The following is a 57,671-nucleotide window of genomic DNA, read 5'->3' on the forward strand; positions in this document are numbered from 1 at the left end:
CGGGCGCAGTACCTCGCGGGAGCAGGGCACCGCCCCCGCTGTGTCAGCGCGACGGCGGGGCGGTGCTGGCGCGGACGACGAGCTGGGTGGCCAGCTCGACCCGGGCCGGCTCGACCGTCTCGCCGAGGGCCATCTGCAGCACCATCCGCGCCGCCGTGGCGCCCATCTCGGCGAAGGGCTGCCGGACGGTGGTCATCGGCGGGCCGCACCACCGGGTCACCTCGATGTCGTCGAAGCCGACGACGCTGAGCTGGTCGGGGATGCGCACGCCGAGCCGGCGGGCTGCCTCGTAGACGCCGAGGGCCTGCAGGTCGTCGCCGCACACGATCGCGGTCGGCGGGTCGGGCAGTTCGAGCAGCTGCCCGCCCAGCTCGATCCCGTCGTCGAAGGTGAACCTGCCGTGCCGCACGAGCGCCGGGTCCAGCGGCAGACCGGCGGCCCCGAGCGCGCCCCGGCAGGCCTCGAGCCGGGCGCGTGCGCACAGGTAGTCCATCGGGCCGGTGATCACGCCGATCCGCCGGTGGCCGAGGTCGAGCAGGTGGCGGGTCGCGGCGATCCCGCCGCTCCAGTTGGTCGCGCCGACCGACGGGATCGAGTGGGTCGGTTCGCCGGTCGGGTCGATGACCACCATGGGGATGCCGCTGGCGGTGAGCTGCTCGTACTGCCGGGCACGGAACGCGGAGTTCACGGCGATGACACCGGTGGGCCGCCGGGACAGCAGCCGGTCGGCCGTGCGGCGACCCGCCGCCACGGGGCCCTGCAGGTCGGTGAAGCCGACGGCGAGGCCCCGGTCCCGCGCGGCCTGCTCGACCCCCCGCAGGATCTCCATCGCCAGGTGGCTTTCCAGGCCGTAGAAGGCGACCTCGATGCTGGGGGAGACGGTTGCCGCGTCGGTACGCCGGTAGCCGTGCTCGCGCAGGAGCGCCTCGACCTTGTCGCGGGTATCGACGGCGATGCCGGGCCGACCGTTCAGAACTTTCGAGACCGTCGGCGGGGAGACGCCGGCAAGCTGGGCTATGGTCGCGACGGTGACCTCACCGCGGCGTCGCCGGCCGCTCGTAGCCTGAGACTTCGCGGAATCCATGCGGCACAGTGTAGGCGGCCTTCAGTCCGCGACGGGGCGCAGCGGGTGGCGGCGGGCAGCATCGACGCGTCGCGGCGTTGACGGCGGGCGGTGCCGACCATAGATTACGCGGTGCCCATGGAATAGTTCCGAAACTTTCCGTCTCGGTCACTGCTCCGAGGTCGTCGTCCGCATGCGTGGGGGAGAGCTCATGACCGTGCCCGAGCTGGCCGACGTCCACGCGGCCTGGCTGCCGCCGGAGGCGTTCCAGGCCGTCGGCGAGCGGCACACCCTCGTGTGCGGTGACGGGCCGCTCGTCCGCACGGCACTCGCCGAGGTGGCGCAGGCGTGCCGCCGGCACGGCGGCACCGTCCGGCACCTGCCGGCATCGATGGGCGACGACCCGCCCGCCGGCGACGACCCGCCCACCGGCGCCGACGGGTCGTTCGACCTCGTGCTCGCGGTGTCCCGCACCGGGCGGCCAGACCACGACGGCTTCGAACTGGCGCGCGCGGCGGGTGTCACGCGCGTGGTGGCGGACGGCCCCGCCGGTCTGCTGTACGGGCTGTTCCACGTCGTGCGCCTCGGTGCGGCGGCGTTCGGCGCCGACCGCCCGGCCGAGCAGCACCGGCCGGCGATGCGCCGGCGCATGGTCAACCACTGGGACAACGTCGCCGCCCACCCGGTCATGGGCCAGGTCGAGCGCGGCTACTCCGGCGGCTCGATCTTCTGGCGTGACGGCGCCCTGCGCACCGACCTGACCAGGGTAACCGCGTACGCGCGGCTGCTCGCCTCCTGCGGGATCAACGCGGTGTCGGTGAACAACGTGAACGTGCACGCGACCGAGGCGCTGCTGCTGACCGACCGGCTGGAGGACGTGGCCGCGATCGCGGCGCTCTTCCGCCCGTACGGCATCCGCGTGCACCTGTCGGTCAGTTTCGCCGCGCCGGTGACGCTCGGCGGGCTGAACACCGCCGACCCGTTGGACGCACGGGTGCGGGCCTGGTGGGCGCGGACCACCGCCCGGGTGTACGGGACGATTCCGGACTTCGGCGGCTACGTCGTGAAGGCCGACTCGGAAGGCCAGCCCGGCCCGTTCGCATACGGCCGCAGCCACGCCGACGGGGCGAACGTGCTCGCCGACGCGCTCGCCCCGTTCGGTGGCGTGGTGGACTGGCGCGCCTTCGTCTACAACCACCGGCAGGACTGGCGCGACCGGAGCACCGACAGGGCCCGCGCGGCGTACGACCACTTCGCCCCGCTCGACGGCGAGTTCCGCGACAACGTGCACCTGCAGGTGAAGCACGGCCCGATCGACTTCCAGACCCGCGAACCGGTGTCGCCGGTGTTCGCCGCGATGCCCGCCACCCGCGTCGCCGTGGAGCTCCAGGTGACGCAGGAGTACACCGGGCAGCAGCGGCACGTGTGCTACCTGGCGCCGATGTGGAGCGGCGTGCTCGGATTCGAGCCGTGGCGCGACGGCCGGTCCGTCGCCGGCATCGCCGCCGCCGGCGGCGGGCTGGTGGCCGTGTCCAACGTCGGTGACGACCGGTTCTGGACCGGGCACCCCCTCGCCCAGGCGAACCTGTACGCGTTCGGCCGGCTGGCCTGGTCGCCGCGGCTGGACGCGGCCACGATCCTGGACGAGTGGATCGACCTGACCTTCACGCCGTCGGCCACCGGCGAGCCCGACCTGCTGCGCCGCACGCTGCACGCGCTGATGGACGACTCCTGGCAGACCTACGAGCGATACACCGCGCCGCTCGGGATCGGCTTCATGGTCCGGCCCGGGGACCACTACGGCCCGGACGTCGACGGCTACGAGTACTCGCCGTGGGGCACGTACCACTTCGCCGACCGCGACGGCGTCGGCGTCGACCGCACCCGGGCGTCGGGCACCGGGTTCGCCGGCCAGTACCCGCCGGCGTGGGCGGCGGTGTACGAGTCGCTCGAGGACTGCCCCGACGAGCTGCTGCTGTTCTTCCACCACGTGCCCTACGGCCACGTGCTGCACAGCGGCGTCACGGTCATCCAGCACATCTACGACACCCACTTCGCGGGAGTCGAGGCGGTGACCGGGGCGCGGCGCCTGTGGGAGCGGCTGCCCGCCGGGCTGGTCGACCTGGCGCTGCACGCCCGGGTCGGCGACCGGCTCGACGAGCAGCTGCGCTGCGCCCGGGAATGGCGCGACCAGATCAACACGTACTTCTTTCGAAAGTCGGGCGTCCCGGACGCGCGCGGCCGCCGCATCTTCTGACGCCCCGCCGGCGCTGGAAACATTTCCTTGATATCGCCGATCGCTTCTGCAATCCTCGGAACCTGATAGCCCACTGTCGATGCGCACACCGCCGCCCCGTGGCCGCCCGGTCTGCTTGCCCCGGCAGGGTCGGCCGACGGAAGGGGGCACGGTGGGCCGGGTGACGAGTCGTGTCCTTGTGCCGTTCCAGGGGGAGGGGGCAGGCGCCGGCGAGCTGACGTGGGCGCAGCTGATGATCTGGCAGACGATGCAGGAGTCGGGCCGCAGCATGAACATCGGCGGCACCGTGGCGCTGCCGGCGGGCACGCCGGTGGAGGCGATGGTGCGGACGCTGCGGTTCCTGGTGAGCAGGCACCCGGCGCTGCGGACCCGGCTGCGGTTCGATCCCGGCGGGCCGCCCACGCAGGTGGTGTCCGGCGCGGGCGAGGCCGTGTTCGAGATCGTCGACGTCGATGACGGCGGCGACACCGGCGGCGCGGCGGAGGAACTGCGCGACCGGTACGCGACCGTGCCGTTCGACTACGCGGTCGAGTGGCCGATCCGGATGGGCGCGATCCGGTGCGGCGAGGCGCTGAGCCACGTCGTGGTGATGTACTGCCACCTCGCGGTGGACGGCTTCGGCATCGATCAGATCGTGCGCGACCTGGCCCATCTGGACCCCGTCACCGGCGAGGCCACCGCACCCGCCACCGGGCTGGCACCGCTGGCGCTGTCCGCCCGGCAGCACACTCCCGCCGGACTGCGGCAGAGCCAGAAATCGCTGCGGTACTGGGAGCAGCAGCTGCGGTCGGTGCCGGCGCAACGGTTCGGCGCCTCGGACGACCCGCGCGCACCACGGTTCTGGGAGCTCACGGTCCGATCGCCGGCCATGCACCTGGCCATGCAGTCCGTCGCGCACCGCACCGGCGCCGGGGTCGGCTACGTCGTGCTGGCCGCCTACGCGGTTGCCCTCGCGCGGGTCACGGGCGGCAGCGCCGTCGCGACCCAGCTGGTGGTGAGCAACCGGTTCCGGCCGGGCTGCGCGGACTCGGTCAGCATGCTGGTGCAGAACGGCATCTGCGTGATCGACGTGGCGGACACCGGCTTCGACGACCTGGTCGGCCGCGCGTGGACCGCGGCCACCAACGCGTACCTGCACGGTTACTACGATCCGTCGGCGCTCACCGGGATGCTGGCCCGTGTCCGCGAGGAGCGCGCCGAGATCGACATCTCATGCCTGGTCAACGACCGGCGGGCCGGCACCGCGTCCGCACCGCCGGCCCCGCCCCCCGCCGGGCAGGTGCGGGCCGCGGTGCCGCTCACCACCAGCTGGTGGAGCCGCAAGCTCGACACGTTGTCCTATACGCTCATCGTCAATGTCGATGCGGCACCTGACGCGGTCGACGTCGCGATCCTCGCCGACACGCACCGCATCGCACCGGCGGGCATCGAGGCGTTCGCGCGGGAGATGGAGACGGTCCTCGTCGACGCCGCCGGTGCACGGCAGGTGCCCGGTGCAGCGGAACCGGCGCGGAGGTGACGATGGACGCGGGATACCGGGTGCTGAGCGATGCCGACGTCGAGCACTTCCTGACGCACGGATACGTCGTCATCCGCGGCTGTTTCAGCCGGGACGCCGCGGAGGAATACACCCGCACGATGTGGACCCGGCTCGGTTACGACCCGCAGGACCGGTCGACCTGGGCCGAGCCGTCGGTGCACATGCCCGGCCGTCGTGAGATCGACGTGGCCGCTTTCGCGCCGCGCGCCTGGGACGCGGTCTGCGACCTCGTCGGCGGGCCGGAGCGGATCTCGGCCGATCGGCCGTACCGCTGGAACGACGGCTTCATCGTCAACCTCGGTGAAGGCGCCGACCGTCCCTGGGCGGACGCGTCCCCCGGCGCGCCGGGCTGGCACAAGGACGGCGACTTCTTCCGGCACTTCCTGGACTCGCCCGAGCAGGGCCTGCTGACGCTTGTGCTGTGGTCGGACGTGCGGCACCAGGGCGGAGCCACGTTCGTGGCGGCCGACTCGGTGGGCCCGGTGGCCAGGTTCCTGGCCGCGCACCCCGAGGGTGTGTACCCGGGCGGTGTTCCCGGCCCGCCCGGCGTCGCCGAGTTCGACTACCCGGCGCTGACGGCCGGGTGCACCGAGTTCGTCGAGGCCACCGGCACCGTCGGCGACGTGTACCTGCTGCACCCCTTCATCCTGCACGCCAAGGCGCAGAACGTGCTGCGCGCCGTCCGGGTCATCACCAACCCGCCGGTGACCCTGGCCGAGCCGATGCGGTTCGACCGGACCGGTCCCGACCGGCACTCCCTGGTCGAGCAGGCGGTGCTGCGCGCGCTCGGCACGCGGCGCGCGCCGTTCACCGCGACCGCGCCGCGCGAGGCGCTCGTCCCGCCGCGCGTGCTGCGCCAGCGGCAGATGCTGGCCGAGGAGGAGGCCAGGCTGACGGCCCCGGGCGTCACCGGTGCGGCTGGGCCTCCAACAGGGCGTTGAGCCACCGCAGCTGGCGCCCGACGTGGACCGCGTCGCCGCCGTCGTGGTGGTTGAACGGGTAGGCGTGCATCGTGCTGTGCGGGCGGGCCGCCCGGCCGTTGGCCGCGCCGTACTGGTTGTAGGCGGCGAACGCGGTGCTCGGCGGGCACACCGTGTCGCGCAGGCCCACCCCGAAGTGCGCGGGCGCCGACGCCCGGCGGGCGAACGTGACACCGTCCACGTAGGACAGTGTCCGGCGCACCGCGTCCTCGGCGTCGCGGTGGACGGCCAGATAGTTCACGATCTCGCCGTAGGGCGCGGCGTCGGTGAGCTCGATGGCCCGCTGGACGTGGCACAGGAACGGGGCGGTCGTCAGCAGCGCGGCGAGATCGGGCACGAGGCCGGCCACCGCGATCGCGATCCCGCCGCCCTGGCTGTTGCCCGCTGCGACGACGCGGGCCGGGTCGACCCCGGGCAGTTCCCGGACCGCGTGGACGGCCCGCACGCCGTCGGTGATGAGCCGCCGGTAGTAGTAGTCCCCGGGCGACAGGATGCCCCGGGTCGCGGGCCACTGGCCGCCGGCCGGTCCGCCGGCGCCGCCGTGCGGGTCGGCCGTGTCGCCGCCGGTGCCGTACTGGTCGCCCTGCCCTCGGGTGTCCATCAGCAGATGCGCGTAGCCGGCCGCCGCCCAGGTCAGACGCTCGTGCGGCTGTCCACGGCCGCGGCCGTAGCCGAGGAACTCCACGACCGCTGGCAGCGGGGTGCGCACCCCGGCGGGGCGGGTGAACCAGGCCCGGACCGGGTCGCCGGCGAAACCGGCGAAGGTGACGTCCCACGTGTCGACGAGGCGCAGCCCGGTCCGCTCCGGCCGCACGTCGACGATCGGCGGGGCGGCGCCGGCCGAGTCGAGGGTCGAGCTCCAGAACGCGTCGAAGTCGGGTGGCTCCCGCACCTCGGGCGCGTATCGCTGGAGCTGGTCGAGCGGCAGGTCGAAGAGCGGCATGCGTCCTCATGGGTCGGCGGCGTGGCTCGTGGGTCTGCCCGGGGACGATCGCAGAATCTTTCGGGAACCGCAAGGCAACGTTTACACCTCCGGTCGACGCTGACGCTCAGTCGCTGGTCCGCCCCGACTGCCGTCGCGACAGGCATGTGTCGACGGCGCTCCCCGAAACAGGTTTCGGAATCTCGACGCCGCGCCGGGCGGCCCGGCCCGCCGCACGGGCCAAGGCATCGAGATCTTGGCGTGCGCGGCTGAAACGTTCCGCGTACGGACCGCAGGTGGGGATCATCGTGGCCGAGTTCTCGGTGCCCACCAGCGTACTTGGCGCTTAGATCGACGTCACTGCCGCCGGATGCCTTGACACGCCAGGTTCCGGGACCTAAATTTCGGCACACGTTCCGACATCTTTCTGAAATGTTTCCGCCAGCTCGCCACGCGACGAGTGGCGCTCTCCAGGATTTCGTTGAGGGGTGGCATGGGTGACATGACCCGCCAGGTGCCGGTGGGCGCGAGCGCCACACCGGACACGGCGGATGCGCCGGGCCCGCCGGCCGCGCCGGCAGCGGCCCGCCTGGTGCCCCGCCGCCGGACCTGGCGGCAGGCGCTGCGCCGGGACTGGCAGCTGTACTCCCTGGCGCTCGCGCCGCTGCTGTTCTTCGTGGTCTTCCGGTACCTGCCGATGGCCGGCAACGTGATCGCCTTCCGGCGTTTCCAGCCCGGCGGCAGCATCTTCGGCGAGACGTGGGTCGGCCTGCGCTACGTGCGGCTGTTCATCAGCGATCCCACGTTCTGGCAGGTGTTCGGCAACACGCTGCAGATCGGGGCGCTGACGCTGCTGTTCTGCTTCCCGCTGCCGATCGTGCTCGCGCTGCTGCTCAACGAGGTCCGGACCCGGTTCCTCAAACGGTTCGTCCAGTCGATCTCGTATCTGCCGCACTTCCTGTCCGTCGTGGTGGTCGCCGCGATCGTGTTCCAGGTGCTGTCCCTGGACGGGGTGGTCAACCAGGGGCTCAAGGCGGTCGGCCGCGACACCGTGCCGTTCCTGCAGGAGCCGGGCTGGTTCCCCACGATCTACGTGTCCTCCGAGATCTGGCAGACCGTCGGCTGGGGCACGATCCTGTACCTCGCCGCACTCACGACCATCGACGACAACCTGTACGAGGCGTCCCGCATCGACGGCGCCAGCCGGTGGCGCCAGACCTGGCACGTGACGCTGCCCGGCATTCGCCCGACGATGATGACCCTGCTGATCCTCAACGTCGGCACGTTCATGGCGGTCGGGTTCGAGAAGGTCCTGCTGCTGTACAACCCGCTGACCTACCCGACCGGCGACGTCATCTCCACGTACCTGTACCGCGTCGGCGTGGTCAGCGGCAGCTTCAGCTACGCCGCGGCGATCGGGCTGTTCGAGTCCCTGATCGGCCTGACGCTGGTGCTGTCGGCCAACTTCATCTCCCGCCGCACGGTGGGGACGAGCCTGTGGTGAGGCTGCGGCGCACGCGCGGGGAACGGGTGTTCCAGGCCGTCAACGGCGTCATCCTCACCGGTGTCGTCGTGCTGACGCTGGTCCCGTTCATCAACATCCTGGCCCGGTCGTTCAGTGGCGAGCACCAGATCCGCTCCGGTCAGGTGAACCTGCTGCCCCGCGGGTTCAACCTGACGACCTACAAGGTCGTGCTGAGCGACTCGATGTTCTGGACCAACTACCGCAACACCGTGCTGTACACCGTGGTCGCCACCGCCATCTCGATGATCCTGACCATCTGCTACGCCTACGTGCTGTCCAAGAAGGACCTGCGGGGACGCGGCGCGCTCGTCGGGATCGCGGTCTTCACCATGTTCTTCACCGGCGGCCTCATCCCCAACTACGTCCTGGTCAGCGGTCTGGGCCTGCGCAACAGCATCTGGGCGATCGTGCTGCCCAACGCCATCAACGTGTTCAACCTGCTGGTGATGAAGGCGTTCTTCGAGAGCCTGCCGATCGAGCTGGAGGAGGCCGCCTCCGTCGACGGCCTGAGCACCTACGGCATCCTGCTGAAGATCGTGCTGCCGCTGTCCAAGGCGATGATCGCCACGATGATCCTGTTCTACGCGGTCTCCTTCTGGAACTCCTGGTTCCCCGCCTTCCTCTACCTGGACCGCGCGGAACTGTTCCCGGTCACGGTCTACCTGCGCAACCTGATCGCCGGCGCCACCGGCGGCGCCGACCAGAGCGCGGCCAGCGACACCGCACTGCAGATCGGGGCCAACATCCAGGCGGTGACGATCGTGCTCACCGTGCTGCCCATCGTCCTGGTCTACCCGTTCATCCAGCGCTACTTCGTCCGCGGCGTGATGCTCGGCGCCGTCAAGGGCTGACCCCACAACCTCGGCAACGACACCCCACACCCCTTGCATCGAAGACGTCCCATCGAAAGGGAGTCCCATGTACCAGCTCTCCAGGCGCCAGCTGCTGGCCGGCTTCGGTGCCGCCGCGGCCGCGACGGCGCTCGCCGCCTGCGGCGGTGACGACGAAGACAAGGCCGACGACCTGTCGGCGAACAAGGACGGCGCCATGGAAAAGTACGGCGTCGGCGACCAGTTCAAGGCCACCACGGCACTGAGCTTCCCCATCATGCTGCTGAGCAACGCGTCCTACCCGTACAAGGCGGACTGGCTGTTCTGGTCCGAGCTCACCAAGCGGACCAACGTCAAGCTCGAGCCGGTCGTCGTGCCGGGCAGCGACTACAACCAGAAGCGCAGCGTCATGATCAGCGGCGGCGAGGCGCCGCTGATCATCCCGAAGACCTACCACCCCGACGAGGAGGCCTACATCGCCGGCGGCGCGATCCTGCCGGTCAGCGACTACCTCGACCTGATGCCCAACCTCAAGGACCAGATCGCCAAGTGGAACCTGAAGAACGACCTCGACGCCTACCGGCAGGCGGACGGCAAGTTCTACCTGCTGCCGGGCGTGCATGAGGACCTCTGGCTGGACTACTCCCTCGCCGTGCGCACGGACATCCTGCAGCAGCTCAATCTCCAGCCGCCGCAGACGTGGGACGACCTGACCAACGTGCTGCGGGCGATGAAGAGGGCCTACCCCGACATCTATCCGATGTCCGACCGGTGGAACAACCCGACCCCCGGCGGCTGCCTGTTGGGGCACCTCAGTTCGGCATACGGCATCCTGGCCGGCTGGGACTACCAGAACGCCACCTGGGACGCCGACGCCGGCAAGTTCGTGCTCACCGGCAGCATGGACAAGTTCAAGCAGATGCTGCAGTACCTCAACACGCTCATCACCGAGAAGCTGCTGGACCCGGAGACGTTCACCCAGCAGGATGACGCCGCGCGGCAGAAGTTCGCGTCCGGCAAGTCGTTCGTCATGAGCTGCAACGCCCAGACGCTCGTCAACGAGTGCCGCAAGGACATCGCGAAGATCCCGGGCGCCACGGTGGTGAAGATCCCGCGCCTGACCGGCCCGCTGGGCAACGTGAAGCAGGCCACCAGCCGGCTGGAGAGCGGCGTCATGATCTCGAGGAAGGCCCGCGACAGCAAGAACTTCGTGGCCATGATGCAGTTCATCGACTGGCTGTTCTACTCCGAGGCCGGCAAGATGTTCGCCAAGTGGGGCGTCGAAGGCGTCACCTACACCGGCAACCTCGACACCGGCATCAAGCTCGCCCCCGACGTCAACTGGGCCGGCCTCAATCCGTCGGGCACCAAGAACCTCCAGGTCGAGTACGGCTTCCTCAACGGCGTGTTCGCCTACGGCGGCAGCACGAAGATGCTCAACTCGCAGTTCTCCGCCGAGGAGCTGAAGTTCCAGGAAGTGATGAACGCCCGCAAGACGCTGCCGCTGCCGCCGGCGCACCCCCTCAACGCCGACGAGCGTGAACAGGCCACGCTGTGGGAGACCGCGCTCAAGGACCACGTCACCCAGCAGTCGCTCAAGTTCATCCTGGGCCAGCGGCCGTTCAGCGACTGGGACGCCTACGTCGCCGAGCTCAAGGGCAAGAACATGACGCAGTACATCGACCTGGTCAACAAGGCGTACGAACGCTTCAAGAAGAACAACGGCTGACCTGCCTTGACCATCATCGTTGCCGAACATCCCTCCGGCCGGCTCAGTGACGCCTGGCGCCACTGCGTCGGCACCGGCCGGTTCGAACTGGCCTTGCGCCGCGACTACCAGGACTCCCTCGCGCTGGTGCAGCGGGAGATCGGGTTCCGGCACATCCGCGGCCACGGGCTGCTCAGCGACGGGGTCGGCATCTACCAGCCCTACGAGTACCAGGGTTCGCGGCACGTCCGGCACGCGTTCACGTACGTGGACCAGGTGATCGACGCGTACCTCGAACTCGGCATCAGGCCCTTCGTGGAGCTGGGCTTCATGCCGTCCGGTCTCGCCTCCGGCGACCAGACGGTGTTCTGGTGGGGCGGCAACGTCACCCCGCCGCGGTCCTGGTCCGAATGGGCCGGCCTGGTCCGGGCAACGGTGGCGCACCTCGTCGACCGCTACGGCGTCGACGAGGTGCGCGGCTGGCCGATCGAGGTGTGGAACGAGCCCAACCTCAAGGAGTTCTGGGCCGGCGCCGACCGCGACGCCTACCACCGCCTCTACGAGGTGACCGCCCGGACCGTCAAGGAGGTCGACGCCGGGCTGCAGGTCGGCGGGCCGGCCATCTCGCCCGGCGCCGACGAGTGGATGACGCGGTTCGCCGAGTTCGTCACCGACCGCTCGGTGCCCGTCGACTTCGTCAGCCGGCACGCGTACTCCACCGGGCCCGCGCAGCACGTGCCGTTCGGCGTACACCAGACCCTGGAGCCGGCGGACACCCTGCTGCAGCAGTTCGGCCGGCCCCGGGAGCAGCTGCGCGGCAGCGCGCTGGCGGACCTGCCGGTGCACATCACCGAGTTCAACTCCTCCTACCGGCCCGACAACCCCATCCACGACACGGCCTTCCACGCCGCCTACCTGGCGCCGGTCGTGGCGGGCGGCGGGGACCTGGCCGAGTCGTTCGCCTACTGGACCTTCAGCGACATGTTCGAGGAGGCCGGGGTGCCGACGGCACTCTTCCACGGCGGATTCGGCCTGCTCACCCATCGCCAGCTCAAGAAGCCGACCTACCACCTGTACGCGTTCATGGCGCGCATGGGCGACCAGGTCCTCGGGCGCGGGCCGGACCACCTGGTCACCCGCGACGCCGCCGGCCGTGTCACCGTCCTGGCGTGGGCGCCGGTCGACGTCACCGACCTCACCGCCTCGCCCGAGCGGCACGCCCTGCGGCTGTCGGTGCCGCTGCGGTCCGCGGGGACGGCCGCGGTGCTGCGCTCGTCGGTGCACGAGGAGGCCGGCAACGCCTGGGCCGCCTGGTGCGACATGGGCCGCCCGCCGTCGCCCCGGCCCCGGCAGCTCGACGCGCTGCGCGAGCTCGCGGAACCGGCCCGCAGCCACCGCCGCCTGCCGGTCGTCGACGGGCGCGTCGACGTGGACATCACCCTCGCCCGGCACGAGCTGACCCTCCTGGAGCTCTCGCCCATGACCGACGAGACGCCCCCGTGGTGGGACGAGCGCCGGCTGCTCGGCCTCGGGGACGCGACATGAACGTCACGGCGCTGTCCCGCGCCACCGGGCTGATCTACAACCTGCTCGTGGTGGAGCTGCTGCTCCTGCTCACCACGGTCCCCACGCTGGCCGCGATCACCCTGCTCGACCACGACGTCAGCAACGTCCCGCTCGTCGCGGTGTGCGCGATACCGCTCGGCCCGGCCGTCTCCGCCGCGCTCTACGCGCTGCGGCACGGCGACGACGAACCCGCCACGGCCTTCTGGCGCGGGTACCGCGGCAACGCGCTGCCGGTGCTGAAGCTGTGGCTGCCGCTGCTGGCCTGGCTGACGATCCTCGCCGTGAACCTCGCCAACTTCTCCTCGGCGGGTGTCCCGGGCTGGTGGGGTGTGCTCCTGGCCGCCGTCGCCGTGGCCGTGACCCTGTGGGCCGTCAACGCGCTCGTGATCACCTCGCTGTTCACGTTCCGGACCGTCGACGCGGCCCGGCTGGCGCTGCACTTCCTGCCCCGCGGCGCGACACTCGCCAACGCCGGCGTCCTCATCGCCGCGGGCGGGGTGACGCTGCTCGCCTCGGAGGCGGTCACGGCGCTGCTCGGCTCGCTGCTGGCCGGCGCGCTGCTGTGGAACAGCCGCGCGATGACCGCCGCGATCCGGGACCGGTTCACCGCGTGAACGAGCGGATGGCCGCGTTCAGGGCACGCCTCGGCGGGTTCGCGTTCGGCGGGGACTACAACCCCGAGCAGTGGGACCGGCGGGTGTGGGACGAGGACGTCGCGCTGATGCGGCGGGCCGGGGTCAACCTGGTCACGCTCGGCGTGTTCGCGTGGGCGTCGCTGGAGCCGGAGCCCGGCCGCTTCACGTTCGAGTGGCTCGACGAGGCGATGGATCTGCTGCACGCCAACGGGATCAGCGTCGACCTCGCCACGCCGACCGCGGCACCGCCGGTGTGGCTGTCGCACGGGCACCCGGAGGTGCTGCCGGTGATGGCCGACGGGGAGACGTTCGGCTTCGGCAACCGGCTGCACTTCGATCCGGTGTCGCCGCGGTACCGGCACCACGCCGCGCAGATCACCGGGGCGCTCGCGCAGCGGTACTCGCACCATCCCGCGCTCGCGATGTGGCACATCGGCAACGAGTACGGCCCCACCGCCTACACGCCGCAGAGCGCGGTCGCCTTCCGGGACTGGCTGCGGCGGCGCTACGGCGACCTTTCGGCCCTGAACGACGCGTGGTACACCCGGTTCTGGGGCCAGCGCTACACCGCCTGGGAGCAGATCGACCCGCCGGCCGTGCCCCGGACCTGGTCGAACCCGGCCCGGCGCCTGGACTTCAAGCGGTTCGTCTCCGACGCGCTGCTGGAGTGCTTCGTGCTCGAACGGGACATCGTGCGCTCGTACCGCGACGACATCCCGGTCGTCACGAACTTCATGCGCTTCTACCAGCACGCCGACTACTGGAAATGGGCCCGGGCGGAGGACGCCGTGGCGCTGGACATCTACCCGGACCCCGGCGACGACGACGCGCACGTCGCCGCCGCGCTCAACTTCGACCTGATGCGCTCGCTGCGCGGCGAGTCGTGGCTGCTCATGGAGCAGGCGGCGAGCGCCGTGTCACAGTGGCGGGTCAACAACGTCAAACGCCCCGGCCGCATGCGCCTCGGCTCCTATCAGGCGATCGCGCACGGCGCCGACAGCGTGCTGTTCTTCCAGTGGCGCGCCAGCAGGGGCGGCCACGAACGCTTCCACTCCGCGATGCTGCCGCACTCCGGCACCGCCTCGCGCACGTGGTCCGAGGTCGAGGCGCTGGGCAACGAACTGCCCCTGCTCGGCGCCGCGGCCGGGACCTCCGGCACGGCGCACGTCGCGCTGCTGTTCGACTGGGACGCCTGGTGGGGCCTGGAGCTCACGTACGGCCTGCCGCGCAACGACTTCGACTACACCCGGCTCGCGACGGAGCACTACCGGCCGCTGCTGCAGGCGCAGTACGCGGTCGACCTGGTCTCCTTCGACTCGTCGCTCGCCGCCTACACGGTCGTGGTGGTGCCCAACGCGTACCTCGTCAGCGACCGCTGCGCCGAGGCCCTCGCACGGTTCGTCGAGGACGGCGGGACGCTGGTCTGCTCGTACTTCTCCGGCGTCGTGGACCCGGCCAACCAGGTACGCCAGCCGGCCTACCCGGGCGCGTTCCGCCGGCTCATCGGCGCCTACATCGACGAGTACTGGCCGGCCCGCGGCGACGAGACCTTCGAGCTGACGTTCGCCGACGGGACGGTCGCGGCGAGCGACTGGTGGCAGGAGAGCATCCATCCCGAGACCGCGACGGTCCTCGCCAGGTACACCGGTGGTTTCCTGGCCGGCCGGCCCGCGATCCTGGACCACCGCCTCGGCGCGGGGCGCGTCGTGTACCTCGGCACCCGCCTGGAGCAGACCGCGCTGCGCGACACGCTGCTCGGCGCGGTGCGGGACGCCGGGGTCGCGCCGGTCGTCGACGGTGCGCCGGCACACGTGGAGGCGGTCCGGCGTGGGGAGTTCCTGTTCCTGCTCAACCACTCCGACAGCGACGCCGCCGAGGTGCGGGTCCCGGCCGGGGTCGACCTGCTGACGGGGGAGCGGGTCGGCGGGTCCGCCGTCCTGGCACCCCTCGCCGTCCGGGTGATCGAGGAGATCCGGTGAGCACCCGGACGGGCAAAGGATTGGACGGGACGGTGCCCGGGCTTGTAGCGTGCTGTCGACCGTGACACGGCCTGAGGAGGTGAGACCCATGAACGTTGCAGCGATGTGGGTGCTCCCCCTTCCGGTCACGGCCGGGCGATTGACGTAGGTGTCGCCGGGAGCGCCTCGCCATGAAGGCCCTCCCGAAAGGCACCACCTGTGTTTGACGTGATCATTGCCGGATGCGGGCCGGCCGGCGCGATGCTGGCCGCCGAACTGCGGCTGCACGACGTGCGGGTCCTCGTCCTGGAGAAGGACACCGAGCCCGCGTCGTTCGTCCGCATCGTCGGGCTGCACGCCCGCAGCATCGAGCTGCTGGCGATGCGCGGACTGCTGGAGCGCGTGCTCCCGCACGGCAGGCGGCGCCCGGCCGCCGGCTTCTTCGCCGCCATCCCCAAGCCCGTGCCCGAGGGCCTGGACACCGCGCACGCCTATCTGCTGGGCATCCCGCACCCGGTCATCGTGCAGCTGCTCGAAGCGCATGCGATCGAACTGGGCGCGCAGGTCCGGCGCGGCAGCGCCCTGGCCGGGTTCGAGCAGGACGACGACGGTGTGACCGTCGAGCTGGCCGGCGGGGAGCGGCTGCGTGCGCGCTACCTCGTCGGCTGCGACGGCGGGCGCAGCACGGTCCGCAAACTCCTCGGCGTCGGCTTCCCCGGCGAGCCCGCACGGACCGAGACCCTGATGGGCGAGATGGCAGCGAGCGCCCCGCCGGAGGAGATCGCCGCCAAGGTGACCGAGCTCAGCAGGACCATCAGGCCCTTCTGGCTGCGGCCCGCGCGCGCCGGGCTCTACAGCGTCGTGGTCCCCGCCGAAGGCGTCACCGACCGCGCGGAACCGCCCACCCTCGAGGACTTCCAGCACCGGTTGCGCGCCGTCGCCGGCACCGACTTCGGCGTGCACTCCCCGCGCTGGCTGTCCCGCTTCGGCGACGCCACCCGCCTCGCCGAACGGTACCGGGTCGGGCGGGTGCTGCTCGCCGGCGACGCGGCACACATCCATCCACCCACCGGCGGGCAGGGCCTCAACCTGGGCGTCCAGGACGCGTTCAACCTCGGCTGGAAACTCGCCGCACAGCTGCGCGGCTGGGCGCCGGACACGCTGCTGGACACCTACCAGGCCGAGCGCCGCCCGGTCGCCGAGGACGTGCTGGACAACACCCGCGCCCAGATGGAACTCTCCTCCACCGAACCCGGCCCGCAGGCCGTGCGCAGGCTGCTCACCGAACTGATGGACTTCAACGAGGTCAACCGCTACCTGATCGAGAAGATCACCGCGATCGACGTCCGCTACGACTTCGGCGAAGGCCCCGACCTGCTGGGCCGCCGCCTGCGTGACATCGACGTGCGACAGGGCAACCTGTACGGCCTCCTGCACCGCGGCCGCGGCCTGCTGCTGGACCGCACCGGACGCCTCACCGCCGGTGGCTGGTCCGACCGGGTCGATCACCTCGCCGATCCCACCGCGGCACTGGACGCTCCGTGCGTCCTGCTGCGCCCCGACGGCCACGTCGCCTGGATCGGCGACGACCAGCAGGACCTGGAGGACCACCTGTCCCGCTGGTTCGGCAGGCCGGTCATGAGCTGAGACCGGTCGGCCTGCACCCGACGCCGGCATGGCAGCAGATGGCCATGCCGGCCGGTCCAGCCGGACCGCTGTTGCGGACCTTGACCCGGCGCCTTCCGCTCACCGGCCGCGAGGCCACCGGCATCAGCGTCGACGGCGACACCGCCCACGTCAGCGACTGGCGGGCGAGATTTGCTGCGGGGCAACAGTTTCCCCGCTTGAATTGTCGGGAATCGGCGCTTGGTAGCTATTAGTAGTTGATCAGTAACCCTGCGTGTTCGAGCGTAGTAGCCTGACTGCGCGACACCGACTGCCGACCTTGGCCGTTCGTGCGGACCGGGGGCTCAGCCACCCCCGCATGCAGCACCGGGGGTGCTGCGCGCGGCCCAATTCGGCGGGTCGCGCACCGGACGGACACCCGCACGGTCTGCGTCCCGTGTCGCACCAGACCATTCCCGGCGCCAGACCGGTCCGGCCTGCCCGGACCAAAGGGGGAAACGATGGCGACCAGTCAAGGCATGAACCAGTCCGACGACGCGATGCGTCCGAACACCGGCGGGATGCGGGGCGGCGCGATGAGCACCCACATGTCCGCCAACGGATCAGGTAAGGAACCCAAGGGCCCGGGCGCCACGATGGGCGGCGGCACGCGACCGGCGAGCGCCGGTGGTGGCGGCGGCGGGACCGGCCCGGGCGGCCCGCTGCTGGAGATCGGGCGGTCCAACCGTCGGACGTGTGCGGCGCAGGACGTGCACCGGCAACGCCTCACCGACGACCCGTCGTACCGCACGGCTCGCGCGTCCATCGAGAACGCGACCCGCGCGCGGATCAGCCAGCGCGGGGCGTACTCGAGGTTCAGCGGCGTCGCGCGCATTCCCGTGGTGGTGCACGTCGTGCACAACACCGGCGACCAGAACGTGTCCATGGCGCAGATCCAGAGTCAGATCGACGTGCTCAACCGGGACTTCCGCGCGACCAACACCGACGTCTCCTCGGTGCCGTCGGTCTTCGGCAACCTGGTTGCCGATGCCCGCATCGAGTTCCACCTCGCCACCACCGACCCCAGCGGCAACCCGACCGACGGCGTGACCCGTACCCAGACGTCCCGGGCGAACTTCGGCACCGACGACGCCATCAAGTCGGCGGCGACCGGCGGCGCGGATCCATGGCCGACCGACCGGTACCTCAACATCTGGACGGGCCAGCTGAGCGGCGGGCTGCTCGGGTACGCCCAGTTCCCCGGCGGGCCGCCCGAGACCGACGGGGTCGTGATTCTGCACAGCGCGTTCGGGACGACCGGCACCGCGACGCCGCCGTTCCACCTCGGCCGCACGACGACGCACGAGATCGGCCACTTCCTCAACCTCTTCCACATCTGGGGTGACGACGGCGACGGGTGTGGCGGGTCGGACGAGGTCGACGACACCCCGAACCAGGGCGGGCCCAACTACGGCACGCCCGCGTTCCCGAAGTTGAGCTGTAACAACGCGCCCAACGGCGACCTGTTCGTGAACTACATGGACTACGTCGACGACCCGGCGATGGTGATGTTCACCCAGGGCCAGGCGGCCCGGATGGAGGCCTGCCTGGACACCGTGCGCGCCACGCTGGCCAGCCAGGGGTCCCAGCCGGTGCCGGCCGGCCCGGTGGTGTCGTGGTCGTCGGACCGCATCGACGCGTTCGTGCTCGGCACCGACCGCGCGGTCTATCACAAGTGGTGGGACGGCGCGGCCTGGGGGCCGTCGGTGACCGGCTACGAGTACATGGGTGGGATCTGTATGAGCGAACCCGAGGTGGTCGCCTGGGGCCCGAACCGGCTCGACGCGTTCGTGCTCGGCACCGACCGCGCCGTCTACCACAAATGGTGGGACGGTTCGCAGTGGGGCCCGTCGGTGGACGGCTACGAGTACATGGGCGGGGTGTGCCTGAGCCCGCCGCGGGCGGCGTCATGGGGCCCGGACCGGCTGGACCTCTTCGTGCTCGGCACCGACAGCGCGGTCTACCACAAGTGGTGGGACGGCTCCCAGTGGGGCCCGTCGATCGACGGCTACGAGCACCTGGGCGGGATCTGCTCCAGCCCGCCGGAGGTGGTCGCCTGGGGGCCGAACCGGCTGGACCTCTTCGTGCGCGGCACCGACAACGCGATCTACCACAAGTGGTGGGACGGTGCCCAGTGGGGCCCGTCGACCACCGGCTACGAGTACATGGGCGGCGTCTGCGCCAGCCCGCCGACGGCCGTGGCGTGGGGCGAGAACCGCCTCGACCTGTTCGTCATCGGCACCGACCACGCGCTGTACCACAAGTGGTGGGACGGCTCGCAGTGGGGACCGTCGCTGACCGACTGGGAGTACATGGGCGGCGTGTGCACCAGCGCGCCGACGGTCGTGTCGTGGGGGCCGGACCGCCTCGACGTGTTCGTCACGGGCACCGACAGCGCGCTGTACCACAAGTGGTGGGACGGCTCGCAGTGGGGACCGTCGGTCACCGAGTGGGAGCACATGGGCGGCGTGTGCGTCGGCCAGCCGCGGGCCACCGCCTGGGCGGAGAACCGCCTCGACGTGTTCGTCACCGGTAGCGACAGCGCGCTGTACCACAAGTGGTGGGACGGCTCGAAGTGGAGCCCCTCCGTCGACGGCTACGAGTACATGGGCGGCGTCATCAGCGGCTTCCGGTCCACGGCGCCGGACGACATCTCCGAACTGTCCAACCTCGCGTCGCGTCCCTGACCCCGATAGGAGTGGCCCCATGTCCGCACCTGATGACCTGGCGAGGCGCTGGGGCCACTCCTTCGAGGAGGACCACGACGACGTCCGCGTCTACCGCCCGGCCGACCACCCGTTCCCGCCCGCGCGTGGCCGGGACGGTCTCGACCTGCGCCCCGACGGCACCTACGTCGACATCGGCGTCGGCCGCGGCGACGCCGGCTCGGCGCGCCCCGGCACCTGGCGCGCCGACGGCGGCCGGCTCCGGCTGACCCCCGACGCCGGCGGGGAACGCTCGGTGCAGATCGTGCTCGTCGCCCCGGACCGCCTCGAACTGCGGCCGGGAGGTGCGTCGTGACCACGGCCGTCCACACCTGCACGGTGCTTCCGGTGGAGCAGTTCGTCCGGGGCGCCCGCACGGCGCGGTGGGTGCAGCTGGGCGGGACGGTCGTGACCTGGCCGTCGCAGCCCGCCGGGGTCACCGGCCTCGCGCTGGTCACCCAGGTCGGAAGGGCCTTCCAGGACGCGCACGGTGCCGTCCCCGTCATCCTCGACCGCGGACGGCACCTGATCGTCGACGCCGGCCAGGTGCCCGGCCCGATCCCCGAGCAGACCTGCTGCTGGCGGATCGAACCGGTGCCGGTCGACACCGTCGTGGTCGACCGCCCGGCGCCGGCCCGCCGGGCCGCACCCGACCGCCGGGTCGCGGACCTGCTCGACCACCTGGCCGCCGACCGGTGGGAGACGGACCTGCGGCGGCTCGTCGCCCACGGCACCCGGCACTCGACCGGCCCGGGGTACGCCGCCGCGGCCCGCTGGTGCCACGACCGGTTCGCCTCCCTCGGCTACGCCACGACGTCGGCACCGATCACCGTCGGCGCCGCCGGCACCAGCACCAACGTGATCGCCGACCGGCTCGGCACCGGCCCGGCCCCACGCCCGGTCGTGCTGGTGACCGCCCACCTCGACTCGATCAACCTCACCGGCGGCCCGTCGGCACCGGCGCCGGGCGCCGACGACAACGGCAGCGGCGCCGCCGGGGTCCTGGAACTGGCCCGGGTCCTGGCGAGCCGCGCCTGGCCGCACGACCTCCGGCTGATCCTCTTCGGCGGCGAGGAGGAGGGCCTGCACGGCAGCCTGCAATACGTCGCCGGCCTGCCCGCGCCGGAGCACGGCCGGATCCGCGCGGTGCTGAACCTTGACGTGGCGGGTACCCGCAACACTGCCGAGCTGGCGGTCCTGCTGGAGGGCGCCCCGCCGTTCCGTCAGCTCGTCGACAGCGTCGCCACGGCCGCGGCGACCCACCCCACGCCTGGGACGGCACGGCCTGGCAACCGGCGACCTCCGGCTACACTGCCCTCGGCAAGCCCACCTGACGCCGGCCGTCGGCTCCGCGGACGACCGGGAAGCGGCCCGCCAGCCCCGTGCCTGGCGGGCCGCTGCAACACCTGCGGGCTACGGCGAGACGATGGCCTGCCAGCCGGGGGCCTCGTCCCAGATGCTGCCCGACTCCGTCAGGCACTCCTGGATGTCAATGTACTCGGTGGTGCTGACGGGGTAGTTGAAGCTGAAGTACGTGTAGCTGGAGTTGTTCCCGTCCGTGTCGGACACGAACTCGTCCCGGGTGAAGACGCTGTCGTTGTACCAGGTCTTGATCTTCAGGCACGCGCCGTGGCCGTCAGTGGCCGTGTCGCGGATGTAGCCGGTGACGTAGACGCGGCTGCCGCTGATGTACGCGTTGCCCTGTGCGTGTGCGCCGACGATGTCGGACGCCGAGTAGTTGTTGCCCTTCCAGGCGCCCACCGGGGTCACCGCGCTCGCCGGGGTGGCGGCGACGGCGACGGCGCTGATCGCCACGACCGCCACGGCGATGACACGGCTGCCCCAGCTTCCCGTCAAGATCTCCCTGTACGACCTACCCGCTCCCATGATCTTCGTACCTCCCGTGACTAGGGTGTCCCGACCGGCGCGGACCTGGCGCCGCTGGTTGGGACCACCGTGGCAGGCCCGGGTTGGGCAGACCCTGCAGGAACCTGGAATCCGCTGGTCACGAACCGTCGAGGCGGCGGAGCTTGGCGCGCAGCTGATCGGTTTCGGACGGGCTCTGCTCGCCGAGCCGGTCCAGCGCCCGCTGCCAGGCGTCGCGGGCCGCCGCGAGGTCACCGGTGGCGTGGTGGCTGTCCCCGAGGTGCTCCAGGGTCTCGGCCTCCCCGTACTGCTCGCCGGTGCGGCGGTAGAGGGCGAGCGCGTGCCGGAAGCAGTCGATCGCCCGGTCGTGGTGGCCGAGCTGCTGATGCGCGTAGCCGAGGCTGTCCCAGGTCTTCGCCGCTCCCGTGCGGTTGTCCAGGGCCTCGTGCAGGGTCAGCGCCCGCTGGCAGTAGCTGATGGCCTGCTCGTGGTCGCCGGCCTGGGCGTGGTCCCACCCGACCGCGTTGAGGGCCTTCGCCTGACCGACCTTGTGGCCGGCGGCCTGGAACAGCGCCAGTGCCCGCTCGTCGTGCCGCAGCGCGCCGCGCTGCTGGCCCTGCCACTCGCTGACCCAGCCGAGGAACAGGCACGTGTACGCCTGGCCGACCTGGTCACCCAACGCACCGAACAGGTCGAAGGCGCGCTGCAGGTGGGCCGTGGCGTCCTCCGGCCGGCCGGTGTGGTTGCAGGCCAGGGCCAGGTCGCGGTGCGCGTGGGCCTGTCCGACCAGGTCCTGCGCCCGCTCCGCGGCCGCCAGCGCGACCCGCTGGGTGGCGGTGAGATCCTGCCAGCGTGCGCCGCGGCTGAGGAACGTGGCGGCGGCCCACGCCAGCCGCCACGCGTGGCCGTCGTAGCCGGCCTCCGCGGCCTGGTCGACGGCGGCCAGCAGCACGGACTGTTCGGCGACGAACCACTCCAGCGCCTCGGCCTGACCGGCGAACGGTTCGGCGGTGACGCCGGGCTGTGCGGGTGCGAGGCTGATCGGATCCCGGTGGGGTTCGATCAGCAGGGCGGCGGCGTACGCGGTGTGCAGGTAGTGATCGAGCACCCGGTGCAGCGCGTCCCGCCGGTCGTCGTCGGACTGGACGAGCTCGGTGGCGTACGTGCGCAGCAGGTCGTGCAGGCCGTACCGGCCGGGAGTGAGCATGGTGGCCACGTTCGCCCGGACCAGATCCTCCAGCAGCGACCGCGCCCGGCCGCCCGCCAGCCCGGCAAGGCTCGCGACGGCCGGGGCGGTGACCGTCGGGCCGGGATGCAGGCCCAGCAACCGGAACACCCGGGCGGCGTCGGCGTCGAGGGCCCGGTAGGACCAGGAGAACACCGCGCGCAGATCGGCGCTGGGGTCGCCGCCGGCGAACCCGTCCAGGTTCCCGCGGTTGTCGGCGAGGTCGTCGGCCAGCGCCGCGAGCGGCACGGCGGGGTTCGTGGCGGCCCGGGCCGCCACGATGGACAGCGCCAGCGGCAGCCCCGCGCATGCGGCGACGATCCGGTCCACCGACGGCCGGTCCGCCGCCACCGGCTGCGACCTGAGCCTGCGGGCCAGCAGGTCGCTCGCCTCCGCGGCGGTGAGCACCTGCAGCACCAGCGGTTGCGCACCTTCGGTGGCGACCAGCCCGGGCAGCTGGTTGCGGCTGGTCACCACGACCGCGCAGCCCGCCGATCCGGGCAGCAACGGACGCACATGGTCGGCGTCGTAGGCGTTGTCCAGCACGATCAGCATGCGCTTGCCGGCGACCAGGCTGCGGTACAGCGCGGTCTGGGCGCTCAGGTCGGAGGGGATGGCGGACGGCGCCGGGGCGAGCGCCTCCAGCAGCGAACGGATCGCCGTGGCGGGTGACTGGCGCCGGCCGGACTGGCTGAACCCGTGCAGGTTCAGGTACAGCTGCCCGTCGGGAAACCGGTGCAGGTTGTCGTGCGCCCACCGCAGCGCGAGCCACGTCTTGCCGATGCCACCGGTACCGGCGATCGTCGCGATCGGCACGGTGTGCTCGGTGCCGGGCCGCTGACCGAGCACCTCCGTCAGCCGGGCCAGCGCCCGGCTCCGGCCGACGAACAGCCGCGGTGGCGCCGGCAGCTGCCGTGGTACCGGCGGGGCCGCCGCCTCCGGCTCGGGCGCGGCGGTGGCGGGCGCTGGGAGTACCGCCTCCTCGGTCAGGATCCGCTGATGGAGCTCCCGCAGGGCGGGACCGGGGTCGGCGCCGAGCTCCTCGACCAGGACCCGCCGCGCCTGCTCGTAGTGGGCCAGCGCGTCGGCCTGCCGGCCGGACCGGTACAGGGCCAGCATGAGCTGACCGGCCAGGCGCTCGTCGAGCGGGTACGCCCGCGCGTGCGCCGACAATCCGGGCAGCACCTCGGCGTGGCGTCCTCGGCGCAGGGCGACGTCGTTGCGGTCCAGCTCCACCGCGAACCGGTGCTGGCCCAACTGGTCACGCAGCGCGCCCAGCCACGGGGTGTCCAGACCGGCGAACGCCTCGCCGCGCCACAACGCGAGCGCCTCGTCGAACAGCGCGAGCGCGTCGTCGTCGTCCGCCGTGCGCGCGGTCATGGCCAGCCGGTGGAACCGCACGACGTCGACGGCGGACGGGTCGACGGCAAGCACGTACCCGCCGCTTCGCCGGTGCAGGCCGGCCTCGCCGGTGACGGACAGCGCCCGGCGGAGGCGGGACAGGTAGCTGTACAGCGTCTCGCGGGCCCGCTGGGGAGGACGGTCCCCCCAGATCCGCTCCAGCAGCTGGCCGACCGGCACGACGGTGTTCACGTCGGCCAGCAGGACCGCGAGCACGGACTGCTGCCGGGCGTGACCGAGCTCGACCGGCCGGCCGGCGATGTCCGCCTCGAGCGTGCCGAGCAGGCGGAACTGCACCGTCAACACCGGACCCCCCGTGCGTATCGGCCGGCGCCCCAGCGGGACGCACAGCCGGTCCGGCAATAGTACCGAGTCGATGCCTGAACCCTCGTTCGGTTCGGCGCCGGTCAGCCGCGGGCGCGGGTGAGCCGGACGAGGAGGCCGGCGGCGAGGGCGGCGCCGGCGGCGGCCAGGTATGCGGTGGCGTGGGTCGGCGGGGCGATCGCCAGCAGCACGGCGATGCCGACGGCGGTGCCGATCTGGGCGGCGGCGTTGAGCAGGCCGCCGACGAGCCCGGCGGTGGTGCCGGCGGTGTCGGCGGTCGCGCACGTGGTCGAGGCGACCGACGCGAGGCCGAGGCCCAGCCCGGACACCGTGAGACCGGCAAGGAACAGCGGCAGCGACCGGTGCCAGACGCCGGCGGCCTCGACGGTCATGGCCGCGGCGATGACGGCGAGCCCCGTGGCCATCGCGCCGGGCAGGCCGACGCGCCGGATCGCCGCCGCCGCTGTGGTGGAGGAGACCACGACGCCGGCGCTGAACAGCAGGAAGCCGGTGCCGGACGCGGCGGCCGACAGGCCCAGGCCGTGCTGCAGGAACAGCGAGCCCAGGACGCCGGCGCCGCTCGTGGTGGCGGTGAGGACCACCGCGACCATGGTGCCGAGGCGGAACGGGCGGGCCGACCACACGGCGGCCGGCACCAGGGGCGCCGGTGAGCGGCGTTGGACCACGACGAACGCGGAGCCGGCCAGGGGCGCGAGCGCCAGCGGTACCAGGGCGAACGGGTCGAGGAAGCCGTGGTCCTGTGCGCGGGTGAAGCCCAGGATGACCAGGACCACGGCGGTCGTGCTGAGCACGATGCCCGGCAGGTCGAGCCGGTTTCCCGCCGGGCGGGTGCGGGGCGGGCCGGAGCGCACGACCAGTGGTGTCACGACAGCGGCCAGGAGCGCGACCGGGCCGATGGCGGCGAACAGCCACCGCCAGCCGGCGGCCTGGGTGATGAGGCCGCCGATGACGAACCCGGACGCGCCGCCGGCGGCACCGGCCATCGTCCACAGCCCCAGGGCGCGGTTGCGGCGCGGGCCGGGCGGCACGGCGTCCAGGAGGATGGCGAGGGCCGCCGGGACCGCCACCGCCGCGCCGAGGCCCTGCGCGGCGCGCCCGGCGAGCAGGACGGCGCCGCTGCCGGCGAGCGCGCACAGCAGCGAGCCGCCGGCGACGAGGGCGCTGCCGAGCATGAACGTGGTGCGCCGGCCGGCGAGGTCGGCGGCGCGACCGCCGGGGACCAGGAACCCGCCGAACGCGAGGGCGTAGATCCCGGCCACCCAGGACAGGGTCGCGTCGCCGAGGCCGAGGTCGTGCTGGATCATCGGCAGCGCCACGATGAGGACGGTCACGCCGACGACGTCGACGAACTGCGCGGTGCAGGCGAGCGCCACCACCGCGGTGGCGCGGCGGTGCTGCACGGCGGTGTCGGCTGCCATCGGATCAGTGCGTACCCGCGTGGGCGGGGCTCGAACCGTGCCGCCGGTAGGGCAGGCCGTTGAGCAGGATGTGGCCGACCTCGCCGCCGGGCTCGCCGCGGACGGCCCCGACGCTGACCCGGCGGCTGCCCGCGTGGGTGCGCCACGGCGGGCGGGCGTGCTCGTCGGCGGTGGTCGCCCAGACGTCGGTGGCGACCGGGTCGAGGACCAGCTCGCGGCCCTCGGTGTGCAGCCGGATCCCGTCGTCGCCGGAGCGGATGTGCAGGGCGGCGCCGCTGGCGGGCCGCTCGTAGCGGCCGTCGGGCGGCGGGGTCCGCTGTGGTTGCGGGGTCTCGTGGTGCCGTGACCAGTCGCCGGGGCCGACCCCGAGGATCTGCTCGATGACGCGGTACCGGGCGTCGCGCAGCTCGTCGCCGCGGTTGTCGGCCCAGACCAGGCCGACGCCGGCCGCGGGCACGCACACGAGCTTGCACCACATGCCGTCGTAGAAGCCTTCGTGGCCGAAACGCACCTCCTCGCCGTCGCGGGGGCCGAGGTAGAGGCCGAGCCCGTAGCGCAGGTCGACGTCGAGCCGGACGTCGGCGTGCGGCCGCCGCTGCCGCAGGGCCGCGGCGCCGCCGGCGAGGTGCATCGCGCCGAACCGGGCCATGTCCTGCACCGTCGACCAGCACTGCGACGACGGCGCGTGCTTCGCCGCCACCCACGGCTGGTGACCGACCCGGAGCGCGCCGGCGGGGTGGTGCTGCAGCAGCGGGTACGTCATGGCGACCGCCGGGTCGTGGGTGGTGCGGTGCATGCCCAGCGGTCTCGTCACCCGGTCCTGGAAGAGCGTGGCGAACGCAACGCCGGCGCGGGTCTCCAGCACGTGCCCGGCGACGATGAACCCGAGGTTGCTGTAGGAGTACACCTGCCCGGGCCGGCCGACCAGCGGGGTGCGGGGTGGCTCGCCGGTGGCCGCCGCCGCGATCGCCTCCGGGTCGCGGCCGCAGTGCTCATGGCTGACCGCGTCGGGGATGAAGCCGGCCCGGTGGCTGAGCAGGTGCCGCAGGGTCACGTCGCCGGTGCCGGACCCGCCACGCAGCCGGAACCGCGGCAGCGTCTCCACGACCGGCTGGTCCAGGTCGACGACGCCGTCCTCGGCGAGCATCGTGGCGAGGGTACCGGTGAGGCTCTTGGCCACCGAGTAGACCCGGAACAGCGTGTCGGGGCGCATCGCCGCGCCGGGCTCCTCGGCGCTGCGCACCCCGCGCGCGACCGTCTGTTGTGGACCGTCGAGGTCGAACGTGGCGACCGCGACGCCGGGCACCTGATGCCGGGCGCGGAACTCGTCGAGGGCGGCGGCGAGGCCGGTCATTGCAGGACCTCCTTGCAGATCGCGTCGGCCATGTGCTCGACCTGCCAGTCCTGCATCGCCGGGTAGATCGGCAGGTTCACCAGCTCGTTGAACCAGATCCGCTCGGCGACCGGGGCCTGGCCCAGCTCGCCGCCGAGGGCCCGCCACTCGGGCAGCAGGTGCAGCGGGAAGTACCGCAGGATGATCTCGATGCCGTGCTGGTGGTGCAGCCGGCGGATCAGCGCGTCGCGGGCGCCCGGTCCGGCGCCGTCGAGCCGGAACGTGTACAGGTGGTAGGAGTGCTCGCGGCCGGGCAGGTCGCCGTGGACGCGCACCCCCGGCAGCGCGCCGAGCCGTTCGTTGAGGTAGCCGGCGAGCTGCCGCCGGCGGGCGACGAAGGCCGGCAGCTTCGCGAGCTGGGTGCGGCCGACCGCGGCGGCGGGTTCGCTCATGATGGCGTTGCTGCCCCCGCACCGCACGGCGGTGCAGTCGTGCGTGTACGCGTTCTTCGCGTGCCGCTCGGGGTCGCCGGGCTGCGGTGCCGCGTAGGCGCCGAAGCCGGCGGTGGTGCGGCGCGGGGTGAAGTCGGCGTCGGGTTCGATGGAGCCGATCCGGCGCAGGGTGTCGTGCCAGCCGGGCCGGGCGGTGGTCAGCATCCCGCCCTGCCCCATCGTGGACATGTTCTTCAGGCTGTGGAAGCTCCAGCAGCCGATGTCGCCGACGGTACCGACGGGCCGGCCCTGGTACCGGGTGCCGAGCGCGTGCGCGCAGTCCTCGACGAGGGCCACGCCGCCGGCGTCGGTGACGGCGCGCAGCGCGTCGAGGTCGGCGGCGAGCCCGCCGTAGTGGGTGACGTAGACCGCGCGGGTGCGCGGGCCGATCAGCCGGTGCACGCTGCGCGGGTCGAGGGCGAGGCTGTCCGGTTCGATGTCGGCGAAGCGCACGGTGACCTGCCGGCCCAGCAGCGCGGTGACGGTTGCCTGGAAGGTCAGCGGCGAGGCGATCACCTCGTCGCCGGGTTGCAGGTCCAGCAGGTGGGTGGCGAGGTCCAGGGCCATGGTGCAGCTGGTGACCGACACGGCGTAGGGCGCGCCGGTGGCGCGGGCGAACTCGGTCTCGAACGCGGCGCGTTCCACGCCGGAGGACAGGTGCCGGTCGGAGCGCAGCAGCGTGGTGACGGCGGCGATGTCGTCGTCGTCGAAGATGCTGCCCTGCCCGTGGTACGGCACGACGAAGTCGTTCATGCTCAGCTCCTAAGCGGCGGTCGGGCGGTGGAACACGGCGGGCATGCTCGGCAGCTCCGGGTGCTCGCCCAGGGCCGCGGCGAGCGCGGCGACGCCGGCCTCGAGGGACACCCGCGGCCGGTAGCCCAGCGCCCGCAGTTTGTCGATGTCGGCGACGTGGCGGTAGCTGTCGTCGAGGACCTCGTCGTCGCAGCGCAGGTCGGCGGGGCGGCCGGTGACGGCGCCGATGACGTCGGCGAGCTCGCGCAGCGACGTCTCCGAGCCGGTACCGAGGTTGTAGACCTCACCGGGGGTGCCGCGTTCGGCGATGGTCAGCAGCCCTTCGACGAGGTCGTCGACGTGGGCGAAGTCGCGGGTCTTGCGCTCGGCGTCGCCGACGGCGGGGATCGGCCGGCCGTTGAGGTGCCACCGGACGAACTGCGAGACCTCGCCGCCGGCGCGGCGCGGGTCCTCGCCCGGGCCGTAGATGGTGAAGGCGCGGCCGATGACCGCGGGCAGCCCGAAGGACTCGAACATGCTCTGCGCCACGTGCTCGCCGGCCAGCTTCGACGCCGCGTACGGCAGGAACGGCCGCAGCGGGTGGTCCTCCGGCATCGGGGTGGACTCGGGCCGGCCGTACACCATGGCGGAGGACAGGTACACGAACCGCCGCGGCGGCAGCTCCAGCAGCGCCTCGCACAGGTTGAACGTGCCTTCGGCGTTGGTCTCGAAGTCGAAGCGGGGACGGTCGACGGACAGCGTGCCGCTGGCGTTGCCGGCGAGGTGGAACACGACGTCGGCCGGGGCGAGCGCGGCCCGCACCGCCTGCGGGTCGCGCAGGTCGGCAATGCGGTGCTCGACCCCGTCCGGCAGCGCGGCGGGCGGCGGGCAGACGTCCAGGACGGTGACGGCGACGCCGCGTGCGGCCAGCGCGCCGACGAGGTGCGAGCCGACGAAGCCGAAGCCGCCGGTGACGATGGCGCGGGCGCCGGGACGCAGCGGCGCGGGGGTGGAGGACACGGCGGATGACACGGCGGATGACACGGTCGATGACATGGTTGGCCCTTCGGGGTCGTGGCGGGTCACTGCAGGGTGCCGCGGAAGAACGTGAGCGGTTCGCCGTCGCAGGCCGCGGCGGCGTCGGCGACCTCGCCGATGACGACCACGTGGTCGCCGGCGGGCAGGACGTCGTGGACGCGGCAGTCGAGGTACGCGAGCGCGTCGTCGATGACGGGTGCGCCGGTCGCCGCCTCGACGGTGCCGACGGCGGAGAACTTGTCGGGGCGGCGGGCGGCGAACGTGTCGCAGATGCCGCGCTGGTCGCGGCGCAGGATGCTGACGGCGAACGAGCCGGCGTCGGTGACCGCGCGGGTCGTGCTGGCGGCGGTGGCGAGGCAGACCAGGATCAGCGGTGGATCGAGGGAGACGGAGGTGAAGGAGTTGACGGTCATGCCGACGGGGCCGCGCGGGGAGTCCGCGGCGACGACGGTCACGCCGGTGGCGAACTCGCCGAGGACGCGCCGCAGCCGCCGGCTGCCGGTGTCGTTCGTGCTCATCTGATCCTCCCGGGGAGAGTGGTGTGCCGCAGGCGCACGTCGAAGCCGTCGCGGCCGGTGGTGATGGCGACCGCGGCGCAGAACCCGTCGGCGACCCACACGTCGCGCCACCACACGTCCCGCCACCGCCCGGCCGGCCGCGGTCCACAGTGGACGTCGGCGAGGCGGTGCCGGATGCCGGTGCCGCGGGCCTTGACGCAGGCCTCCTTGCGGGTCCACAGGCGGGTGAACGCCGCGGGCCGTTCGCCCGGCGGCCGGCCGGCCAGCCAGGCCCGTTCGGCCGGCGAGCACGACCAGGCCAGTGCCGACGGGCGGCGGCCGGCCGGTTCGAGGTCGACGCCGACGTCGCCGGCCCGGCTCAGCGCCACGGCGATGAGGCCGCCGGCGTGCGCGAGGCTGAACGAGACGCCGGCCGCCGGGTCCCTGCGGCGACGCGCGGGCGGCCCGCGTCGTCGACGACGATCGGGACGTCGCGGGGCGGGCAGCCCAGCTCGCCGGCCAGCAGCGTGCGGGCCAGCACCCGGCCGCCGACGTACTCGGCGCGGCGGTCGCCGTGCAGCGCCCCGGCGCGGTCGCGTTCGGCCGCGGGCAGCGACCCGAGCAGCGCACCGGGTGCGCCGGGGCGCGGCGCGACGACCACCAGCGCGCCGTTCACGGCAGCCTGGCCGCGCGGTCGAACAGGGCGAGCCTGCCGTTGGCGAGCAGCAGCCGGTCGTTGGCGTACATCAGGCTGGCCGAGCGCAGGTCGCGCAGCACCCGCTCCAGTGCCGTGGGCGAGTTCCTGAGGTAGCCGTGGCGCAGGCCGACGAGGTCGATCAGCTCGTCGACGGCGGCGTGGCAGCGCTCCGACGCGACGATCTTCAGTTCGTTGACGAGGATCTGGTACGCCGGCGCCTCCACCTCGGCACGGACCGCGCCGCCGGCGACGACCCGTTCGACGGTGGCGACGACCCGGTCCAGCAGGGCCTCGACGCCGTCGAGGTCGGCGCGGACCCGGGCCAGGCGGGTGAGCAGCAGCTCGGAGTCCAGGTTGTACTGGCGGCGGGTCCGCGGGTCGCGCAGCAGGACCAGGACGCGGCGCAGCGCGCCCTGGGCGGCGCCGAGCCACGCGGACGCCCACGCGATGTGCCCGGCCGGGACGAAGCTGGCCAGCGCGACGGCACGGAAGTCGTCGCCGACCACGAGCTCGCGGTCGATGACACCGTCGACGGTCACCGGGACGCTGTGCGTGCCGCGCATCCCCATCGGGTCCCAGTCGCCGTGCGTCTGCACCGTGATGTCGGTGCGGTCCGCCCAGACGAGCCGGACGTCGGAGTCGGGCGCGTCGGGTGCGGCGCGCATCGTGATGAGGAACGCGTCGGCGTGCAGCGACCCGGTGGAGATCGGCGCCTCCCGGTGCAGCCGCAGGCGCCCGTCGCCAGCGGGTTCCAGCGGCGCCTGCGCGGTGAGCAGGTGGCCGCCCTTGCCGCGTTCGGTGGTGATGGAGGCGATGTAGACCTCGCCGCGGGCGATGCGCGGCAGGACGTCGGCGCGCAGCCGCGGGCCGGCGTGCCGTGCGACGGCGGCGACCTGCTGGCAGTGCATGGCCCAGATCACGGCGGTCGCGGTGCAGCCGCCGGCGAGTTCGCGGGTGACCTCGGCGAGGTCGGCGAACGTGCCGCCCATCCCGCCGTACTCGGCGGGCACCAGCAGCCCCATCAGCGGCGTGCCGCGCAGCGCGTCCAGACCGGCCCGCGGGAACTCGCCGTCGCGGTCGACGGCGGCGGCCCGCTCGGCGATCGCCGGCAGCACGTCGCGGGCGACGCTCATCGCATCGGATGTCAGCACCGCGGTCATGACCGGCCTCCTTCCTGGTCGAGGCGCTGCAGGGTGTCCTGCAGTGACTGCGGGGTGGTGAACGTCTGCTCGACCAGTGCCTCGTCCGGCAGGACCACGTCGAAGGTGTCCTCGAGGTCGAACAGCAGGTCGACGGCGGCCATCGAGTCCAGGCCCAGCGAGCGCAGGTCGGCGTCGGCGGCCAGCGGCGCGCCCTCGGGCAGGTACTTGAGGTGCCGGCGCAGCACGGTGGTGTACTGGTCGGTGGTCGGGGTGCTCATGTCAGCGTCCTTTCTGGTCGGTGCGCACGAGTGCGAGCCGGGAGGCGTGCACGACGGTGTCGCCGTCCACGACGACCTCCGCGGGTGGTTGGTGGCTGAGGAATCCGATGAGGCTGCCGCTGAGGCCGTAGGCGCCGACGTTGGGCACCTCGACGACGTCACCGGCGCGCAGGTCCGGCAGGGTGACGCCGCGGCTCCACGCGTCCAGCGGTGTACACAGTGGACCGACGACGTCGCAGGTGACGTCCGGGGCGTCCGGCCGGTCGGCGGTCAGCTGCGGCACGAGCGGTGGCACGCGGCGCAGCCCGGCCATCCCGCCGAGGTGGTTGATGCCGCTGTCGAGCAGGACGAAGGTGCGGCCCTTGGACTGCTTGACGTCCTGGACGGTCGCGGCGAGCCGGCCGCACTCGGCGGTCAGGTAGCGCCCGGACTCGAACAGCACCCGCGGCCGGTCCGGCGCGTAGGTGGCCAGGAGGTCCTCCAGCGCCGCCCGCAGGCCGGGGTAGCGGGCCCGCTGCCCGGCGCGGGCGTACGGCGCGGCGAAGCCGCCACCGAGGTCCAGCACCTCGACGGGGTTGCGCAGCACCGGTCGCAGCGCCGCGGTGACCTCCAGCGCGGTCCGGAACGTCGCGATCAGGTCGGCCTCGTCGGCGACGTTGGTGCCGAGGTAGAAGTGCAGACCCTTCACGGTGACGTGGTCGTGGGTGAACGCGTCCGGGTCGGCGCTGACCTGCCCGGCGTCGACGCCGAACTGGGAGGCGGTGCCGGTCATGGCGAGCCCGGCGCCGCCGGGTGCGGTGTCGCCGTTGACCCGCAGCAGCGCCTCGACGGTGACGCCGTGCTGCGCGGCGACGTGCCCGAGCCGGGCCAGCTGGGCGGCGGAGTCGACGGAGAACAGCCGGACCCCGGCGCCGAGCGCGTGCTCCAGCTCGGTGCGGGTCTTGGCCGGCCCGTTGTGCAGGATGCCGGCGGCGGGGACACCCGCGCCGAGCGCCGCGTCGAGCTCGCCGGTGGAGCTGACCTCGACGCCGCAGCCGACCCGGTGCAGCTCGCGGATGAGCTCCGGGTGCGGGTTGGCCTTCACCGAATACAGCAGGGCGCCGGCCGCGGGCAGCTGCGCGACGAGGTCGGCGTGCGCGGCGCGCAGGACACTCAGGTCGTAGGCGTACAGCGGGCTGCCGTACCGTTCGACGAGGTGGGGCGCGTGCATCAGGTCACCTCCGGGGCTTCGTCACGCAGCTGGTGGCGGTCGATCTTGCGGTTGGTGCTCAGCGGCATGCGGTCCAGCACCCGGACGGTGTCGGGCACCTTGGCCGGTTCGAGGCGCTCGCGCAGCCCGGCGAGGACCGTGCCGGCGTCGGCGGTGCCGGTGACGAACAGCCGGACCGGATCGCCGTCGTGGTGCGGCGGCACGACGGCCGCCTCCGCGACGCCGGGCACGTCCAGCGCCGCGGCCTCGACCTCCAATGTGGACACCCGGTGGCCGCGGCTCTTGTACACGTCGTCGAAGCGGCCCCGGAAGTACAGGTAGCCGTCCTCGTCGAGGGCGCACAGATCGCCGGTGAACAGCGCCAGCTCGGTGCCGGCGCCGTACGGGCGGAACCGTTGCGCGGTCTGCTCCGGCGCCCGCCAGTAGCCGGCCATCACGTGCGGGCCGCGGACCACCAGCTCGCCGGTGGCGCCGGGCGGCAGGGGGCGGCCGTCCTCGTCGACGATGAGGCACTCGGTGTCCGGCAGCGGCCGGCCGACCGAGCCCCGCCGCCGGTCGAGGTCGGCGGGGTCGAGGATGGCGACCCGCTTGCACTCGGTCAGGCCGAACATCGCGTACACGGCGACGTCCGGGAACGCCTGGCGCAGCAGGTCGATGGTCTCCGGGGCGAGCCGCGCCCCGGTGTTGGTGACGGCCCGCAGTGCGGGCAGCGGCGCACCGCCGCGCCGGTGCAGGCGCAGCAGGGCCGTGGCGATCGACGGGACCAGCGGCAGGACCGTGACACCCCAGCGCTCCAGCCGTCGGGGGAGTCCCGGGCCAACCTGGCCGGGGTCGCCGAGGGCGAGCGTGGCCCGGGCGTGGGCGGCCAGGAACACCTGGTAGAGGCCGTAGTCGAAGGACAGCGGCAGGAAGGTGCCGATGACGTCGCCGGGTCGCAGCCCCAGCCGCCCGGCGATGGCGGCGACCGCGAAGCGCATCGTGCGGTGCGGGGAGACGACGCCCTTGGGCGCGGCGGTGCTGCCGGAGGTGTAGATCAGGCAGGCAGGGTCGGTGCTGATCCCCGGCCACTCGACGGACGTCCCGGACTCCTGGTCGAGCGCCGGGAACGTCGCAACCGGGACGGTCACGTCGGCCGGCACCCGGGCCGGGTCGTCGGTCAGCACCAGCGCGGGCCCGGCGTTGTCCAGGATGTGCCGCAGCTGGAACGGTTTCGTCTCGGCGCTGACCACGACGAAGGCGGCGCCGAGCCGGGACACGGCGTAGCAGGCGCAGACCAGGTCGGGGCCGTTGGCGGCGAGCAGCACGACACGGTCGCCGCGGCGCACCCCGTGCGCCGCCAGCCACGCCGCGGCCGTGTGGGTCCGCGTGGCCAGCTCCCGGTAGGTCCAGTGCCGCTCGTCGGTGACGACGGCCGGCCGGTCGGGGGCCGCCGCGGCGGCCTCGTCGAGCAGCCCGTGCAGCGCGTCGGTCATCTCAGGCACCTCCCGCGGCAGGCGTGCTGGCCCGGACGGCCTCGGCGAGCGACACCAGGTCGGTGAACGTCTCCGGGACCAGCAGGTCCGGTTCGAGCTCGATGCCGAGGTCGGCCTCGATCCGGTCGATCACGGCGGCGATCGCGAGGGAGTCGAAGCCCGGCTGGTCCAGCAGCGGCTCGCCGGGTGCGACGGGCCGGCCGAGACGGCCGCTGACGACCTCGGTGACGTAGGGCAGCAGCGTGGTCATGACGCACCTCCGGCGGCCTGGTCGGCCAGCTCCCGGCGGGCGATCTTGCCGGTGCTGGTGCGGGGAAGGTCGGCGGCGACGGTCACCTGGGCCGGCACCATGGACGCGGGAAGCTCCCGCAGGCACCACTGCCGCAGCTCGTCGCCGGACGTGCCGCCGTCGGTGACGGCGAACGCGTGCAGCAGGTTGGTGTGCTCCGGGTGCGGCAGCGCCACCACGGCCGCCTCGCGGACCTGCGGGTGCCGCAACACGGCCGCCTCGACGTCGCCGAGCTCGACGCGGAACCCGCGGGTCTTCACCAGCCCGTCGCGCCGGCCGAGGAAGCGCAGCTGCCCGTCGTGGTCCCAGGTGGCGTAGTCGCCGGTGCGGTGGCAGGTCCAGCGGCGGCCGTCGGCCACGACGGTGGCGCGGGACGCGGCGGTGAGGTCCGGCCGGTCCAGGTATCCCGGGGTGCGGCTGGGGCCGGCCACGAGCAGCTCCCCGGCCCGGTCCGGTCCGGTGACGACCCCGTCGTCGTCACGGTCACCGTCGCGCAGGAAGATCCGGGTGCCGGGCACCGGCCGGCCGAGCGGGATCCGGGGCAGGTCGAGGTGTTCGGGCCGCACCCGCAGGGCGGTCACGACGTTCGTCTCGATCGGCCCGTACAGGTTGTGCACCTCGGTGTGCGGCAGCGCGGCCATCAGCCGGCGCAGCGGCCCCGGGTGGAACTCTTCGCCGGCGTACAGCAGCAGCCGCAGGTCCGGCAGCCCGTCCTCGGGCAGCGTCGTGCGGTGCAGCAGCGCGATGAGCGCGGACGGCACCGCGTACAGCACCGTGATGCGCTGCCGGCGCAGGTGGCGCAGCAGCGCCTGCGGGAACAGCACCGTGCGCTCGTCCACGGGGCAGACGGTGGCGCCGCTGCCGAGCCCGGCGTAGACGTCCAGCACGGGCAGGTCGAAGTGCAGCGGCGCGTGCACCGCCACCCGGTCCGCCGGGCCGAGGCCGGTGTAGCCGACCGCCCAGTCGACGAACGCCTCCGCGTTGCCGTGGGTGATCACCACCCCTTTCGGGCGGCCGGTGGAGCCCGACGTGTACAGCACGTACGCCGTGTCGTCGTCGCCGACGGGAACGGGCTCCCGCGCGGGTTCCCGGTGCGCGAACACGACGCCGGCGCGGACCACGTCGGCGGCGGCCCAGCCCTGGGCGGTCCGGTCGTCGACGATGACCGCCCGGGCGCCGCTGTCGGCGACGACGAACGCGCGCCGCGCGGCCGGTGCGCCCGGGTCGATCGGCACGTAGCTCAGCCCGGCGCGCAGCGCGGCCAGCATGAGCATGATCGCCTCCGGGGACTTGGTCAGGTGCAACGCGACCCGCTCGCCGCGCGCGTGGTGCGCGCCGAGCCAGCCGGCGGCTCGGGCGACGTGCCCTTCGGCCTCCCGGTAGGTGATGGTGCGGGTGCCGGTGTCGAATGCGGTGCGGTCCGGGTGGCGGCGGGCGGCCGCGGCGAACCGGTCGTGCAGCTTCATGGCAGGTCTCCTTGGCGGTGTGCGGTCGCGGCGGTCGCCTCCGCGTCGGCGACCGGGCCGGCGAGCGTGTCGAACACCCCGGTCGGCACGCGCTTGCCGCGGCCGGCCCGCAGCTGGGCGATGTAGGCCTGTTCGCTGGCGCGGCGCCAGGCGGCGGCGACCTGTCCCGCGAAGCGGCGGCCCGCTTCGGCGCCGTGGTGGGCCGTCAGCCAGGTCGCGTACCGGGTCCGGCTGCGCACGCCGAGCCAGCAGGCGAGCGCGACCTCCTCGATTACGTCCGGGTCTGCGGCGTGGCCCCGGATCCGCTCGACGTAGCCGCGCAGCGCGCCGGCGTCGCCGATGTGGGCGGCGTTGTCGCGCAGCGTGTCGCCGGGCGGCGGCGGCGCCGGCGGTCCGGCCGGTTCGAGCGTCGCCGTGCGGGGCTCCGCGCCGAGCAGGGCGGTGAGGTCCGCCTCGGGGACGGTCGTGCGGGTCGGCCGGGCCGGGCCCCAGGCGGTGTCGTTGTGGTACGCGTCGACGATGTGGACCTGGCCGGCGTCGATGCCGGTGACGACGAACGAGTGGTCCATGTGCGCGTGGCCGGCGTAGGGCAGCCACGGCATCGCGTAGGCGTCGGCGATGCACAGCACGGGCCGACCCCGGGCCAGATGCCGGCTCAGCGGTGCCGGGTCGTGCCAGGTGACGGCGAGCCCGGCGTCGCGGCGCAGCCGGTCCTCGACCTGTTCCCGCGCGAAGACCGGTGCCGCGCCGGTGTCCCGGAAGCCCCAGTCGCGGATGAACGGCCCGTGATGGTCCGGGGCGCCGGCGTGGCGGGCCAGCAGTTGCAGGTTGTCGTCCAGGCAGTCGAGCTGGTCACTGTCCAGGCCGTCCGGGTCGTCGAGGACGGCGGGATCGTGCACGGTGGTCATGAGGTACCTCCCAGGCGCTCTCGCAGCCGCTCGGTGACGGTGGTGGTGGGCATGAACGCGGCCGTCCACGCGGCGCTGAGCTCCAGCCCCCGCGCCACGGGCAGGTCCCGGCTGGCGTGCAGCACGTGCTTGATCCCGGCCAGCACGTGCCGCTCGTGCCCGGCGATCACGTCGGCGACCTGATCGAGGCCGGCGGGCGTGTCGTACACGGCGGACACCAGGCCGACCCGCAACGCCTCCGCCGCGCCGAGCTCCGCGCCGGTGAGCGCCAGGCAGGCCGTGGTCCCCTCGCCGACGATCCGCGGCAGGCGCTGCAGCAGGCCGAGGTCGGCGACCAGGTCGATGTCCACCTCCCGGGCCGTGAACACCGCGTCGGCCGTGGCGACCCGCACGTCGCAGGCCGCGACCAGCTCCAGCGCGGCGCCGACGCAGGCGCCGGTGACGGCCGCGACCACCGGCAGCGGGCAGTCCTCGACCGCGCTGATCGCGTCCTGCACGACGCGGGTCTGTTCGTAGAGGGCGCGCCGCGCGGCCGCCCTGTCGTCGCCGAGGCGGGTGATGCGCCGGTACCGGGGCAGATACCAGCGCAGGTCCAGCCCGACGCTGAACGTGGCGCCGGCGCCGCGCAGCACGACGACGCTGACCGTGTCGTCGCCGGCCAGGCCGGTGAGCGTCTCCGGCAGGCCGGTGAACACGGCACCGCCGAGGGCGTTGCCGGGGCCGGTGCCGTGCAGGGTCACGGTCGCGACCGGGCCGCGGCGCCGCACCTCCAGGGGGCCGACGGTCGGACGGGAATCGGTGAGCATGCATGCCAATTGCCCACCGTGCGTTTAGTGGCCGTGCGAGTCCAGGTTTAGTCCCGGTGTACCGGCGTGCAGGCGCTCCCGCGCGAACGCGGCGATCAGCCGGTCCAGGACGTACCGCCCGCCGTCGGCCGAGTCGAGCAGGTGCAGCTCCAGCAACCGGTCGATGGCCGCGTCGGCGGCGTCGGCGGACAGCTCCGCCGCGGCCGCGACCGTGTCGGCGTCGAACGGGCCGGGCAGCGCGGCCAGCCGCGCGAACACCCGCTGGTGCTGCTCGTCGAGCCGGCGGTAGCTGGCCGCGATGCGGGGCCGCAGCTGCAGGTCGCCGTGGCGCAGCACGTCCAGCGGGTTACGGGTGGACAGCCGCCGCGCCAGGTCCGCCACCGGGCGGTGCCGGTGCACGACCAGCCGGCTGCCGGCGATCCTGACCGCCAGCGGCAGCCGGCTCACCCCGGTGACCACGGCGTGCACCGCGTCCGGTTCGGCGTCGGCGCGCTCCTGACCGATGATGCCGGCGAGCATCCGCACTCCGGCCGCGTCGGTCAGCGCCGCGCAGACCAGGTGCTGGGCGCCCTCCAGCCCGGCTAGCACGGAAGGACTGGTCACCAGGACCACGCTCGGCGAACCGGCCGGGATCAGCGGGCGCACGTCGCGCTCGTGCGCCGCGTCGTCCAGCACGATGAGCATCCGCCGGTTCCGCATCCACGTCGCGTACGTCTCGTGCGGATCCTGATCCTGGGGCGCCGGCGCACCGAGCGCGCGCAGCGCCCGCCGCAGCGCCTCCTGCGGCGTCTGCCGGTCCATCCGCAGGAACAGCTGACCGTCGGGGAACCGGTCGCGCAGCAGGTGCCCGGCCCGCACCGCCAGGACGCTCTTGCCGACGCCGGCCTTGCCGGAGATCACCATCACCGGCGACACCGCGTCCGCGCTCAGGAACCGGCTGACGCGCGCCACGTCGTCGTCCCGCCCGACCAGGTCGGGGACGTCGGCGGGCAGCTGCGCCGGCCGGTGAGCGCCGGGCGGCCGGCGCACCGCCCGCGCCGCGGGTTGCGCCGTCAGCTCGTCGTTGAGGATCATCCGGTGGACCTGCTGCAGCTGCGGACCGGGCTCGATGCCGATGCTGTCGATGAGCGCCTCCCGGCCCTCCCGGAACGCGCGCAACGCCTCCGCGCGCCGCCCCGTCGCGTACAGCGCCCGCATCTGCCGCGCCCGCAGCCCCTCCCGCCCGGGATGCAGGGTCACCAGCGCCGCGAGCTCGTCCAGCACCCGGTCGTACCGGCCGCGTTCGAGCTCCACGTCCACCTGCAGCTCGACGGTGGCCAGCCACCGCTCGGTCAACCGGCGCGCCTCGGCCTCGATCGACGGCGACGGCTCCAGGTCCGCGAGGGGCTCGCCGCGCCACAGCGCCAGCGCCGCCGCGAGCGGGTCGGCGGCCTCGTCGAGCAGCCCGAGCGTGAACGCGGCGCGGCCCTCGTCCGCCAGCCGGTCGAACTCGTGCCGGTCCAGGTCGCCCGGCCGCAGCGACATCCGGTACCCGGCCGGCATCGTGCTGATCAGGCCGGCGCCGGCCTCGGCGGGCAACGCGCGGCGGATCGCCGACACGTACTGCCGGATCAGGTTCGGCGCCGACAGCGGCGGACCGACCGGCCACAGCTCCTGCGCGAGCCGGTCGACGGACACGAAGTGGCCCGCGTTCACCGTGAGCAGTGCCAGCAGCTTGCGGTGCTTCGCCGCGTGGATCCGGTGCGGCAGCCCCGGGAAGATCTGGTACGCGCCGAGCACCCCGAACTTCACACCGCACCCCCGGATCGCCGTGACGGCGGCCGCCGGCCGACGACCGCCGGGTGCCCACTACCCCCTCGAATGCCCGACAACCATCGATGTCACAATCTGCGATTCACAGATCGCATGTAGTTACTCGTTCTGCCAATTCGGACATGTCGCCGGCGGGGCGCAACCGGTCCGGCGACGCCTGTGTCGGCGCCGACACAGGCCGCGACGAACAGCGGAGGTACGAGCGCGGCGGCAGCGGTGGCCTCATCGGCGGGCCCATGCGGATCCCGGAGATCGCTCAGCGCATCGCGTTCATCACCGACAACATCGGCACCATCATCGAGCTCACCGCGGCAGGCTGACGGTGAACGTCGAGCCCTTGCCGGGGGTGCTGGTGGCGGTGACGTCGCCGCCGTGGGCGCGGGCGAGCTGGCGGGCGATCGGCAGTCCCAGTCCGCTCCCGCCGGTCGTGCGGCTGCGGGAGCCGTCCGCGCGCCAGAACCGGTCGAAGACGCGTGGCAGGTCGGCCGCTGCGATCCCGGCGCCGTCGTCGGTGACGTCGACGATCAGGGCGTCGGCGGTGAGGCGCGACCGCACTGTCACCGTCCCGCCGCGCGGGGTGTGCCGGATGGCGTTGGTGAGGAGGTTCCCGACGACCTGCCGCAGGCGGACCGGGTCGAGCCGCACGACCGGGTCGCCGGCGGTGTCGAGGACGCACGTGACCCCGCCGGCGTCGGCGGCGCCGCGGTGGGCGTCGACGACCTGGGTGAGGATGTCCTCGACGTAGGCCGGCTCAGGGTGGACGCGCAGGTTCCCGGCGTCGGCGGCGGCGAGGTCACGCAGGTCGTCGATGATGTGCTGGAGCAGCACCGACTCCTCCACGAGCAGGTCCAGCACGGCCGGGTCGGGGGCGGTGACCCCGTCGCGGACGGCCTCCAGCCAGGTGCGGATGTTCGTCAGCGGGGTCCGCAGCTCGTGCGCGACGTCGTTGACCATGGCCTTGCGCTGCCGTTCCAGCTGCGAGCGGCGCTCGGCGAGGTCGTTGAACGCGGCGGCGAGGTGGCCGATCTCGTCGCGGCTGCCGACGTCGACGCGGCCGTGCTGGTCGGCGGGGGAGCTGGCGGCGGCGGTGAGCAGCCGCAGCGGCCGCACGAGGCGCCGCCCGGCCAGGACCGTCGCGGTGAACGCCACAGCCAGCACGACCAGGGTCATCGCGACGACCTGGGTCGTGTTCGCCCCGGACAGGCTGACCGTCGGCGGGTCGGCGAGCCGCGGCGGGCCGGTGATGAACAGCAGCGCCGGCGGGGCGACGTAGGGGCGCAGCTGGTCGCGGCGGCTGTCCTCGAGGCAGCGCAGCGGGGTCTCGGCCGGGCCGGTGAAGCGCAGCGCGAACGTCGGCGTCACCGAGACCGGCATGCCCGCGCACTCGGTGACCTGCCGGCCGAGCTGCGCGAGGGGTACCTTCTCCGACTCCACCGGAAGCTCCAGCTTCGACGGGCGGCAGCCGGTGGAGTCGTCGGCGCTGAGCAGGCGGACCGTCGGCCTGCCGCTCGGTGTGTCGATGACCTCCGCCGCGACCCGTGCGTCGCGGAAGCACTGCACCTCGGACCCGGCGATGCGGCGCAGGTATTCGCGCTCGTCGTCGGTGATGTGGTACGGGCCGACGACCCGCGGATCGATGCGCCCCGCGCTGTTGCGGGCGAGCGCGGCGTCGAGGTGCAGCGGGTCGACGAGCGCGGACGGCCGCACGTGCTGCAGCGGCACGCCGGGGGAGGAGTCGGCGATGACCTGCCGGTCCTCGGTGGTGAGGGCGATCCGCCGGCCGGTGAGCGACGCCAGCCGCCGCACGGTGTCCGCGGCACCGTCCCACGTGGGGTGGGTGGCGGCGTGCGCGATGAACGCGTTGTAGACGTCGGTGTCGGCGGACAGGGTACGGCCGGGTTCCTGCACGACGTCCCGCGTGGTGATGCGGACCGTCAGCCACGCCGTCGCGGCGATGGCGCAGATGACGATGACGGTCGAGGTCGCGAGGAGCCGCACGACGAGACTGCGGTGCGCCGGGACCCTCATGCGATCAGCTTGTAGCCGACCCCGTACACCGTCAGCAGGTGCGACGGGCGGCGGGGGTTCGGCTCGATCTTGCGGCGGAGGTTCATGACGTGGGTGTCCACGGCCCGGTCGGTCGACTCGCGGTCGTGGCCGCCGGCGTGTTCGAGCAGCTGTGCCCGGGAGAAGACGCGGCCGGGGTGGCGGGCCACCGCGACGAGGATCGCGAACTCCGCCGGGGTGCAGTCGACGGGTTCGCCGGCGACGGTCACGGTGTGCCGTTGCGGGTCGACGAGGACCAGACCGAAGCGCAGCAGCGTCTCCTGCCCGGTGCGGCGCAACAGGGTACGGACGCGGGCCATCAGCTCCCGAGGGCTGTACGGCTTCGTCACGTAGTCGTCGGCGCCGAGGTCCAGCCCGAGCAGCAGGTCGTCCTCGCCGGACCGGGCGGTCAGCATCAGCACCGGCAGCGCCGACTCCCGCCGCACGATCCGGCACACGTCCAGGCCGTCCAGGCGCGGCATCATCACGTCGAGCAGCAGCAGGTCGGGCCGTTCCCGGCGGACGTGCTCCAGCGCGGCCCGCCCGTCGTGGACGACGGACGCCCGGTGCCCCTCGGCTTCCAGGTAGCGGCGCAGGATCTCCGCGTGGTGCGGGTCGTCCTCGGCCACCAGTACGTGCGCGGTCACGCCGCCGACTATAGACGCCCCGCGACCAGGCAAAAGGGTCCGAAGTCCGGCAGCGCGGCCCGACGGGTTCCCGACATTCGACGGTCAGGCTGGCCGTCATGGCATGGACTCTGCAGAGGCGCTGGGCGCTCGCCGTCGCGGCCGGTGCGCTGGCCGTCACGGCGGGTGCGTGGGCGTGGCACGCCCGCGCCGCCGTCGCGCCCGGTGACGACGACGTCGCGGTGAAGACCGTCGAGGTGGTGCGGACCGACCTGTCGGCGAGCCACACCCTGCGCGGGCAGCTCGGGTTCGGCGCCGCCCAGCCGGTCAAGGGCGCCGGCGCCGGGGTCGTCACGTGGCTGCCCGCCGCCGGGACGCCGATCGGCCGCGGCGACGTGCTGCTTCGGGTCGACGACGAGCCGGTGGTGCTGTTCCTCGGCGGCGTCCCCATGTACCGCCCCCTGCACGAGCCCAACACGGTCGGGCGGGACGTGGCCGTGGTCGCGGAGAACCTCAAGGCGCTCGGGTACACCATCGGCAGCCAGCCGAAGGCCGGCACGGTCGTCACGCAGAGCGGCGTCCGCACAGCCGCCACGGCGAGCCAGGGAGCCGGCACGCCCGCGTCCGGGCCGCCGGTGCGCGTCACGGTCCGCGACGGTGACGGCGTGCTCACCACCGCGCTCATCGCCGCGGTCAAAGCATGGCAACGCGATCGGGGCATGCCCGCCGACGGCCGCCTGGACGTCGGCGACGTCGTCGTGCTGCCCGCGGCGGTGCGGGTCGACGCCGTCACCGGGCAGGCGGGCGACGCGGCGACCGGGCCGCTGCTGTCGGTGACGCCGACGGCGAAGGTCGTCACCGCCCAGGCCGGCCTCAGCGACGCCGGCGGGATGACCGCCGGGGACGCGGTGACGGTGCGGCTGCCGGACGGCACGGCGGTGCCCGGCAAGGTCGCCACGGTCGGCCGGTCGGCCGTCGCCGCCGACGGGGACCAGCAGGCCCGCCTCGTCGTCACCGTCACTCTCGACGACCCCGCCGCCGTGGACCGGCTCGACGCCGCCGACGTGCGCGTGGAGGTGGCCGGGCAGACCCGCACCGGTGTTCTGGCCGTGCCCGTCGGGGCGCTCGTCGCGCTCAGCGAGGGCGGGTACGCGCTGCAGTTCCCCGACGGACGCCTCCTGCCGGTCACGACCGGCCTGTTCGCCAAGGGCATGGTCGAGGTCACCGGTGCCGGGCTGACCGCGGGCGCGACGGTGGTGACGTCCTCATGACCGGCCCCATGACCGGCACCGCCCACGCCGTCCTCCGCGTCCGCGAGGCGAGCATGCGGTACCCGGGCGGGGTCGTCGCCCTCGACCGGGTCAGCCTCGACGTCGCCGCGGGGGAGCTCCTCGCGATCGTCGGCCCGTCCGGGTCCGGCAAGTCCACGCTGCTGAACATCATGGGTACCCTCGACCGCCCGACGTCCGGTGCGGTCCTGATCGAAGGCCACGACGTCGCGACCCTCGGCGACCGGAGGCTCTCGGCGCTGCGGGCCCGGTCGCTCGGCTTCGTGTTCCAGCGCAGCCACCTCACCGACGGTCTCACCGCGGCCGAGAACGTCGCGACCGGCCTGCTCTATGCCGGGGTGCCGCGCCGGTACCGCCATTCCCGCGCCGTGGACGCCCTCGGCCGGGTCGGGCTCGCCCACCGCACCGGTCACCGGCCGCACCAGCTGTCCGGCGGCGAGCGGCAGCGGGTCGCGATCGCCCGCGCCCTCGTCAACGGCCCGGCGGTCGTCCTCGCCGACGAACCGACCGGAGCCCTCGACTCGGCCACCGGCGAGGCGGTCCTGGACCTGCTGCTGCGGCTGCACGCCGACGGCACCACCATCGCCGTCATCACCCACGACCGCGACGTCGCCGCCCGCCTGCCCCGCCGCGTCGAGATCCGCGACGGCCGCGTGGTTGCCGACACGTCCGCGGTACCCACGGCGGGTGCCCGGTGACGGCCCCGGTCCGGCTCGGCCCGCGGGACATCCTCGCCCTCGGGCTGCTCGGCCTGCGCATCCGCCGCATCCGGGCGGCGCTGTCCGCGCTCGGCGTCGCCCTCGGCATCGCCACGACCGTCGTCGTCACCGGCATCCCCGCCTCCAGCCAGCAGGCCCTCACCGCCGAGCTCGCCGCCCTCGGCACGAACATGCTGCAGGTCGTCCCCGCCCCCAGGAACGCCGCCCAGCCGGACGAGCCGCCGCGGCTGCCGAAGGAGTCGGCCGCGATGGTCCGCCGGATCGGCCCGGTGACCGCGGTCGGCGTGGTCGCGAACACCCACACGACGGTGCGCCGCAACGACCTCACCGACCCCCGCGACAATCTGGGCCTGACCGTCCTCGCCGGGCGCCCCGGCCTCCTCGAGGTCCTCGACGCCCGCCTCGACGCCGGGCAGTTCGTCAACGAAGGGTTCCCGACGGTGGTCCTCGGGTCGGTGGCCGCCGCCAGGCTCGGGATCCCGGCGCTGCCCGCGGGTGGCCGGCCGCCGCAGGTCGTCGTCGCGGACCGGTGGTTCACCGTCGTGGGCATCCTCGCCCGCACCCCGCTCACCCCGGAGATCGACCGGTCGGTCCTCGTCGGCTGGGACACCGCCGCGGCCGAGCTCGGCTTCGACGGTCACCCGACCGTCCTGTACGTGCGCGCGCTGGAGGCCGCGGTCGAGGCCGTCCGGGCCGTCCTGCCCGCGACCGTCGACCCGCAGCACCCCTCCGGGGTCGTGGTGAGCCGCCCGTCGGACGCCCTCGCCGCGAAACGCGCCGCCGAGGCGACGTTCTCTGCGCTGTTCGTCGGCCTGGCCCTGGTCGCACTGCTCGTCGGCGGCGTCGGCATCGCCAACACGATGGTCGTGTCGGTGATGGAGCGCCGCGCCGAGATCGGGCTGCGGCGGGCCCTCGGCGCGACCCGCCGGCAGATCCGGGGGCAGTTCCTGACCGAGGCCGTCGCCCTGTCCGCCCTCGGCGGGGCCGCCGGGGCCGTCCTCGGCGCGCTCGGCACCGCCGCGTACGCCCTCTGGCACGGCTGGCCCGTCGTCATCCCGCCCGAGGCCCTGGCCGGCGGGGTCGTCGGGGCGGTCGTCGTCGGGATGCTCGCCGGCGTCTACCCGTCGGTGCGGGCCGCCCGCCTCACCCCGACCGCCGCGCTCAGCGCCGCGTGACCTCCACAGGTTCCCGACAATGATCCGGAAAGCTGAACCCATGCGAAAGTCCACCCCCGTGCTGCTCCTGCTCCTCGCGTTCGCCCCGCTCACCGCCTGCTCCGGCAAGCCCGACGCCACCGCGCCTCAGGTGGCGACGGTCGCCAGCGGCACCGCCCGGCCCTCGTCGCCGTCGGAGGCCGCCGCCGCCAACGACCGGCCGATCGTCCGTTCCGACATGACGGACGAGGAGGAGGACCGGCTGTGGGCGACGTGGAAACGCTGCCTGGACGAGCACGGCGTGCCGGAGAAGGACTTCAAGCAGCGCTCCGACAATCCGGACGAGGCGGCGAAGGCGGCGTTCGCGGCCTGCGCGAACCTCGAACCGGAGACGCCGTGGCAGCGGTCCAAGCGCCTCGACCCGGCCTACGGCGACAAGCTGCGCGACTGGGTGACCTGCATCCGCGCCGCCGGCATCGACGCCTGGGAGGACAACGGCTTCCTCGCGTTCAACAGCCTGCCGTCGCAGGAGCAGCAGGTCCACGTCGACGAGTGCCAGCGCAAGGTCTTCGGAGCCTGAGTGCCCTTCATGGGCGCAACGCCCGACCCGGGTAGGCGTCGGGGAGCAGCTCACCGTCCCGGATGACGGGCTCGCCGTTGACCAGCAGGTGCCGCACGCCGTGCGCCGGTGCCGTCGGGGCGAGCACCGTCGCCCGGTCCGTGACCTGGTCCGGGTCCAGCACGACGATGTCCGCGTCGGCGCCGACGCCGAGGTGCCCTTTGCGCCGCGCGGCCGGCGCGTGCGTGTCCAGCAGCCGTGCGGGCAGGAACGAGCAGCGCCGGAAGGCCTCCGGCCAGTCCCAGATCCCGGTCTCCCGCACGAACCGCCGCAGCGCCTTGGTGAACGTGCCGGCGGTGCGGGGATGGGTCGCCCCGCCGGCCGGCAGCGGCCACTGCCGCGAGTCGGTGGTGCCGTCGTCGAACGTCACCGGCAGGGCGTCACTGGCGACGATGGTGCCCGGGTGGGTGAACGTGGCTTCGAGCAGGGCGCGGTCCGCGGGGTTCGCCTCGTCGAGGATCTCGATGAGGCACAGCGCGCCGGGAGTGGCGGCCCGGACCTCGCGCAGCCGCGCGGCGTCGGCGATGCGTTCCCCGGAGCGCAGGAGCACGATGCTGCGGGGTTCGAGCCCCCAGACGTGCAGCCGCTCGGGGGCGAGGAACGCGGCGCCGACGGCCGTGCTCCCGGTGCCGTAGGGATAGGCCTCGTGGGTGACCCGTGAGCCTTCCGCGATCGCCGCGTCGATGGTGCGCAGCGCGCGTTCCAGGTGCCGGCCGGAGGTGCTGTTGACGTGGCAGTAGTGCATCGCGGCGCCCGTCTCGGCGGCGGCGGTCGTCAGCTCGGCCGCGCCGTCGACGGTCACGTCGGGGTCGGCCTCGACGAGGTTGCGCACGTGCGCGAACAGCGGCACGTCGGCGGCGCCGGCGAGCCGGGCGACGGGCAGGAACTCGCTGGGCGCGGCCCGCGGGGCGTATCCGATCGGCACGCCGATGCCGAGTGCCCCGTCGGCGAGTTCCCCGCTGAGCAGGTGCAGCCACCGGCTGCGCTGCGCGGCCGTCGACGACGCCTGCCACCGCTGATCGCCCAGCAGCGCGAGGACGGATCCCAGGTCCGGGGCCGGCTCGATGCCGGCGAGGACCAGGCCGCGGGCCGCCGTCCACGACGCGGAGAACCCGTAGTTCAGGGGCCGCCCCTCGGCCGCGGCCCGCGCGAGCGCGGCGGCCACCGGCATGAGGCCGACCTCGAGGTCGAGGGCCGTGGTCACGCCGTCGAAGGCCTGCAGGCGCTGACCGGCGATGGTGTTGACGTGGCTGTGGACGTCGACGAAGCCGGGCCCGACGATCAGCCCGGTCGCGTCCAGGACGGCGGCGTCCCCGCCCACCCGGTCGACGATCGAGCCGTCGCGCACGAGCAGGTCGCGCACGGCGTCCGTGCCCGTGCCGGGGTCGATGACGCGGCCACCGCGAAGCACCATCTCGGTCATGGAGGTCCTGTCCTGTCGGAGGTCGCCCGGGCCGCGAGGCGCAGCTCCAGCATCGCGGCGAAACGGGCGTCGGGGTCGTGCAGGTCGAGCGGGCCGACCTCGGTCACGCGGCGCAGCCGGTACCGGAACGTGTTCGGGTGGACGTACATCGCGGCCGCGGCGGCGACCGTGTCACCGAACGCGTCCAGCCACGCCCGCAGCGTGTCGACGAGGTTCGTGTTGTGCCGGGCGTCGTAGTCGAGCAGGCTCGCGACCGCGCCGCTGGGCCGGTCGCCGCGCGCCGACACCACGTCGGCCAGATCCAGCAGCAGCGCCTCCACGTGCACGTCGGCCAGCCGGGCGACCCGGCGTCCGGCGCCGCTGCCGGTGCGCAGGACCCGCAGCGCCCGGTCGGCCCCGGCCCGCGCCGCGGCAGGCCCGGCCACGTCCTGCGCGACCGGGCCGATGCCGGCGACGGCGGGGTGCGCTCGCCGACCCGGTCGAGGAAGTCGGTGGCGATGCGTGCGGCGCGCTGCTCCCCGTCGGCGCGCCCGCGGGTGACCGGGACGAGCCCGTACACGACGTCGCCGATGAGGGCCGCCGCCGACCTCGGGTGCACCGCGCCGAGGTGCATGGCGAGCGCGTCGGCCAGCCGCTGCCGCTCGGTGGCGAGGCCCGCGTCGACGCTCGCCGAACCCTCGGCGTCCTCGGCGCTGTCGGGGACCAGCAGGGCGAGGCCGAGCACGGCCACCGGCCGGTCGGCGAGCCCGAGGCGGGTCAGCGCGTCGAGGGCACCCGGCCCGCCTTCCAGGGCGGTGCTGAGCAGGTCGGTGCGCAGCCGCCGCTCGACGTCGGCGCCGGCCCGGATGCGCAGCATGTGCAGCGCGACGACCCGGGCGGCGTCCCGCAGCGCCTGCATCCGGTCCAGGTTGGGCGGCCGCCGCACGGCCGCCCAGATCGAGCCGAGGACCTCGTCGCCGGCGCGGACGGCGACCGCGACGCGGGGCACCAGGAAGTCGTCGCCGCCGGGTTCGACGTACACCGGCTGGTCGCTGCGGTACAGGTCGCGGAAGACCCCACGGTCGGTGAGGTGGCGGGCGTACCGTTCGGGCACCTGCCGGCCGAGGATGGTCTCGATGCGGGACCGGTCGGCCTCGTCCTGCCGGCCGGAGTAGGCGAGGACCCGTGAGCTGCGGTCCTCGATGGTGACCGGCGCGTCCAGCAGCGCCGCGATCGCGTTGGCCAGCGCGAACAGGTCACCGGCGGGGACACCGCCGAGGGTCTGTGGCCCGGCGTCGCCGACGTCGCCCTCGGCGAGCAGCGACCGCAGCAGCGCGGCCAGCTGCGCCCACGAGGCGCCCCGGGTCAGCCCGAGCAGCGCCACCCCGGACTCCGCCGCGGCGGCCGCCAGGTCGGGGCCGGTCGGCGCCGGCGCCCGCACGACCAGGCCGACGGCCTCCTGCCGGCCGAGCGCACGCAGCAGCCGGGCGGTCTGCGCCGCGTCGCCGACGCCGACGCCGAGGACCAGCGCGTGCTGGGGGAGCACCGGCTCGTCGAGGGGGTCGTGGATGACGACCCCGCCGATCGCGGCGGCGTGCCGCGGGTCGTGATCAGGGTCGCCGTGGACCAGTTCGAGGAGGGTGGCGCCGAGGTCGTCCAGGACGCGTCCGAGGCTGGCCTGTGGTCGCACGACAGAAATTTTAGATCCGCACCCAGGTCGTTTCGGTCGTGATCTGCGCGAGCACGTCGGGCAGCGGCTCGACGCCGAGACCGGGCGCGCCCGGCACGGCCAGGTGGCCGTCCTGGAGCACGAACGGCGCGGTGACGTCGGTGCGGTAGTAGCGGTCCGAGGCCGACGTGTCGCCGGGCAGGGTGAACCCGGGCAGCGCGGCCAGCGCCACGTTCGCGGCCCGCCCGATGCCCGTCTCCAGCATGCCGCCGCACCAGACCGGCACGCCGTGCGCCACGCAGACGTCGTGGATGCGGCGCGCCTCCAGGTAGCCGCCGACCCGGCCGGGCTTCACGTTGACGATCTCACAGGCGCCGAGGGCGATCGCCGCGGCGGCGGTCCGGGCCGAGGTGATCGACTCGTCGAGGCAGACCGGGGTGCGGATGAGCTTGGCGAGGGCGGCGTGGCCGAGCAGGTCCTCCTCGTCGAGGGGCTGCTCGATCAGCAGCAGGTCGAACGGGTCGAGCCGGCCGAGGTGCCGGGCGTCGGCGAGGGTGTAGGCGGTGTTGGCGTCGACCTGCAGCAGCAGCGCGTCGCCGAACCGTTCGCGGACCGCCCGGACGGGTTCGACGTCCCAGCCGGGTTCGATCTTCAGCTTGATCCGCACGTACCCGGCCTCGACATAGCCGGCGACCGCGTCGAGCAGCTCGCCGATCGAGTCCATGATGCCGACGGAGACGCCGCACGGCACCCGGTCGCGGACCGCGCCGAGCTCCCGCGCCAGCGGCCGCCCGGCGGCGCGCAGCTCGGCGTCCAGGACCGCCATCTCCAGCGCGGCCTTCGCCATCCGGTGTCCCTTGAACGGGGCGAGCGCCGGCCCGACCGCGTTGGCGTCGAGGCGTGGCGCCGCGCCGAGCGCGGGGATGAGGAAGCGGGTGAGCACGTCGGTGGCGGCCTCGACGTACTCCGAGGAGTACAGCGGGTCGGCCATCGCCACGCACTCGCCCCAGCCGTCCCCGTCGGGCGTGACCGCGCGCAGCAGCAGCAGGTCGCGCTCGGTGCTGGTGCCGAACGAGGTGCGAAACGGCGCCACCAGCGGCATCCGGACGCGTCGCAGCTCGACCCCGGTGAGTTTCATGGGTTTCCGTCCTTCGCGTCGGTGACGATGTACCAGCCGGCCCGGTCGAAGCCGGCCACCCGCCGGCCGCGGGCCATGAGCGTGCCGAGCGTCTCGCGGACCGCGATCCGCCAGGTGTGCGCGGCGGCCGGATCACCGCGCCGCAGCGTCTCGATGTCGGGTGGAGCGGCCACCAGGACGGTGTGCCCGTCCAGATCGCCTGCCGCGGGGCTGCCGTCCGCGGCGCGGCCCAGCCCGATGACGGCACCGCCGGCCAGTTCCTGCGCGGCGGTGCGGACGGCGGGCCGGCCGGCGCACGCGGCGTCCACGGCCGGGGCGGCGAGGTCCCAGCTGACCAGCAGCCGGTCAGTCTCGTCGGCGCCGTTGAGCCCGTCGTTCATGCCGCCGTAGAAGTTGGTCAGGTACTCCGCCGGGGTCGCGGCCAGCTTCGTCAGGTTGAAGTAGGCGTTGCGGCTGACCAGCGGGTCGTACGTCCACGAGATGGTCCTCAGCCCGCGGTGCAGGGCCCAGCTGCGCTGGTGCGTCTTGAGCGCGAAGCCGACCGCCCGGCGGCCGCCGCCCTGCACGACGCCGGCGACGTGGCTGTGCATGGTGGCCTGCGCCGGCGGCCCGAAGAACGCGACGCACGCGCCGACGAGCTCGGTGCCGTCGTAGGCGCCGGCGACGTAGTTGTCCGACTTGCTGAACGCCCGCAGCAGCACGGCGCTGACCGGCTGGTTGCCCGGGTCGGGCCGCCAGATCCCGTCGAACAGCCGGTGCATCGCCTGGAAGTCCTCGTCGTCCGTGATCTCGCGGACGGTCACCCCGGCGGCGTCCGCGGCGGCACGCGCCTGCCTGTCGTGCGCGCCGGTGGCCGTGTCCACGCCCGTCATCGCCTGCTCCCCGCACCGCTCAGCACGTCCAGGACCAGCGCCGTGACGAGGGCGGCCCGGTCGGGCAGCGCGTCGATCAGCACGTGCTCGTCATCGGCGTGCGCGCCGCCGCCGACCGCGCCGAGCCCGTCGAGGGTCGGGGTGCCCACGCCGGCGGTGAAGTTGCCGTCGGACGCCCCGCCCACGGCCGCCCCGCTCAGCGGTGGCAGCCCGAGCCGGTCGGCGAGCGCGGCGGCCCGCGCGTACAGCCCGGAGGACGCGGCGGTGGTCAGCGGCGGGCGGTTGCCGCCGCCCTCGACGACGAGCCGGGCGCCGTCGAGCACCGGCCGCAGCCCGGCGAGGGCGGCGGCGACCCGGTCCTGCTCGGCCTCGTCGCGGACGCGGACGTCCACGGCGAACTCCGCGGCCGCCGGCACGGTGTTGGTGGTGGTGCCGGCGGACACGGCGGTCGGCGTGACCGTGGTGCCGAGGTCCGGGTCGCCGAGCTGGTGCACCGCGAGGACCTGGTGGGCCAGTTCCACGGCGGCGTTGACGCCGCGCTGCGGCTCCAGTCCGGCGTGGGCGGCCCGGCCGGTGACCCGTACCCGGTAGAACCCGGCGCCCTTGCGGGCGGTCTTGAGCGCCCCGTCGCCCGCCGACGGCTCCAGGACCAGGGCGGCGCGGGCGCCGGCCGCCTCCTGCTCGATGAGCGACCGGGAGCTCGGCGAGCCGATCTCCTCGTCGCCGGTGATGAGCACGGTCACCGCGGCGCCCTGCCCGGCCGCGGCGGCGGCCGCGTGCAGCGCCATCACCACCCCGGCCTTCATGTCGAAGCAGCCCGGGCCGCGCAGCCGCCCACCGGCCGTGGTCCACGGGTGCGTGGCGAGCGTGCCGACCGGCCACACCGTGTCGTGGTGGCCGAGCAGCAGGACCCGGTCCGGCCCGTCGCCGAGCCGCCAGCGCAGGTGGGTGTGTCCGGCCAGGACGATGCGGTCCGGGGCGGCGCCGAGGCGCCGGGCGCCGATGCCCGCCACCACGTCGGCGCTGCGCGCGACGGCGGCGAGGTCGGCGGACGGCGACTCGGCCCGCACCAGGGTCTCGATCTCGGCGAGCAGCGAGGGCAGCGCCGCCCGCATGTCCCGCACCAGCGACCTACCGTCCATCGTGGACCTTCGGTGTCGCCCGCACCCCGAAGTGCAGGTACGGCTCGCCGGTCGGCAGCGTGTAGAACGTCACCGGCGCCCAGTTCTGCGCCGACGGCTCCTTGACCAGGAACAGGTGCTCCTCGACCGGCACCATCGGATACTCGGTCACCGGGTCCGGGATCAGCTCGGCGATCGGCCCGGTGATGGTGGTCCGCATGAGCGGGCCGCCGTCGCGGTCCAGCACGTCGATGCGCACGCTGGCGCGCTCGTACGTGCCCAGGTACCGCTGGAAGGCGACCTGGACCGGTTCGGCGGGCGGCGCGATCGGGTGGGGCATCGCGAGGCCGGCCGCCTCGGCGAAGATCTCCCGGTACAGCTCGTCGTAGAGGTCGCGGCCGTGGCCGCCGTTGGTGAGCAGGGTGACGGCGAGGCCCTGCTCGGGCAGCAGGCGCAGGAACGCCGACTGGCCGATGGTGTTGCCGTCGTGCCCGATGAGCCGGTGCCCGTCCCAGCCGAACCGGATCCAGCCCAGCCCCCAGGAGTCGCCGAGGGAGTACCGGTCGGGCAGCTCGGCGTGCTGCGCGGCCATGGCGGCGGCGCTCGCCTCGCTCAGCACCCGGCTGCCGTCCGCGGCGAGACCGCCGCTGAGGTGCAGGCGGGCGAACGCGAGCACGTCGGCGGCGGTGGCGTTGATCAGGCCGGCCGGCCCGAGCGACCGCGGCAGCCCCCACGCCGGCGCAACCTTGAGCTCGTCGGGGTCCTCGCCGACGTGGCCGATCGCGGCGCGGTGGGCGAGCGCCTCCTCCGGCAGCGTGCCGGTGCGGCGCAGCCCGAGCGGGCCGAACAGCCGGGCCCGCAGCGCGGCGTCCCAGGTGCCACCGGTCAGCTTCTCGATGACCCGGCCGGCGAGGGAGAAGCCGGCGTTGCAGTAGGACCAGGTGACGCCGAGCGGGTGGTTCTGGGTCTGCTCGGCGAGCAGCGCCACGTACCGCTCGAGGCAGTCGTCGCCGCGACCGGTGTCGGTGAACACGTCGCCGTCGATGCCGCTGGTGTGGGTGAGCAGGTGGCGCATGGTGACCTGCTTGGTGACCTCCGGGTCGGCGAGGCGGAACTCGGGCAGCACGTCGATGACCGGCGCGTCCAGGTCGAGCAGGCCCTCGTCGACCAGTTGCAGGACCACGGTCGCGGTCCACACCTTCGAGATCGAGCCGATCTGGAACACCGAGTCGGTGGTGGTGGCGACGCCGGTGTCCGTGTTGAGCACGCCGTGCGCGGCCTCGACCAGTTCGTCGTCGCCGCCCGGGCGCAGCCGCAGGATGCCGAGCGTCGCGCCCGGCACCTTGTGCCGCTCGGCGAGCGCGGTCAACCGGCGCTGCCAGTGCGCCGCGTCCAGCGCCGCGCGCCGCGGTCCGCCGCGGCCGGCGGCGTACTGCTCGACCCAGTCCACGACGCGGCGGTTGAAGTCGATCCGGTGCGACGGCCTGCCCTGCAGGATGAACAGGTGTGAGGCGTCCGGGTAGAGCACCAGCCGGGTCGGCACGTCCCGCTCGCGCAGCGCGGTGTGCCACTGCTGCGCCTGCCCGACCGGGCACCGCACATCGGCGGCGCCGTGCAGGATCAGGGTGGGCGTGCGGACCTGGCCGACCCGGGTGATCGGCGACATCGCCGCGTAGTCCTCGCCGTCGGGCCGGTCGCCGAACTCGAACGTGCCGAGGAAGTGCCCGGCGTCGGCGGTGCCCGCCTCGCTGGTCAGGTCGCTGACCACGCCGCCGGCGACCGCTGCGGCGAACCGGTGGTCGATCCCGGTCAGGTAGCAGGTCATGTAGCCGCCGTAGCTGTAACCGGCCACGGCGAGCCGGTCCGGGTCGGCCAGCCCTTCGGCGACCAGCGCGTCGAGCGGCTCCAGGAGGTCCTTGGCGTCGGCGACGCCCCACGCGCCGAGCGCGGCGGTGTAGAACGCCTCGCCGTAGCCGTCGCTGCCGCGCGGGTTGAGCAGCAGCACCGTCCAGCCCCGCGCGACGAGTTCCTGGTGGTAGAGATGGATGTCGTCGGCGGCGGCGTTCCACGCGTTGTGCGGCCCGCCGTGCACGTCCAGCAGCAGCGGGCCGGGCCCGGCCGCCGCCGGGTCGCGGATCAGCCAGCCGTGCACCACGGTGCCGTCGGACACGGTGAACTCGCGCTCCTCGCGCGGGTACAGGTCGAACCCGCCGCCGTGCGCGGTCCGTGCGGCGGTGTCGCCGGTGGACAGCTCGACCGTGACGACCTCGCCCAGCGAGTCCGGGGTGAGCAGCAGCACGACCGCGGTGTCCCCGGCGACGGACATCCCGGCGACGGACCGCCCGGCGCCGGTCAGCACCGGCCGCGGGGCACCGCCGTCGACCGGGACGGTGTAGAGGTGGGTGTCGCCGCGGTCGCGGACGCAGAACAGCACCGACCGTCCATTGTCGACGGTCACCGGCAGGGCGCCCGGGTAGCCCGGCCCGCCCGGCATCACGTTGCGGTCCAGCGCGGCGGACAGGCTGGAGACAGGGCCGCCGTCCAGCGGCACGCGCAGCAGGTGCGCGTGCCCGGTCGGCCGCCCGGGGAACCCGACGACCAGCAGCGCGTCGCCGCCGGCGGTCCAGACGACCGGGCCGGCGGTGCCGTCGGCGAGACCGGCGAGCCGGGGCGGCGCGGCCGGGTCGGTGGCGGAGCGCACGTAGACCGGGGTGTGCATGGTGCGGTCCGCGTCCGGTGCGGTGGCCGCCGTGTACGCCAGTTGTGTCCCGTCCGGCGACCACGCCGGCTCGCCCGCGTGCCAGTCCCCGTCGGTGAACCGGCGGCAGACCTTGGTGGCCGGGTCCACGACGTGCACGTGGCTGCGGATGGTGCGCAGGTAGCCGGCGCCGTCGGCGAAGTAGTCCAGCCGGTCCGCGACGATCGGCGCCGCGCCGCGCTTCGTGCGCGCCGCGTCGTCCTCGCCGTCGGCGGCGTGCAGGTCGACCGGCGCGGCGAACGCGACGGCGGTGCCGTCCGGGCTCCACACCGGCCGCCCGGCGCCCAGCGGCAGCGTGGTGAGCTGCTCGGGCTCCCGCCGCCGGCCGGCAGCAGCCAGAGCTGCGCCCCGCCGTCACCGGCGCGCAGGAACGCGATCCGCGTGCCGTCCGGCGACCACGACGGCGCCGAGTCGGCACCGCCCCGGGTCAGCTGCTCCGGCTCGCCGGAGCGGGTGCCGACCCACCAGAGGTTGTGCAGGGTGCGGTCGGCGTCGGCGTCCACGGTACGGAGCACGTAGACGACGCGGGTGCCGTCCGGCGCGATCGCCGGCTGCTCCGGCGTCGCGAGGGTGAGCAGGTCGTCGATGCGCTGGCGTCTGGTCACGGCGTACTCCTCATGGGAAGCCTGTTGGGATTCGGGGCGGGTGCGGCGAAGTGGCAGGCGGCCCGGTGCCGGTGTGCGGCGCCGTCCGGTGCGGTGTCACGGCAGACGTCCCGGTTCAGGACGAGCGGGCCGACCGGGCAGCGGGGGTGGAAGTGGCAGCCGGTCGGCGGGTGGTGCGGGTCCGCGGGCTCCGCGGCGTCCAGCACGGCCTCCTTGCCGGTGATCGCCTGACGGGTGGCGCCGGGCTGCGGCGCCGAGGCCAGCAGCTGCCGGGTGTAGGGATGCTGCGGGTCGGCGAGGACGTCGTCGACCGGGCCGCACTCGACGATCCGGCCCAGGTACATGACGGCGAGGACGTCGCTGACGTACCGGACGACCGCCAGGTTGTGCGAGATGAACAGCATCGACAGGCCCAGCCGCCGCTGCAGGTCCCGCACCAGGTTGAGCACGGTGCCCTGGATCGACACGTCCAGCGCCGAGGTGATCTCGTCGGCGATGATCACGTCGGGGCGGGCGGCGAGGGCGCGGGCGAGCGCGACCCGCTGCCGCTGCCCGCCGGACAGCTGGACCGGGTACTGGCCGGCCCGTTCCGGCGCAAGCTCGACGAGTTCGAGCAGCCGGAGCACCTCGGCCCGGCGGGCCGCCGGGTTCGCGCCGCGCGGGATCGCCTCGGCGATCGAGGCGCCGATGCTCATTCGCGGGTCGAGCGAGGAGTACGGGTCCTGGAACACCATCTGCACGCGGCGCCCGTCGGCGGTGCCGGGTGTGCGCGGCAGCGCCCGCCCGTCGAGCAGGATGTCCCCGCCGGCGAGCGGGGCCAGCCCGACCGCGGCGCGGGCCAGGGTCGACTTGCCGGAGCCGGACTCGCCGACCAGACCCACGACGCTGCCGGCGGGGACGGTGAGGTCGACCCGGTCGACGGCGGTGATGCCGCGCCTCCGGCCGCCGAAGCGGACCGAGACGTCGCGGAAGCTCAGCTCATTCATGGCGCTCACCCACCCTCGCGGGTTCAAGGTCGGCGTGCCAGCAGGCGACCCGTCCGCCGGCGGCGTTCGCTTCCAGGGGCGGGTCCTCCTGGCGGCAGAGGTCGTCGGCGTACGCGCAGCGCGGCGCGAACGCGCATCCGGCCGGCACCTCGCCGGGCTCGACCGGCCGGCCCGGGATGACGGTGAGCGGCAGGTCGCGGTCGGTGCCCAGGTGCGGCACCGCGGCCAGCAACGCCCGGGTGTACGGGTGCCGCGCCCCGTCGGGCAGCCCCTCGGCCGCCACGTCCTCGACGATGCGTCCGGCGTACATGACCAGCACCCGCTCGCAGACCTGCCCGACGACGGTGATGTCGTGGCTGATCAGCAGCAGCGCGATGGCGTCGGCGGCGCGGATGTCCTGCAGCAGCGCCAGCACCTGCCGCTGCACGGTCACGTCCAGCGCGGTGGTCGGCTCGTCGGCGACGATCAGTGCCGGCGTGCCCATCAGGCCCATGCCGATCATCGCCCGCTGCCGCATGCCACCGGAGAACTCGTGCGGGAACTGGTGCGACCGCCGTTCGGCGGCGGGCAGCCGGACGGCGCGCAGCCGGTCCACCGCCCGCGCGAACGCCTCGCGGCGGCGCAGGCCCTGGTGCTGCACGGCGGGCTCGGCGAGCTGCCGGCCGACCCGCTGGGTCGGGTTGAACGACGACATCGGGTCCTGGAACACCATCGCGAAGGAGGTGCCCAGCAGGCGCCGCTGGGCGCGGTCCGGTCCGTGCCGCAGGTCCTCGCCGGCGAACTCGAGCCGGTCGGCGTGCACCTCGCCGGGCGCCTCGATCAGCTGGGCGATCGCGAGGGCGGTCAGGCTCTTGCCGGAGCCGGACTCGCCGACCACGCCGACCGCC

General features: G+C 73.8%; 49 protein-coding genes and 1 pseudogene (1 of these 50 running past the window's edge). 18 read left to right on the plus strand and 32 right to left on the minus strand.

The window, feature by feature from the left end; genetic code table 11:
- Positions 1-43: 43 nt before the first annotated feature.
- Complete coding sequence (locus tag OHA72_RS37655) at positions 44-1,084, minus strand: LacI family DNA-binding transcriptional regulator (RefSeq protein ID WP_327000831.1); 1,041 nt, start codon at positions 1,082-1,084, stop codon at positions 44-46.
- A gap of 190 nt (positions 1,085-1,274) precedes the next feature.
- Between OHA72_RS37655 and OHA72_RS37660 the strand changes: the two genes are divergently transcribed.
- The 3 genes from OHA72_RS37660 to OHA72_RS37670 all read left to right on the plus strand — a co-directional run bounded on the left by OHA72_RS37660 (position 1,275) and on the right by OHA72_RS37670 (position 5,801).
- Entirely contained in the window at positions 1,275-3,320 is a 2,046-nt protein-coding gene (locus OHA72_RS37660; protein ID WP_327000832.1) for an alpha-glucuronidase, read from the plus strand.
- Positions 3,321-3,480: 160 nt separating this feature from the next.
- Entirely contained in the window at positions 3,481-4,839 is a 1,359-nt protein-coding gene (locus OHA72_RS37665; protein WP_327000833.1) for a condensation domain-containing protein, read from the plus strand.
- A gap of 2 nt (positions 4,840-4,841) precedes the next feature.
- The gene (locus tag OHA72_RS37670; RefSeq protein ID WP_327000834.1) at positions 4,842-5,801 is read left to right on the plus strand and encodes a phytanoyl-CoA dioxygenase family protein; all 960 of its coding nucleotides are present in this window, start codon (positions 4,842-4,844) and stop codon (positions 5,799-5,801) included.
- Here the strand turns inward: OHA72_RS37670 and OHA72_RS37675 are convergent.
- Positions 5,767-6,783, minus strand: a complete 1,017-nt coding sequence (locus OHA72_RS37675) for an acetylxylan esterase (RefSeq protein WP_327000835.1) — start codon at positions 6,781-6,783, stop codon at positions 5,767-5,769. The genes OHA72_RS37670 and OHA72_RS37675 overlap by 35 nt on opposite strands.
- 481 nt (positions 6,784-7,264) lie before the next feature.
- Between OHA72_RS37675 and OHA72_RS37680 the strand changes: the two genes are divergently transcribed.
- The 9 genes from OHA72_RS37680 to OHA72_RS37720 all read left to right on the plus strand — a co-directional run bounded on the left by OHA72_RS37680 (position 7,265) and on the right by OHA72_RS37720 (position 19,670).
- A complete protein-coding gene (locus OHA72_RS37680; protein WP_327000836.1) occupies positions 7,265-8,266 on the plus strand; it encodes an ABC transporter permease in 1,002 nt (333 codons plus the stop codon).
- Positions 8,263-9,138, plus strand: a complete 876-nt coding sequence (locus OHA72_RS37685; RefSeq protein ID WP_327000837.1) for a carbohydrate ABC transporter permease — start codon at positions 8,263-8,265, stop codon at positions 9,136-9,138. The genes OHA72_RS37680 and OHA72_RS37685 overlap by 4 nt, the downstream gene beginning before the upstream one ends.
- Before the next feature lie 67 nt (positions 9,139-9,205).
- Positions 9,206-10,846 carry an ABC transporter substrate-binding protein gene (locus OHA72_RS37690; protein WP_327000838.1) on the plus strand — a complete coding sequence of 547 codons (1,641 nt, stop codon included), beginning with the start codon at positions 9,206-9,208 and terminating at the stop codon, positions 10,844-10,846.
- Between the two features lie 6 nt (positions 10,847-10,852).
- Positions 10,853-12,370 carry a GH39 family glycosyl hydrolase gene (locus OHA72_RS37695; RefSeq protein ID WP_327000839.1) on the plus strand — a complete coding sequence of 506 codons (1,518 nt, stop codon included), beginning with the start codon at positions 10,853-10,855 and terminating at the stop codon, positions 12,368-12,370.
- Positions 12,367-13,005: a hypothetical protein gene (locus OHA72_RS37700; RefSeq protein WP_327000840.1), complete on the plus strand. Its 639-nt coding sequence runs from the start codon at positions 12,367-12,369 to the stop codon at positions 13,003-13,005. Before OHA72_RS37695 ends, OHA72_RS37700 begins: the two co-directional genes overlap by 4 nt.
- The gene (locus OHA72_RS37705; protein ID WP_327000841.1) at positions 13,002-15,005 is read left to right on the plus strand and encodes a beta-galactosidase; all 2,004 of its coding nucleotides are present in this window, start codon (positions 13,002-13,004) and stop codon (positions 15,003-15,005) included. Before OHA72_RS37700 ends, OHA72_RS37705 begins: the two co-directional genes overlap by 4 nt.
- Positions 15,006-15,203: 198 nt before the next feature.
- Positions 15,204-16,631, plus strand: coding sequence for a rifampin monooxygenase (rox, locus tag OHA72_RS37710; protein ID WP_327000842.1), 1,428 nt, complete (start codon positions 15,204-15,206; stop codon positions 16,629-16,631).
- Between the two features lie 479 nt (positions 16,632-17,110).
- Positions 17,111-19,336: a DUF8189 domain-containing protein gene (locus tag OHA72_RS37715; protein ID WP_327000843.1), complete on the plus strand. Its 2,226-nt coding sequence runs from the start codon at positions 17,111-17,113 to the stop codon at positions 19,334-19,336.
- A 19-nt stretch (positions 19,337-19,355) separates the two neighbouring features.
- Positions 19,356-19,670 carry a hypothetical protein gene (locus tag OHA72_RS37720; RefSeq protein ID WP_327000844.1) on the plus strand — a complete coding sequence of 105 codons (315 nt, stop codon included), beginning with the start codon at positions 19,356-19,358 and terminating at the stop codon, positions 19,668-19,670.
- Between the two features lie 487 nt (positions 19,671-20,157).
- Here the strand turns inward: OHA72_RS37720 and OHA72_RS37725 are convergent, their stop codons facing one another.
- Positions 20,158-20,295 carry a hypothetical protein gene (locus tag OHA72_RS37725; RefSeq protein WP_327000845.1) on the minus strand — a complete coding sequence of 46 codons (138 nt, stop codon included), beginning with the start codon at positions 20,293-20,295 and terminating at the stop codon, positions 20,158-20,160.
- On the opposite strand from OHA72_RS37725, the pseudogene OHA72_RS65065 reads away from it, so the two are divergent.
- A pseudogene (locus OHA72_RS65065) lies at positions 20,264-20,554 on the plus strand (M28 family metallopeptidase); the annotation flags it as partial. The gene OHA72_RS37725 and the pseudogene OHA72_RS65065 sit on opposite strands and share 32 nt — an antisense overlap.
- A 213-nt stretch (positions 20,555-20,767) precedes the next feature.
- On the opposite strand, the gene OHA72_RS37730 reads toward OHA72_RS65065, so the two are convergent.
- From OHA72_RS37730 to OHA72_RS37815, 18 genes are all read right to left on the minus strand, one after another.
- Positions 20,768-21,211, minus strand: a complete 444-nt coding sequence (locus OHA72_RS37730) for a hypothetical protein (RefSeq protein WP_327000846.1) — start codon at positions 21,209-21,211, stop codon at positions 20,768-20,770.
- A gap of 148 nt (positions 21,212-21,359) precedes the next feature.
- Entirely contained in the window at positions 21,360-24,152 is a 2,793-nt protein-coding gene (locus tag OHA72_RS37735; protein WP_327000847.1) for an AfsR/SARP family transcriptional regulator, read from the minus strand.
- 101 nt (positions 24,153-24,253) lie between these two features.
- Positions 24,254-25,609, minus strand: coding sequence for an MFS transporter (locus OHA72_RS37740; RefSeq protein WP_327000848.1), 1,356 nt, complete (start codon positions 25,607-25,609; stop codon positions 24,254-24,256).
- 4 nt (positions 25,610-25,613) lie between these two features.
- Complete coding sequence (locus OHA72_RS37745) at positions 25,614-26,963, minus strand: serine hydrolase domain-containing protein (protein ID WP_327000849.1); 1,350 nt, start codon at positions 26,961-26,963, stop codon at positions 25,614-25,616.
- Positions 26,960-28,186 (minus strand): DegT/DnrJ/EryC1/StrS family aminotransferase, encoded by a 1,227-nt coding sequence (locus OHA72_RS37750; protein WP_327000850.1) that lies wholly within the window; start codon positions 28,184-28,186, stop codon positions 26,960-26,962. Before OHA72_RS37750 ends, OHA72_RS37745 begins: the two co-directional genes overlap by 4 nt.
- A 9-nt stretch (positions 28,187-28,195) precedes the next feature.
- A complete protein-coding gene (locus tag OHA72_RS37755) occupies positions 28,196-29,221 on the minus strand; it encodes an NAD-dependent epimerase/dehydratase family protein (protein WP_327000851.1) in 1,026 nt (341 codons plus the stop codon).
- A 26-nt stretch (positions 29,222-29,247) separates the two neighbouring features.
- Positions 29,248-29,721 (minus strand): flavin reductase family protein, encoded by a 474-nt coding sequence (locus tag OHA72_RS37760; RefSeq protein ID WP_327000852.1) that lies wholly within the window; start codon positions 29,719-29,721, stop codon positions 29,248-29,250.
- Positions 29,718-30,089, minus strand: a complete 372-nt coding sequence (locus OHA72_RS37765; RefSeq protein ID WP_327000853.1) for a 4'-phosphopantetheinyl transferase family protein — start codon at positions 30,087-30,089, stop codon at positions 29,718-29,720. Before OHA72_RS37765 ends, OHA72_RS37760 begins: the two co-directional genes overlap by 4 nt.
- On the minus strand, positions 30,080-30,376 hold the full coding sequence (locus OHA72_RS37770) for a hypothetical protein (protein WP_327000854.1): 297 nt from the start codon (positions 30,374-30,376) through the stop codon (positions 30,080-30,082). The genes OHA72_RS37765 and OHA72_RS37770 overlap by 10 nt, the downstream gene beginning before the upstream one ends.
- Positions 30,373-31,557: an acyl-CoA dehydrogenase family protein gene (locus OHA72_RS37775; RefSeq protein ID WP_327000855.1), complete on the minus strand. Its 1,185-nt coding sequence runs from the start codon at positions 31,555-31,557 to the stop codon at positions 30,373-30,375. The genes OHA72_RS37770 and OHA72_RS37775 overlap by 4 nt, the downstream gene beginning before the upstream one ends.
- Positions 31,554-31,817, minus strand: coding sequence for a phosphopantetheine-binding protein (locus tag OHA72_RS37780; RefSeq protein ID WP_327000856.1), 264 nt, complete (start codon positions 31,815-31,817; stop codon positions 31,554-31,556). The genes OHA72_RS37775 and OHA72_RS37780 overlap by 4 nt, the downstream gene beginning before the upstream one ends.
- Before the next feature lies 1 nt (position 31,818).
- Complete coding sequence (locus OHA72_RS37785) at positions 31,819-33,027, minus strand: type III PLP-dependent enzyme domain-containing protein (RefSeq protein ID WP_327000857.1); 1,209 nt, start codon at positions 33,025-33,027, stop codon at positions 31,819-31,821.
- Positions 33,027-34,499: a class I adenylate-forming enzyme family protein gene (locus OHA72_RS37790; RefSeq protein ID WP_327000858.1), complete on the minus strand. Its 1,473-nt coding sequence runs from the start codon at positions 34,497-34,499 to the stop codon at positions 33,027-33,029. The genes OHA72_RS37785 and OHA72_RS37790 overlap by 1 nt, the downstream gene beginning before the upstream one ends.
- Before the next feature lies 1 nt (position 34,500).
- Positions 34,501-34,749, minus strand: coding sequence for an acyl carrier protein (locus OHA72_RS37795; protein ID WP_327000859.1), 249 nt, complete (start codon positions 34,747-34,749; stop codon positions 34,501-34,503).
- Entirely contained in the window at positions 34,746-36,254 is a 1,509-nt protein-coding gene (locus OHA72_RS37800) for an amino acid adenylation domain-containing protein (protein ID WP_327000860.1), read from the minus strand. Before OHA72_RS37800 ends, OHA72_RS37795 begins: the two co-directional genes overlap by 4 nt.
- A complete protein-coding gene (locus tag OHA72_RS37805; protein ID WP_327000861.1) occupies positions 36,251-37,162 on the minus strand; it encodes a BtrH N-terminal domain-containing protein in 912 nt (303 codons plus the stop codon). The genes OHA72_RS37800 and OHA72_RS37805 overlap by 4 nt, the downstream gene beginning before the upstream one ends.
- The gene (locus OHA72_RS37810; protein WP_327000862.1) at positions 37,159-37,968 is read right to left on the minus strand and encodes an enoyl-CoA hydratase-related protein; all 810 of its coding nucleotides are present in this window, start codon (positions 37,966-37,968) and stop codon (positions 37,159-37,161) included. Before OHA72_RS37810 ends, OHA72_RS37805 begins: the two co-directional genes overlap by 4 nt.
- A 24-nt stretch (positions 37,969-37,992) precedes the next feature.
- Positions 37,993-39,759, minus strand: coding sequence for an AfsR/SARP family transcriptional regulator (locus OHA72_RS37815; RefSeq protein WP_327000863.1), 1,767 nt, complete (start codon positions 39,757-39,759; stop codon positions 37,993-37,995).
- A 143-nt stretch (positions 39,760-39,902) separates the two neighbouring features.
- Here OHA72_RS37815 and OHA72_RS37820 point away from each other — a divergent pair, with 143 nt between their 5' ends.
- Positions 39,903-40,100 (plus strand): hypothetical protein, encoded by a 198-nt coding sequence (locus OHA72_RS37820; RefSeq protein ID WP_327000864.1) that lies wholly within the window; start codon positions 39,903-39,905, stop codon positions 40,098-40,100.
- Here the strand turns inward: OHA72_RS37820 and OHA72_RS37825 are convergent.
- Positions 40,084-41,808, minus strand: a complete 1,725-nt coding sequence (locus OHA72_RS37825) for a sensor histidine kinase (RefSeq protein WP_327000865.1) — start codon at positions 41,806-41,808, stop codon at positions 40,084-40,086. The two genes, OHA72_RS37820 and OHA72_RS37825, sit on opposite strands and share 17 nt — an antisense overlap.
- The gene (locus OHA72_RS37830; RefSeq protein ID WP_327000866.1) at positions 41,805-42,473 is read right to left on the minus strand and encodes a response regulator transcription factor; all 669 of its coding nucleotides are present in this window, start codon (positions 42,471-42,473) and stop codon (positions 41,805-41,807) included. The genes OHA72_RS37825 and OHA72_RS37830 overlap by 4 nt, the downstream gene beginning before the upstream one ends.
- 98 nt (positions 42,474-42,571) lie before the next feature.
- On the opposite strand from OHA72_RS37830, the gene OHA72_RS37835 reads away from it, so the two are divergent.
- From OHA72_RS37835 to OHA72_RS37850, 4 genes are read left to right on the plus strand one after another with little or no spacing between them, the layout of a single operon-like run.
- Positions 42,572-43,723 (plus strand): efflux RND transporter periplasmic adaptor subunit, encoded by a 1,152-nt coding sequence (locus OHA72_RS37835; RefSeq protein WP_327000867.1) that lies wholly within the window; start codon positions 42,572-42,574, stop codon positions 43,721-43,723.
- Between the two features lie 8 nt (positions 43,724-43,731).
- Positions 43,732-44,439: an ABC transporter ATP-binding protein gene (locus OHA72_RS37840; protein ID WP_442788762.1), complete on the plus strand. Its 708-nt coding sequence runs from the start codon at positions 43,732-43,734 to the stop codon at positions 44,437-44,439.
- On the plus strand, positions 44,436-45,635 hold the full coding sequence (locus tag OHA72_RS37845; protein WP_327000869.1) for an ABC transporter permease: 1,200 nt from the start codon (positions 44,436-44,438) through the stop codon (positions 45,633-45,635). Before OHA72_RS37840 ends, OHA72_RS37845 begins: the two co-directional genes overlap by 4 nt.
- Positions 45,636-45,675: 40 nt before the next feature.
- The gene (locus OHA72_RS37850; protein WP_327000870.1) at positions 45,676-46,194 is read left to right on the plus strand and encodes a hypothetical protein; all 519 of its coding nucleotides are present in this window, start codon (positions 45,676-45,678) and stop codon (positions 46,192-46,194) included.
- A 7-nt stretch (positions 46,195-46,201) separates the two neighbouring features.
- Here OHA72_RS37850 and OHA72_RS37855 read toward each other — a convergent pair whose 3' ends face one another.
- The 9 genes from OHA72_RS37855 to OHA72_RS37895 all read right to left on the minus strand — a co-directional run.
- Positions 46,202-47,656 (minus strand): amidohydrolase family protein, encoded by a 1,455-nt coding sequence (locus OHA72_RS37855; RefSeq protein WP_327000871.1) that lies wholly within the window; start codon positions 47,654-47,656, stop codon positions 46,202-46,204.
- Complete coding sequence (locus OHA72_RS37860) at positions 47,653-47,856, minus strand: helix-turn-helix domain-containing protein (protein ID WP_327011743.1); 204 nt, start codon at positions 47,854-47,856, stop codon at positions 47,653-47,655. The genes OHA72_RS37855 and OHA72_RS37860 overlap by 4 nt, the downstream gene beginning before the upstream one ends.
- Positions 47,760-49,325 (minus strand): PucR family transcriptional regulator, encoded by a 1,566-nt coding sequence (locus OHA72_RS37865; protein WP_327000872.1) that lies wholly within the window; start codon positions 49,323-49,325, stop codon positions 47,760-47,762. The genes OHA72_RS37860 and OHA72_RS37865 overlap by 97 nt, the downstream gene beginning before the upstream one ends.
- Before the next feature lie 10 nt (positions 49,326-49,335).
- A complete protein-coding gene (gene menC, locus OHA72_RS37870) occupies positions 49,336-50,442 on the minus strand; it encodes an o-succinylbenzoate synthase (protein WP_327000873.1) in 1,107 nt (368 codons plus the stop codon).
- Complete coding sequence (locus OHA72_RS37875) at positions 50,439-51,314, minus strand: GNAT family N-acetyltransferase (RefSeq protein ID WP_327000874.1); 876 nt, start codon at positions 51,312-51,314, stop codon at positions 50,439-50,441. The genes menC and OHA72_RS37875 overlap by 4 nt, the downstream gene beginning before the upstream one ends.
- Positions 51,311-52,456 (minus strand): M20 family metallopeptidase, encoded by a 1,146-nt coding sequence (locus OHA72_RS37880; RefSeq protein WP_327000875.1) that lies wholly within the window; start codon positions 52,454-52,456, stop codon positions 51,311-51,313. The genes OHA72_RS37875 and OHA72_RS37880 overlap by 4 nt, the downstream gene beginning before the upstream one ends.
- Complete coding sequence (locus OHA72_RS37885; protein ID WP_327000876.1) at positions 52,446-55,463, minus strand: serine hydrolase; 3,018 nt, start codon at positions 55,461-55,463, stop codon at positions 52,446-52,448. Before OHA72_RS37885 ends, OHA72_RS37880 begins: the two co-directional genes overlap by 11 nt.
- A gap of 331 nt (positions 55,464-55,794) precedes the next feature.
- Entirely contained in the window at positions 55,795-56,784 is a 990-nt protein-coding gene (locus OHA72_RS37890; RefSeq protein ID WP_327000877.1) for an ABC transporter ATP-binding protein, read from the minus strand.
- Positions 56,777-57,671 carry the final stretch of a dipeptide/oligopeptide/nickel ABC transporter permease/ATP-binding protein gene (locus tag OHA72_RS37895; RefSeq protein WP_327000878.1) on the minus strand. Its footprint extends 968 nt past the window's final position, so 895 of the gene's 1,863 nt are visible here — the last part of the coding sequence; its start codon lies beyond the right edge, outside the window — the gene reads right to left on this strand; it ends in the stop codon at positions 56,777-56,779. The genes OHA72_RS37890 and OHA72_RS37895 overlap by 8 nt, the downstream gene beginning before the upstream one ends.

The sequence above is a fragment of the Dactylosporangium sp. NBC_01737 genome (assembly GCF_035963215.1).
Lineage (GTDB): Bacteria > Actinomycetota > Actinomycetes > Mycobacteriales > Micromonosporaceae > Dactylosporangium.

Coding starts and splice junctions, on each gene's coding strand:
- OHA72_RS37670 (WP_327000834.1), top strand. CDS start 4,842: ATGGACGCGGGATACCGGGTGCTGAGCGATGCCGACGTCGAGCACTTC.
- OHA72_RS37855 (WP_327000871.1), bottom strand. CDS start 47,656: ATGACCGAGATGGTGCTTCGCGGTGGCCGCGTCATCGACCCCGGCACG.
- OHA72_RS37655 (WP_327000831.1), bottom strand. CDS start 1,084: ATGGATTCCGCGAAGTCTCAGGCTACGAGCGGCCGGCGACGCCGCGGT.
- OHA72_RS37750 (WP_327000850.1), bottom strand. CDS start 28,186: ATGAACGACTTCGTCGTGCCGTACCACGGGCAGGGCAGCATCTTCGAC.
- OHA72_RS37785 (WP_327000857.1), bottom strand. CDS start 33,027: ATGCACGCGCCCCACCTCGTCGAACGGTACGGCAGCCCGCTGTACGCC.
- OHA72_RS37690 (WP_327000838.1), top strand. CDS start 9,206: ATGTACCAGCTCTCCAGGCGCCAGCTGCTGGCCGGCTTCGGTGCCGCC.
- OHA72_RS37760 (WP_327000852.1), bottom strand. CDS start 29,721: ATGAGCACGAACGACACCGGCAGCCGGCGGCTGCGGCGCGTCCTCGGC.
- OHA72_RS37810 (WP_327000862.1), bottom strand. CDS start 37,968: ATGCTCACCGATTCCCGTCCGACCGTCGGCCCCCTGGAGGTGCGGCGC.
- OHA72_RS37800 (WP_327000860.1), bottom strand. CDS start 36,254: ATGAAGCTGCACGACCGGTTCGCCGCGGCCGCCCGCCGCCACCCGGAC.
- OHA72_RS37875 (WP_327000874.1), bottom strand. CDS start 51,314: ATGACGGGCGTGGACACGGCCACCGGCGCGCACGACAGGCAGGCGCGT.
- menC (WP_327000873.1), bottom strand. CDS start 50,442: ATGAAACTCACCGGGGTCGAGCTGCGACGCGTCCGGATGCCGCTGGTG.
- OHA72_RS37890 (WP_327000877.1), bottom strand. CDS start 56,784: ATGAATGAGCTGAGCTTCCGCGACGTCTCGGTCCGCTTCGGCGGCCGG.
- OHA72_RS37675 (WP_327000835.1), bottom strand. CDS start 6,783: ATGCCGCTCTTCGACCTGCCGCTCGACCAGCTCCAGCGATACGCGCCC.
- OHA72_RS37840 (WP_442788762.1), top strand. CDS start 43,732: ATGACCGGCACCGCCCACGCCGTCCTCCGCGTCCGCGAGGCGAGCATG.
- OHA72_RS37755 (WP_327000851.1), bottom strand. CDS start 29,221: ATGTCATCGACCGTGTCATCCGCCGTGTCATCCGCCGTGTCCTCCACC.
- OHA72_RS37850 (WP_327000870.1), top strand. CDS start 45,676: ATGCGAAAGTCCACCCCCGTGCTGCTCCTGCTCCTCGCGTTCGCCCCG.
- OHA72_RS37745 (WP_327000849.1), bottom strand. CDS start 26,963: ATGACCGGCCTCGCCGCCGCCCTCGACGAGTTCCGCGCCCGGCATCAG.
- OHA72_RS37795 (WP_327000859.1), bottom strand. CDS start 34,749: ATGACCACGCTGCTGCCCTACGTCACCGAGGTCGTCAGCGGCCGTCTC.
- OHA72_RS37835 (WP_327000867.1), top strand. CDS start 42,572: ATGGCATGGACTCTGCAGAGGCGCTGGGCGCTCGCCGTCGCGGCCGGT.
- OHA72_RS37660 (WP_327000832.1), top strand. CDS start 1,275: ATGACCGTGCCCGAGCTGGCCGACGTCCACGCGGCCTGGCTGCCGCCG.
- OHA72_RS37805 (WP_327000861.1), bottom strand. CDS start 37,162: ATGACCACCGTGCACGATCCCGCCGTCCTCGACGACCCGGACGGCCTG.
- OHA72_RS37715 (WP_327000843.1), top strand. CDS start 17,111: ATGGCGACCAGTCAAGGCATGAACCAGTCCGACGACGCGATGCGTCCG.
- OHA72_RS37880 (WP_327000875.1), bottom strand. CDS start 52,456: ATGGACGGTAGGTCGCTGGTGCGGGACATGCGGGCGGCGCTGCCCTCG.
- OHA72_RS37720 (WP_327000844.1), top strand. CDS start 19,356: ATGTCCGCACCTGATGACCTGGCGAGGCGCTGGGGCCACTCCTTCGAG.
- OHA72_RS37700 (WP_327000840.1), top strand. CDS start 12,367: ATGAACGTCACGGCGCTGTCCCGCGCCACCGGGCTGATCTACAACCTG.
- OHA72_RS37820 (WP_327000864.1), top strand. CDS start 39,903: ATGTCGCCGGCGGGGCGCAACCGGTCCGGCGACGCCTGTGTCGGCGCC.
- OHA72_RS37680 (WP_327000836.1), top strand. CDS start 7,265: ATGACCCGCCAGGTGCCGGTGGGCGCGAGCGCCACACCGGACACGGCG.
- OHA72_RS37780 (WP_327000856.1), bottom strand. CDS start 31,817: ATGAGCACCCCGACCACCGACCAGTACACCACCGTGCTGCGCCGGCAC.
- OHA72_RS37740 (WP_327000848.1), bottom strand. CDS start 25,609: ATGGCAGCCGACACCGCCGTGCAGCACCGCCGCGCCACCGCGGTGGTG.
- OHA72_RS37825 (WP_327000865.1), bottom strand. CDS start 41,808: ATGAGGGTCCCGGCGCACCGCAGTCTCGTCGTGCGGCTCCTCGCGACC.
- OHA72_RS37775 (WP_327000855.1), bottom strand. CDS start 31,557: ATGACCGCGGTGCTGACATCCGATGCGATGAGCGTCGCCCGCGACGTG.
- OHA72_RS37790 (WP_327000858.1), bottom strand. CDS start 34,499: ATGACCGACGCGCTGCACGGGCTGCTCGACGAGGCCGCCGCGGCGGCC.